General features: G+C 69.6%; 54 protein-coding genes (1 of these 54 running past the window's edge). 22 read left to right on the forward strand and 32 right to left on the reverse strand.

Translation table 11 applies throughout. The annotated features are described in order from the left end of the window. Positions 1-120 precede the first annotated feature (120 nt). Positions 121-912: an acetoin reductase gene (locus INP57_RS22250; RefSeq protein ID WP_200072251.1), complete on the forward strand. Its 792-nt coding sequence runs from the start codon at positions 121-123 to the stop codon at positions 910-912. A gap of 139 nt (positions 913-1051) precedes the next feature. Here the strand turns inward: INP57_RS22250 and INP57_RS22255 are convergent, their stop codons facing one another. The 3 genes from INP57_RS22255 to INP57_RS22265 form a co-directional block, all read right to left on the reverse strand. Then, positions 1052-2275 (reverse strand): FAD-dependent monooxygenase, encoded by a 1224-nt coding sequence (locus INP57_RS22255; protein ID WP_200072252.1) that lies wholly within the window; start codon positions 2273-2275, stop codon positions 1052-1054. 23 nt (positions 2276-2298) lie between these two features. Continuing rightward, complete coding sequence (locus INP57_RS22260) at positions 2299-4161, reverse strand: ABC transporter ATP-binding protein (protein ID WP_200072253.1); 1863 nt, start codon at positions 4159-4161, stop codon at positions 2299-2301. A gap of 83 nt (positions 4162-4244) precedes the next feature. Continuing rightward, positions 4245-4397, reverse strand: a complete 153-nt coding sequence (locus tag INP57_RS22265) for a hypothetical protein (protein WP_200072254.1) — start codon at positions 4395-4397, stop codon at positions 4245-4247. 443 nt (positions 4398-4840) lie between these two features. Between INP57_RS22265 and INP57_RS22270 the strand changes: the two genes are divergently transcribed. Continuing rightward, positions 4841-6196, forward strand: coding sequence for a pyridoxal phosphate-dependent decarboxylase family protein (locus tag INP57_RS22270; RefSeq protein ID WP_200072255.1), 1356 nt, complete (start codon positions 4841-4843; stop codon positions 6194-6196). Positions 6197-6214: 18 nt separating this feature from the next. Here the strand turns inward: INP57_RS22270 and INP57_RS22275 are convergent, their stop codons facing one another. After that, positions 6215-7522, reverse strand: a complete 1308-nt coding sequence (locus INP57_RS22275; RefSeq protein ID WP_233628062.1) for an ATP-grasp domain-containing protein — start codon at positions 7520-7522, stop codon at positions 6215-6217. Between the two features lie 107 nt (positions 7523-7629). On the opposite strand from INP57_RS22275, the gene INP57_RS22280 reads away from it, so the two are divergent. Beyond that, on the forward strand, positions 7630-9663 hold the full coding sequence (locus tag INP57_RS22280) for a CocE/NonD family hydrolase (protein ID WP_200072256.1): 2034 nt from the start codon (positions 7630-7632) through the stop codon (positions 9661-9663). A gap of 133 nt (positions 9664-9796) precedes the next feature. Next, positions 9797-10582 carry an NAD(P)-binding domain-containing protein gene (locus INP57_RS22285; protein ID WP_200072257.1) on the forward strand — a complete coding sequence of 262 codons (786 nt, stop codon included), beginning with the start codon at positions 9797-9799 and terminating at the stop codon, positions 10580-10582. Between the two features lie 42 nt (positions 10583-10624). Here INP57_RS22285 and mftE read toward each other — a convergent pair whose 3' ends face one another. From mftE to mftA, 12 genes are all read right to left on the reverse strand, one after another. Further along, positions 10625-11314, reverse strand: coding sequence for a mycofactocin biosynthesis peptidyl-dipeptidase MftE (mftE, locus tag INP57_RS22290; protein WP_200072258.1), 690 nt, complete (start codon positions 11312-11314; stop codon positions 10625-10627). Continuing rightward, the gene (gene mftF, locus INP57_RS22295) at positions 11311-12672 is read right to left on the reverse strand and encodes a mycofactocin biosynthesis glycosyltransferase MftF (RefSeq protein WP_233628063.1); all 1362 of its coding nucleotides are present in this window, start codon (positions 12670-12672) and stop codon (positions 11311-11313) included. Before mftF ends, mftE begins: the two co-directional genes overlap by 4 nt. Beyond that, on the reverse strand, positions 12669-13457 hold the full coding sequence (locus INP57_RS22300) for a mycofactocin-coupled SDR family oxidoreductase (protein WP_200072259.1): 789 nt from the start codon (positions 13455-13457) through the stop codon (positions 12669-12671). Before INP57_RS22300 ends, mftF begins: the two co-directional genes overlap by 4 nt. Beyond that, positions 13450-14313, reverse strand: coding sequence for a mycofactocin-associated electron transfer flavoprotein beta subunit (locus INP57_RS22305; protein WP_200072260.1), 864 nt, complete (start codon positions 14311-14313; stop codon positions 13450-13452). Before INP57_RS22305 ends, INP57_RS22300 begins: the two co-directional genes overlap by 8 nt. A gap of 6 nt (positions 14314-14319) precedes the next feature. Further along, a complete protein-coding gene (locus INP57_RS22310) occupies positions 14320-14616 on the reverse strand; it encodes a ferredoxin family protein (RefSeq protein ID WP_200072261.1) in 297 nt (98 codons plus the stop codon). A 20-nt stretch (positions 14617-14636) separates the two neighbouring features. Further along, entirely contained in the window at positions 14637-16004 is a 1368-nt protein-coding gene (locus tag INP57_RS22315; protein WP_200072262.1) for an FAD-dependent oxidoreductase, read from the reverse strand. Next, positions 15997-16944: a mycofactocin-associated electron transfer flavoprotein alpha subunit gene (locus tag INP57_RS22320; RefSeq protein WP_200072263.1), complete on the reverse strand. Its 948-nt coding sequence runs from the start codon at positions 16942-16944 to the stop codon at positions 15997-15999. The genes INP57_RS22315 and INP57_RS22320 overlap by 8 nt, the downstream gene beginning before the upstream one ends. Then, positions 16941-18908, reverse strand: a complete 1968-nt coding sequence (locus INP57_RS22325) for a mycofactocin system FadH/OYE family oxidoreductase 2 (RefSeq protein WP_200072264.1) — start codon at positions 18906-18908, stop codon at positions 16941-16943. The genes INP57_RS22320 and INP57_RS22325 overlap by 4 nt, the downstream gene beginning before the upstream one ends. Continuing rightward, positions 18905-20866 carry a mycofactocin system FadH/OYE family oxidoreductase 1 gene (locus tag INP57_RS22330; RefSeq protein ID WP_200072265.1) on the reverse strand — a complete coding sequence of 654 codons (1962 nt, stop codon included), beginning with the start codon at positions 20864-20866 and terminating at the stop codon, positions 18905-18907. Before INP57_RS22330 ends, INP57_RS22325 begins: the two co-directional genes overlap by 4 nt. Positions 20867-20956: 90 nt before the next feature. Continuing rightward, positions 20957-22162: a mycofactocin radical SAM maturase gene (gene mftC, locus INP57_RS22335; protein WP_200072266.1), complete on the reverse strand. Its 1206-nt coding sequence runs from the start codon at positions 22160-22162 to the stop codon at positions 20957-20959. Positions 22163-22194: 32 nt separating this feature from the next. Next, the gene (mftB, locus tag INP57_RS22340) at positions 22195-22500 is read right to left on the reverse strand and encodes a mycofactocin biosynthesis chaperone MftB (protein ID WP_200072267.1); all 306 of its coding nucleotides are present in this window, start codon (positions 22498-22500) and stop codon (positions 22195-22197) included. Continuing rightward, positions 22478-22576 (reverse strand): mycofactocin precursor MftA, encoded by a 99-nt coding sequence (gene mftA / locus INP57_RS22345; protein WP_200072268.1) that lies wholly within the window; start codon positions 22574-22576, stop codon positions 22478-22480. Before mftA ends, mftB begins: the two co-directional genes overlap by 23 nt. Before the next feature lie 80 nt (positions 22577-22656). Here mftA and mftR point away from each other — a divergent pair, with 80 nt between their 5' ends. Then, positions 22657-23274 carry a mycofactocin system transcriptional regulator MftR gene (mftR, locus tag INP57_RS22350; RefSeq protein WP_233628064.1) on the forward strand — a complete coding sequence of 206 codons (618 nt, stop codon included), beginning with the start codon at positions 22657-22659 and terminating at the stop codon, positions 23272-23274. 229 nt (positions 23275-23503) lie between these two features. On the opposite strand, the gene INP57_RS22355 is transcribed toward mftR, so the two are convergent. Then, on the reverse strand, positions 23504-23836 hold the full coding sequence (locus tag INP57_RS22355; protein ID WP_200072270.1) for a hypothetical protein: 333 nt from the start codon (positions 23834-23836) through the stop codon (positions 23504-23506). A gap of 190 nt (positions 23837-24026) precedes the next feature. Between INP57_RS22355 and INP57_RS22360 the strand changes: the two genes are divergently transcribed. Continuing rightward, the gene (locus tag INP57_RS22360; RefSeq protein ID WP_200072271.1) at positions 24027-24872 is read left to right on the forward strand and encodes a helix-turn-helix domain-containing protein; all 846 of its coding nucleotides are present in this window, start codon (positions 24027-24029) and stop codon (positions 24870-24872) included. Continuing rightward, positions 24853-25050 (forward strand): DUF397 domain-containing protein, encoded by a 198-nt coding sequence (locus INP57_RS22365; protein ID WP_200072272.1) that lies wholly within the window; start codon positions 24853-24855, stop codon positions 25048-25050. The genes INP57_RS22360 and INP57_RS22365 overlap by 20 nt, the downstream gene beginning before the upstream one ends. A gap of 87 nt (positions 25051-25137) precedes the next feature. Here INP57_RS22365 and INP57_RS22370 read toward each other — a convergent pair whose 3' ends face one another. The 6 genes from INP57_RS22370 to INP57_RS22395 form a co-directional block, all read right to left on the reverse strand. Continuing rightward, positions 25138-25725: a suppressor of fused domain protein gene (locus INP57_RS22370; protein WP_200072273.1), complete on the reverse strand. Its 588-nt coding sequence runs from the start codon at positions 25723-25725 to the stop codon at positions 25138-25140. Between the two features lie 12 nt (positions 25726-25737). Next, on the reverse strand, positions 25738-26925 hold the full coding sequence (locus INP57_RS30410) for a GH-E family nuclease (RefSeq protein ID WP_295141920.1): 1188 nt from the start codon (positions 26923-26925) through the stop codon (positions 25738-25740). Continuing rightward, complete coding sequence (locus INP57_RS22380; RefSeq protein WP_200072274.1) at positions 26922-27263, reverse strand: DUF6507 family protein; 342 nt, start codon at positions 27261-27263, stop codon at positions 26922-26924. Before INP57_RS22380 ends, INP57_RS30410 begins: the two co-directional genes overlap by 4 nt. A gap of 54 nt (positions 27264-27317) precedes the next feature. Then, positions 27318-27623, reverse strand: coding sequence for a pore-forming ESAT-6 family protein (locus INP57_RS22385; RefSeq protein ID WP_200072275.1), 306 nt, complete (start codon positions 27621-27623; stop codon positions 27318-27320). Positions 27624-27639: 16 nt separating this feature from the next. Beyond that, positions 27640-27972: a hypothetical protein gene (locus INP57_RS22390; RefSeq protein ID WP_200072276.1), complete on the reverse strand. Its 333-nt coding sequence runs from the start codon at positions 27970-27972 to the stop codon at positions 27640-27642. 140 nt (positions 27973-28112) lie between these two features. Then, positions 28113-29345: an oxygenase MpaB family protein gene (locus INP57_RS22395; RefSeq protein ID WP_233628065.1), complete on the reverse strand. Its 1233-nt coding sequence runs from the start codon at positions 29343-29345 to the stop codon at positions 28113-28115. Positions 29346-29390: 45 nt separating this feature from the next. Between INP57_RS22395 and INP57_RS22400 the strand changes: the two genes are divergently transcribed. The 3 genes from INP57_RS22400 to INP57_RS22410 all read left to right on the forward strand — a co-directional run bounded on the left by INP57_RS22400 (position 29391) and on the right by INP57_RS22410 (position 31829). After that, the gene (locus INP57_RS22400) at positions 29391-30035 is read left to right on the forward strand and encodes a TetR/AcrR family transcriptional regulator (protein WP_200072277.1); all 645 of its coding nucleotides are present in this window, start codon (positions 29391-29393) and stop codon (positions 30033-30035) included. 38 nt (positions 30036-30073) lie between these two features. Beyond that, on the forward strand, positions 30074-30895 hold the full coding sequence (thiM, locus tag INP57_RS22405) for a hydroxyethylthiazole kinase (RefSeq protein WP_200072278.1): 822 nt from the start codon (positions 30074-30076) through the stop codon (positions 30893-30895). A gap of 208 nt (positions 30896-31103) precedes the next feature. Next, entirely contained in the window at positions 31104-31829 is a 726-nt protein-coding gene (locus INP57_RS22410; protein ID WP_200072279.1) for an SdrD B-like domain-containing protein, read from the forward strand. Between the two features lie 89 nt (positions 31830-31918). On the opposite strand, the gene INP57_RS22415 is transcribed toward INP57_RS22410, so the two are convergent. Both INP57_RS22415 and INP57_RS22420 read right to left on the reverse strand, forming a co-directional pair. Next, positions 31919-34057, reverse strand: a complete 2139-nt coding sequence (locus INP57_RS22415) for a glycoside hydrolase family 97 protein (RefSeq protein ID WP_200072280.1) — start codon at positions 34055-34057, stop codon at positions 31919-31921. Positions 34058-34085: 28 nt separating this feature from the next. Then, positions 34086-35261, reverse strand: coding sequence for an MFS transporter (locus tag INP57_RS22420; protein ID WP_200072281.1), 1176 nt, complete (start codon positions 35259-35261; stop codon positions 34086-34088). An 85-nt stretch (positions 35262-35346) separates the two neighbouring features. Here INP57_RS22420 and INP57_RS22425 point away from each other — a divergent pair, with 85 nt between their 5' ends. The 4 genes from INP57_RS22425 to INP57_RS22440 all read left to right on the forward strand — a co-directional run bounded on the left by INP57_RS22425 (position 35347) and on the right by INP57_RS22440 (position 39170). Continuing rightward, positions 35347-36429, forward strand: a complete 1083-nt coding sequence (locus tag INP57_RS22425) for a LacI family DNA-binding transcriptional regulator (RefSeq protein ID WP_200072282.1) — start codon at positions 35347-35349, stop codon at positions 36427-36429. A 256-nt stretch (positions 36430-36685) separates the two neighbouring features. Beyond that, positions 36686-37672, forward strand: a complete 987-nt coding sequence (locus tag INP57_RS22430; protein ID WP_200072283.1) for a glycoside hydrolase family 183 protein — start codon at positions 36686-36688, stop codon at positions 37670-37672. A 199-nt stretch (positions 37673-37871) separates the two neighbouring features. Continuing rightward, positions 37872-38777, forward strand: a complete 906-nt coding sequence (locus INP57_RS22435) for an SPFH domain-containing protein (RefSeq protein ID WP_200072284.1) — start codon at positions 37872-37874, stop codon at positions 38775-38777. Between the two features lie 135 nt (positions 38778-38912). Then, a complete protein-coding gene (locus tag INP57_RS22440) occupies positions 38913-39170 on the forward strand; it encodes a type II toxin-antitoxin system antitoxin (RefSeq protein ID WP_200072285.1) in 258 nt (85 codons plus the stop codon). A gap of 14 nt (positions 39171-39184) precedes the next feature. Here INP57_RS22440 and INP57_RS22445 read toward each other — a convergent pair whose 3' ends face one another. Then, a complete protein-coding gene (locus INP57_RS22445; RefSeq protein ID WP_233628066.1) occupies positions 39185-40300 on the reverse strand; it encodes an NADH:flavin oxidoreductase in 1116 nt (371 codons plus the stop codon). A 130-nt stretch (positions 40301-40430) separates the two neighbouring features. Between INP57_RS22445 and INP57_RS22450 the strand changes: the two genes are divergently transcribed. From INP57_RS22450 to INP57_RS22465, 4 genes are all read left to right on the forward strand, one after another. After that, a complete protein-coding gene (locus INP57_RS22450; RefSeq protein WP_307850215.1) occupies positions 40431-40889 on the forward strand; it encodes an RrF2 family transcriptional regulator in 459 nt (152 codons plus the stop codon). Positions 40890-41232: 343 nt separating this feature from the next. After that, complete coding sequence (locus INP57_RS22455; protein WP_200072288.1) at positions 41233-41715, forward strand: (2Fe-2S)-binding protein; 483 nt, start codon at positions 41233-41235, stop codon at positions 41713-41715. Then, on the forward strand, positions 41708-42688 hold the full coding sequence (locus tag INP57_RS22460) for an FAD binding domain-containing protein (protein WP_200072289.1): 981 nt from the start codon (positions 41708-41710) through the stop codon (positions 42686-42688). The genes INP57_RS22455 and INP57_RS22460 overlap by 8 nt, the downstream gene beginning before the upstream one ends. Positions 42689-42699: 11 nt before the next feature. Beyond that, the gene (locus INP57_RS22465; RefSeq protein ID WP_200072290.1) at positions 42700-44994 is read left to right on the forward strand and encodes a xanthine dehydrogenase family protein molybdopterin-binding subunit; all 2295 of its coding nucleotides are present in this window, start codon (positions 42700-42702) and stop codon (positions 44992-44994) included. 69 nt (positions 44995-45063) lie between these two features. On the opposite strand, the gene INP57_RS22470 is transcribed toward INP57_RS22465, so the two are convergent. The 4 genes from INP57_RS22470 to INP57_RS22485 all read right to left on the reverse strand — a co-directional run bounded on the left by INP57_RS22470 (position 45064) and on the right by INP57_RS22485 (position 49275). Next, positions 45064-45858, reverse strand: coding sequence for an NPP1 family protein (locus tag INP57_RS22470; protein ID WP_200072291.1), 795 nt, complete (start codon positions 45856-45858; stop codon positions 45064-45066). A gap of 170 nt (positions 45859-46028) precedes the next feature. Then, the gene (locus tag INP57_RS22475; RefSeq protein ID WP_307850216.1) at positions 46029-47573 is read right to left on the reverse strand and encodes a phospholipase D family protein; all 1545 of its coding nucleotides are present in this window, start codon (positions 47571-47573) and stop codon (positions 46029-46031) included. A gap of 94 nt (positions 47574-47667) precedes the next feature. Then, positions 47668-48549 carry a DMT family transporter gene (locus INP57_RS22480; RefSeq protein WP_200072292.1) on the reverse strand — a complete coding sequence of 294 codons (882 nt, stop codon included), beginning with the start codon at positions 48547-48549 and terminating at the stop codon, positions 47668-47670. A gap of 135 nt (positions 48550-48684) precedes the next feature. Further along, a complete protein-coding gene (locus tag INP57_RS22485) occupies positions 48685-49275 on the reverse strand; it encodes a TetR/AcrR family transcriptional regulator (RefSeq protein WP_200072293.1) in 591 nt (196 codons plus the stop codon). A 218-nt stretch (positions 49276-49493) separates the two neighbouring features. Here INP57_RS22485 and INP57_RS22490 point away from each other — a divergent pair, with 218 nt between their 5' ends. Continuing rightward, positions 49494-50378, forward strand: coding sequence for an alpha/beta hydrolase family protein (locus tag INP57_RS22490; protein WP_200072294.1), 885 nt, complete (start codon positions 49494-49496; stop codon positions 50376-50378). 454 nt (positions 50379-50832) lie between these two features. After that, positions 50833-52023: a DUF418 domain-containing protein gene (locus tag INP57_RS22495; protein WP_307850218.1), complete on the forward strand. Its 1191-nt coding sequence runs from the start codon at positions 50833-50835 to the stop codon at positions 52021-52023. A gap of 124 nt (positions 52024-52147) precedes the next feature. Here INP57_RS22495 and htpG read toward each other — a convergent pair whose 3' ends face one another. Further along, complete coding sequence (htpG, locus tag INP57_RS22500) at positions 52148-54043, reverse strand: molecular chaperone HtpG (protein WP_200072296.1); 1896 nt, start codon at positions 54041-54043, stop codon at positions 52148-52150. A gap of 347 nt (positions 54044-54390) precedes the next feature. Here htpG and INP57_RS22505 point away from each other — a divergent pair, with 347 nt between their 5' ends. Next, positions 54391-55380, forward strand: coding sequence for a TerC/Alx family metal homeostasis membrane protein (locus tag INP57_RS22505; protein ID WP_200072297.1), 990 nt, complete (start codon positions 54391-54393; stop codon positions 55378-55380). Positions 55381-55515: 135 nt separating this feature from the next. Here INP57_RS22505 and INP57_RS22510 read toward each other — a convergent pair whose 3' ends face one another. Then, on the reverse strand, positions 55516-56205 hold the full coding sequence (locus INP57_RS22510) for a DUF4232 domain-containing protein (protein WP_200072298.1): 690 nt from the start codon (positions 56203-56205) through the stop codon (positions 55516-55518). 155 nt (positions 56206-56360) lie between these two features. On the opposite strand from INP57_RS22510, the gene INP57_RS22515 reads away from it, so the two are divergent. After that, positions 56361-56464: the beginning of an enoyl-CoA hydratase gene (locus INP57_RS22515; protein ID WP_200072299.1), read on the forward strand. It continues 604 nt past the right edge of the window; only the first 104 of its 708 coding nucleotides appear in the window; it begins with the start codon at positions 56361-56363; its stop codon lies off the right edge, out of view.

The following is a 56464-nucleotide window of genomic DNA, read 5'->3' on the forward strand; positions in this document are numbered from 1 at the left end:
TTCGGCGAGGGCGAGGTTTTCAGCATGTGACAACGCGTCTTGGTCCGGAAGGAGGTATCCGTGCAGCATGCTGGTTGCTCGCCCGGAGTGAGCCGGGACACAGCACGGAAGGACGTTCTCATGACTGCACAGGCACAGCCGCGGGTCGCACTGGTCACCGGCGCGGGGCAGGGGATCGGCCGGGCGATCGCGCTGCGCTTGGCCGCGGACGGACTGGACGTCGCGATCAACGACGTCGCGTCGAAGGCGGGCGCGCTCAAGGACCTCGCCGCCGAGATCGAAGCGACCGGCAGCCGCACCGCGACCGTCACCGCCGACGTGTCCCAGCCCGCCGAGGTGGACTCGATGGTCGGCCAGGTCGGCGAGCAGCTCGGCAAGCTCGACGTGATGGTGGCCAACGCGGGCATCGCGCACGTGAAGCCGCTGCTCGAAGTCACCCCCGAGGAGTTCGACCAGCTGATGTCGATCAACCTGCGCGGCGTGCACCTGTGCTACAACGCCGCGGCCCGGCGGATGATCGAGCAGGGCACCGGCGGCAAGATCATCGGAGCGTGTTCGATCGTGGGCTACCGGCCGTTCCCGCTGCTCGGGCCGTACTCGGCGTCGAAGTGGGCGGTGCGCGGGCTGACCCAGGCCGCGGCGATGGAGTGGTCCCAGCACGGCATCACCGTGAACGCCTACTGCCCCGGCATCGTCGGCACCGCGATGTGGGACCACATCGACGAGAAGCTCGCCGAGAACGAGGGCCTGCGCAAGGGCCAGGCGATCGAGAAGTACTCCGAGATGATCCAGCTCGGCCGGGTCTCGGTGCCGGAGGACGTGGCGAAGTTCGTGTCCTACCTGGCTTCCCCGGACTCCGACTACATGACCGGGCAGTCGGTGATGATCGACGGCGGCGTCCAGTTCTCCTGATCCATCGGCGGTGGGGCGCTCGTCGCGGGGTGCCCCACCGCAGGATTGCCGAACGCGGAACCGCTGCTGCCGGTGCGCGCCCCGATCGTCGACGGCGCCGCACCGGGCCGCCCGGAGGCGACCCGGCGGGCAACCGGACTCACTTCTGCGGCATCACGCGCTGCGGGCGGGTCCGCAGCGACTCCCCGCGCCTGCGGGCGAGGTACCAGCGCTGCCCGCTCTCCATGTAGCGCAGTCCCCGCCGCACCAGCGGAACTTGCGCCGCCCGGTGCATCTGGTACTGCCACGCGGGCTGGTAACCGTGCCGGCAGGCCATCGCGAACGCCACGTCCGCGGCGCTGCGGTCCAGGTACCGCTCGACCTGCTCGAACCACGCCATGCTGGTGCGCCCGGCGGCTTGCATGGTCCGCAGCACGTTGCGGCCCTGGTGGTCGAAATCGCGCATGCCGGTGTCCAGGTAATCGTGTTCGTGCAGCTTCTGCGCCAGCATGAGCCCGTCCATGATGGCCAGCCGGGTGCCGGACCCGATGGTGAAGTGCGTGGTGTGCGCGGCGTCGCCGAGCAGCATCACGTTCTCGTGCCGCCACGTCCGGTTGAGCACCTGGATGAACCGCTGCCAGCTCGCCGGCTTCCCGCGCGAGCTGCTGACCAGCGAGTGTCCGTCCAGCGGCCCCTCGAAGACCTTCTCCAGCAGCCGGGTCGAATCCTCGCCCTCCATCGAGTCGAACCCCAGCGCGCGCCAGGTCGGTTCGGTGGTCTCCACGATGCAGGTGCTCACGCCCGCGCTGGACGGGTAGGCGTGGAACCAGATCCAGCCCGCCGAGGTCTGCTCGAACGCGAAGGTGAAGCGGTCGAAGACCTTGTCCGTGCCGAGCCAGATGTAGGGATTGCGCCCGGTGTCGACCTGCGTCCCGAACTCCTGCTCGTGCAGCGACCGGACCTTGCTGTTCGCGCCGTCGCAGCCGATGATCAGGTCGCTGTCGGCGAACTCGTCGAGGTCGGCCACCTCCCGGCGGTACTGGATGTCGACGCCGAGGTCGGTGGCGCGTTCGGCGAGCACGTCCAGCAGCGTCGCGCGGTTGACGCTCCACCCGTAGCCGCCCATGTATCCGATGTCCGAGCCGTTGAGCACGAGTTGCTGCTCCTGCCACAACGTGGAGGCGCCGCGGATCTGCTCGGCGCTCTCCGCGTCGTTGGAGTACAGCGCGTCCAGCAGGTTGTCCCAAAACACGACGCCCCAGCCGTAGGTGGCGCCGGGCGGGTCGCGCTCGATGATGGTGATCTCGTGTCCTGCGTCGCGCAGCTTCGCGGAAATCGCGAAGTACAACCCGGCGGGGCCGGCTCCGACACACGTGATCTTCATGGGCACCTCCAGGTCGATGTTCCTCAGTGCGCGCTCGTGCCGCCGTTGTGCTGCACGGACGCCCCGTGCACCACCTCCGTCGACGGGTGGTGCAGGTGGTACAGGTGCGCGTAGCCGTCGTTGCGTTCCAGCAGCTCGGAATGCGTGCCGAGGCCGGTGACCCGCCCGTGGTCCAGGTACAGGATCTTGTCCGCGTCGGTGACCGTGAGCAGGTTGTGCGAGATGACGATCGTGGTGCGCCCGGCCATCAGCCGGTTCAACGGCGCGAGGATGCGTTGCGAGGCGTCCGCGTCGAGGCTCGCGGTCGGCTCGTCGAGCAGCAGGATCGGCGCGTCCCGGATCATCGCCCGCGCGATCGCGATGCGCTGGCGCTGGCCACCGGACAGCAACCGGCCGCGCTGGCCGACCCGGGTGTCGTAGCCGTCGGGCAGTGCCTCGATGAACTCGTGCGCGTCGGCCGCGCGGGCGGCGCTCACCAAGGATTGGTGCGTGGCGCCGGGCCGCCCGGCCAGGATGTTCTCCCCGATCGTGCCGTCCAGCAGCAGCGTCTCCTGCAGCACGATGGCCATCTGCTCGCGCAGCTGCTTCGGGTCGACCTCGCGCAGGTCGGTGCCGTCCAGCCGGATGTGGCCCCGGTCCGGGTCGTAGAACCGCAGCAGCAGCTTGGTCAGCGTGGACTTGCCCGCACCGCTGGCGCCGACGATCGCGACCCGCTCGCCGGGGGCCGCGCTGACGCTGACGTCGGTGAGCACTTCGTCGGCGGTGTCCGGGTAGTGGAATCCGACCCGGTCGATGTCGAGGTTTCCGCGGACCCGCTTGAGCTCGTGCGGGCGCGCGGGCACCGGCACGTGCGGGCGCTGGTCGAACAGCTCCAGGATGCGTTCGGCGCTGGCGGCCGCGCCGTAGACCACATTGGACAGCTGGCCGAGGTTGCTGACGGGGCTGTACATCTGCTGCAGGTAGACCAGGAACGCCAGCAGCCCGCCGAGGGTGATCGCGCCGGTGGACATCTCGTAGATGCCGACCCCGACGATGGACATGATCGCCACGACTTCGAGCAGGTCCACCAGCGGCTCGAACATGCCGCCGATCCGGGCCGCGGACAGTTCCGCGGACAGGCTGGAGCGGCTCTGCCGGGCGAACCGGCCCACTTCCGCGTCCTGCCTGCCGTACGCCTGGATCAGCGGGGCGTTGCCGAGGCTTTCCTCGGCGACCGTGCTGATAGAGCCGGTGCGCCCGGCGACTTCCCGGGACGCGGACCGGATGCGGTTGGCGAAGAACCGCGCGATCCACAGGAACAGCGGGGCGACCACCAGCGCCACCACCGCCAGGTGCCAGTTCAGGTAGAACAGCACTCCGGCGAACAGCACGATCTTGATCAGCGAGGCTGCGGTCTGGGTGATCCCGGACAGCACCAGGCTCTCGATGGAGGTGATGTCGGTGGTCAGCCTGCTCAGCGTGTCGCCGATCCGGCGGCGGTCGAAGAAGTCGACCGACAGCGTGTGCAGATGGGTGAACACCCGGATCCGCAATCGGTTCAGGAAGTGCTCACCGATCCACACCGTCAGGTAGCTCTCGCCGAAACCGACCGCGCCGACCACGATCGTCAGCGCCGCGTAGGCCGCCGCGATGATGGGGAAGAGGCTGAAGTCGCGCGGTGTGAGCACGTTGTCGATGAGGACTTTGAACATCCAAATCGCCGCTGCGTCCAGCAGCGGCGAAACCAGCACCAGCCCCAGGCTCAGCAGCATCCAGCCGCGAAAGGGCTTGGCGTCGGGCCAGAACCTCCGGAAGACCTCACGAATCCCCATCGACGGTGCGGTCTCCACCAGACCGGCTTCTTCTGTGGACGGTGGAGCGAGCAACCACCGAACGGGTCCACGCACGTGCTACCTCCAGCGGACGGGGGATGGCGCCCGCGCCGAACGACGCGGGCGCCACCCGGAAATGACTTGGGTTGAGAGGCCGGCTACTTCCAGCCCCAGCCGCCCCAGCCGTGGCCGCCCCAGCCCCAGCCGTGGCCCCAGCCGTTGCCCCAGCCCCAGCCGTTGCCCCAGCCCCAGCCGTTGCCGTGCCGGCGGCGGTTGTTGATGTAGACGAATACGCTCTTCACATTGCTCATCGCGATGCACCTTTCTGCATTGCTGATTTTCCGGAGAAAGAACGTCTTTCCGCGGAACCCGGTGCGGTGTCGGATCCCCGCGGCACCGGAAACGTGCAACGCCCCCAGTGACGGGCTGACCCCGCTTTTCCCCGTGGTCGCGAGGAAGTGCTCCGCACCGGCCGAGGCCCGCCTCCGCGCTCCCGGGCCGGTCCCGGTGGCTTGGAGAACCGTCCCGAGCGCGCCCCCGCGTGACTCGGCCCCGCGTTCCTCCGGTGTTCTGTTCCGGGCCGGGTGCCCCCGTGTGGGCTGGAGCGACCCGACCCACAACGAGTAGACCGCACCGCGACGGGCGTGCCCAGAGGACTATCGGCCCTGATTCGCCGTGATCGCGGGGAAAATCTCCGGTGCACGCGCAGCGTGGTTATGCTCGGCGGCGACGAGCCGATCAGACGGGAGCGGTGATGGATCTGCGGCGGTGGACGGCACGCGCCTGGGACGAGGTGGAGCGCTGGCAGGCCGGGTTCGGCGGATTCGGCGAACATCCGTCCACTTCGGTCGCGGACGCGGAGTTCGCGGCCGCTTTCGGGGATCTGGTCGAACGGTTGCGCGAGAGCTACCCGTTCCACCACCCGCGGTATCAGGGACAGATGTTGAAGCCGCCGCACCCGGCGGCGATGGTCGGCTATCTCGCCGCGATGCGGATCAATCCGAACAATCACGCGCTGGACGGAGGCCCGGCGACGTCACGGATGGAGCAGGAGGCGACCGGCCTGCTCGGAGCGATGTTCGGAATGCCGAATGCGTTGGGCCACCTGACATCCAGCGGAACGATCGCCAATCTGGAGGCGTTGTTCGTGGCGCGGGAGACGCGTCCCGGAAGAGCCGTGGCGTTCAGCTCCGAGGCGCACTACACGCATTCCCGGATGTGCCGGCTGCTCGGGGTGCCTGCCGTGCAGGTTCCGGTGGATGCGGCCGGAAGGCTCGAGGTGCCCGCGCTGGACGCCCTCATGTCCGAACAGGACATCGGTACGGTCGTGGTCACCGCCGGGTCGACGGCGCTCGGCGCGGTCGATCCGATCGACGAAGTCCTTGCTCTGCGCGAAAAACACGAATTCCGGGTGCACGTGGACGCGGCCTATGGTGGGTTCTTCGCGCTGATCGCCGACGACTCCTCGGCAGGGGTCTCAGCCGCCCCGTTCCGCGCGATCGCCGACTGCGATTCGGTCGTGGTGGACCCGCACAAGCACGGCCTGCAACCGTACGGCTGCGGCGCGGTCCTGTTCGCCGACCCCGAGGTGGCCCGGTTCTACCGGCACGATTCGCCCTACACCTACTTCACCACCGACGAGCCGCACTTGGGCGAAATATCCTTGGAGTGCTCCAAATCCGGCGCCGCAGCCGCCGCGCTGTGGCTGACCTTCCAGGTGCTGCCGCCCACTCCGGACGGACTCGGCCAGGTGCTGCGCGCGAGCAGGCGCGCAGCGTTGCGCTGGTCCGAACTGCTCGCGGACTCCGCGGTGCTGTCGGCCTACCAACAACCCGAGCTCGACATCGTCGGCCTGCTGCCGAACGCGGCAACGATGTCCGAAGTGGACAAGTTGGCGGAGCGGGCCATGACGGGCGGAATGCAGGCGCCTCCGCAGGAACAGCTGCATCTCGCGGTCCTGGAGGTCACCGCCGAGGATTGCACCGCCCGCGGCCACACCGTGCATCCCGACGTGCCGCGCGCGCGAATCCTGCGCAGCGTGCTGATGAAACCCGAGCACGAGGACTGGGTCGAGCACAACCACAGCGTCCTCGAACGGCTGCTTTCCTGACTCCGCGGGGAAAATCCCTCACTCGTCGAACTCGAACGGCAGCGCGTCCACGACCTGCTGGTAGCGCTGCTCGAGCTGCTGCTGGTCGTCGGCGCCGATGAACACGCTCGCCAGCTCGTAGCTGTAGCTGTCCTGCCCCGGCAGGTCGGAAAGGCGGTCGCCGACCCGCGGCACCACGTCGATCGCCTGCGTCCCGGGTACCTCCGCGGAGATCCGCTCGATGTCCTGCGCGCTGGGCACCCGGCGCACCAGCCCGTCGGCGAACCGGCGCAGGAACCACTTGCCCGCGATCCGGAATTCGCCTTCGCCGCGCGGAAGTCCGGGCTGCTCGCCCAGCGCGAGCTGGGTCATGCACAGGTGGTTCGGCACCCCGTCCACGCACTCGAACAACCAGTCGTGCGACTGCGACAGCCGCGGGTTGACCTCCAGGACGTTGAGCTCGTCGGTCTCCGGATCGCGGAAGTACTCGATGTTGAACGTGCTCGGCTTGAGGCCCAGACCGTCGACCAGCCGCTCGCTGACCCGGACCAGCTTGTCCTGCACCTGCTCCGGCAGCTTCGACGGGTACTGGTAGCGCAGGAAGCTCGAAGTCCCGTCGTAGTTGTGGGAGTCGATGACGCCGTAGACGTGCGCACCCTCCGAGGTGCTGTAGCCCTCCACGGTCACCTGCTGCCCGCCTACGGCTTCCTCGGCCAGGCACGCCTGTCCGCCGATGTCGGCGATCTCCTTCGGCAGGTCCGCCAGGCCCAGCACGTCGTCGAAAGCCTTGCCGATGTGGCCGATGCCGTCCCGGATCGCCTGCGCGGCCTCGGCGAATTCGCGTTCGTCGTGGACCTTGTAGGCGAGGTCCGACGAGAACGACTTGACCGGCTTGAGCCACATGGGCATCCGCAGCCCCTCCGGCGGGCGCGGGTCGTGTTCGGCGAGGTCGACCAGTCCGAACCCGGGGTGCTCGTCGATGAGCTGCTGCTGCTCCAGCCTGCACCAGTACTTGTGCTCGCACTTGAGCACCGATTCGAGCGGCGGCGACGGCAATCCGAACCGGTGGGCCAGGATCGGCACCATCGAACTCACCGGGAAGTCCCAGTACCCCATGATCGCGTCGATCCGGCCGTCGAAGGACTCCAGTTCCCGCTGCGCCCGCTCCAGCAGCTCCGGCAGGTCCAGATCCGTCGGATTCACCAGGTCGTCGACCCGCAGCAGCGGGTGGAACCGGTAGCGGGACAGGTGCGGGAGTTCGTGCAGGCTCTGCAGGTTCAGCTCGTCCAAGCCCAGCACGAACACGTTCTTCGGGGTCGTCTCGGTGGAGATGGCGACTCCTTCCAACGGGTTTCTCCGTCAACGGGGGTTGCCAGCTGCGCGGCTTCCCAACCGCGTTTCGCGCACTCGGCCACCGGGTAGCGCCGTGCAGAAACCGACCGGACAGGAGGGCCATGCGCACGGTGACCGACCTCCCGCACAAAGTCACCGAGGACGAGCACGTGCCGGTGCCGCTGCCCGACGGCACCACGCTCGCCGCCCGGATCTGGCGGCCGGAGGACTCCGAGCAGCATCCGGTTCCGGCGGTGCTGGAGTTCATCCCCTACCGCAAGCGGGACTTCACCGCGCCACGCGACGCGATCCACCACCCGTACCTCGCCGGGCACGGTTACGCCGCAGTGCGTGTCGACCTGCGCGGCAGCGGTGAATCCGAGGGCGTGCTCACCGACGAGTACCTCGAGCAGGAACTGCGCGACGGCGAGGACGTGCTGGCGTGGCTGGCCGAGCAGCCCTGGTGCGACGGCTACGCGGGCATGATGGGCATCTCCTGGGGCGGGTTCAACGCGCTGCAACTGGCCGCGCGCCGCCCGCCGCAGCTCAAGGCGATCGCCACGGTGTGCTCCACCGACGACCGCTACGCCGACGACGTGCACTACATGGGCGGTTGCCTGCTCGGCGACAACCTGTCCTGGGCCTCGACGATGTTCGCCTACAACTCCTGCCCGCCGGATCCGCAGCTGGTGGGGGAGCAGTGGCGGTCGATGTGGCTGCAACGGCTGGAAGGCAGCGGGTTGTGGCTGGACGAGTGGTTGCGGCACCAGACCCGGGACGGCTACTGGCGGCACGGTTCGATCTGCGAGGACTACTCCGACGTCGAGTGCGCGGTGCTGGCCGTGTCCGGCTGGGCCGACGGCTACTCGAACTCGGTGTTCCGGTTGATGGAGAACCTGAGCTCGCCGCGCAAGGGACTGGTCGGGCCCTGGTCGCACAAGTACCCGCACCTGGGGCAGCCCGGCCCGGCCATCGGGTTCCTGCAGGAACTCGTTCGCTGGTGGGACCGCTGGCTCAAGGGCGCGGACAACGACGTGATGGACGGGCCGATGGTGCACACCTGGATGCAGGACAGCGTTCCGCCGTCCACGGCCTACGAGCAGCGGCCGGGACGCTGGGTCGGTGAGCCGAGCTGGCCGTCGCCGCGAATTCGCACCACCGAGTTCCCCCTGGGCATCAACCGGATCGGCGGTCCCGGCGAGCAACCGCCGGAGGGCACGCTGCGCGTGGAGTCGCCGCTGTCGGTGGGCCAGTACGCAGGCAAGTGGTGCTCCTACAACGCGCCGCCGGACCTGCCCTACGACCAGCGCGAAGAGGACGGCGGGTCGATGGTGTTCGACACCGATGTGCTCGACGAGCGCTACGAGATCCTGGGTGCGCCCTATGTGGACCTGCGGGTGGAGGTGGATCGGCCGGTGGCGATGGTCGCCGCCCGCCTGTCCGACGTGTTCCCGGACGGGCGCGCCACCCGCGTGACCTACGGGCTGTTGAACCTGACCCACCGCGACGGGCACGACCGGCCGCGGCCGTTGCCGGTGGGCGAGCCGTTCACCGTGCGCGTTCCGCTGAACGCTTGCGCGCAGGCTTTCCCGCCGGGGCACCGGATTCGGCTGTCGTTGTCCACTTCGTACTGGCCGCTGGCCTGGCCGCCGCCGGAGCCGGTGAACCTGGTCGTGCACAACGCGGACAGTTGCCTCACCCTGCCGGTCCGGCCGCCTGACCCCGCCGGTGAGTCCGGTTCCGGCGGCCGCTCGCCCTTTCAGGAGCCGGAGGGGACGCCGCCACCGCCGCGCACCCGATTGCGGCCCGGCAAGGAGCGCTGGCAGGTCAGCCGCGACCTGGTCGACTACCAGTCGGCGCTGGAGGTCGTCGGTGATCAGGGCGTGGTGCGGTTCGAGGACATCGACCTGGAGCTGACGAAAGGTTCCTGGGAGCGGTTCAGCTGGGTCGGCGACGACTTCACCTCGCCGCGCGGCGAAACCGAGTGGCACATCGGGTTCCGCCGGGACGGCTGGGACGCCAGCACGACGACCCGCACGGCGCTCACCTGCGACGAGGAGAACTTCCACGTGCACGCCGAGCTCGACGCGTACGAGCGCGGTGAGCGCGTGTTCTCCCGCAACTGGCAGCGGACCATTCCGCGCAATTGCGTTTAGCGGAAAGGCGCGCGGGCGGGATCGCGTTCCGTGGTGCAAGGTCGGCATGGTGCGGAGTCGGCGGCGCGGTTCGCCGGCCGGATGATCCGGCCGGTTCGCCCGTCCGATGACGGGACCGACCAGGGAGCGAGCCATGTCGCAGTCGTCGAGCTCCACCGCGTATGGATTCATCGGCGCAGGTGAGATCACCGCCGCTGTCGTCGAAGGTCTGCAGGCCCAGGACGCCGAGCCTCCCGCGGTCTTCCTCTCGCCGCGCGGCCGCGCGGTCGCGGGCGAACTCGCCGCGCGGTTCCCGAACGTGCACGTCTGCCAGAGCAATCAGGACGTTCTCGACCGCGCTACGTCGATCGTGCTCGCCGTGCCGCTGGCGGCGGCGCAGGACGTCTTGGAGGAGTTGTCGTTTCGCGCCGAGCACGTGGTGCTGAGCGCCGTCGCAGGGCTGCGGCTGCAGCAGTTGCGCATGTGGGTCGCACCAGCGGAGAGTCCAGTTCGGACCATTCCGCTCCCGCAGGCGGCCCACGGCCGGAGCCTGACCACGATCCATCCGGACAACGCCGTCGCGCGCGATCTGTACGAGCAGGTGGGCGGCGTCCTGGTCGCCGGGGACGAGCGGACCTTGGACGCTTTCAGCGCGGCGACCGCGACATTCGCCGCGCACCTCGATTACCTCGCGACCATCGCCGACTGGCTGGCCGATCAGGGAGTGGACCACGACACCGCGACCGGCTACACCACGCACATCTTCGCCGAGCTGGGGCGTTCCTTGGGGCAGCACGAGAACGCACTGGCGACGATGACCGGCAAGCACAGCACCCCCGGTGGCAACAATGAGCAGCTCATGACCGAGCTCCGAAGCGAGGGGATGCCCAGCGCCGTTCGCCGCGGCCTCGACCACATCCTCTCCCGTCTTCGCGGCTGAAGCCTGCGCGATTCGGGTCGTCGCCGGCGCATCGCAGCATTGCTAGCGGTCGTCGCCTGCGGGCTCTTCCCATCGGCGCACGGCGCTGGTCAGGGCGTCCGTCCACTGCCGGAGGATGCGCTGCCCTGCACCGGCGGTGGCGGTGGTGGGGTCGCCGAGCACGCCGTTCGCGCTGACGGCCCGGACTCCGCCTTCGCGCAGTCGTGGCATCAGGTCGGGTAGGGCGGTCGTGTTGCCGCGGGAAGCCTGTCCGAAGTGGACGTGTTGGGGGTGCAGCGCGAGCATCACCGACGTTTCGGCGTGCCCGGCGTGGCTGTCGTCCGCGCGGCCGGTCGGCGACCAGGTCAGGACACTGCGTCCCTCGCAGTGCAGGAGTTCTTCTGCCGAGCGCAGTGCGGGCAGGTTGCCGCCGTGGCCGTTGACCACGACCACCCCTGCGAAATGGTCGGCCGATCGCACGAGTTCGACCAGCAGCAGGCGGAGGGCGTCGTGTCCGATGGAGAGCGTGCCGGGGAAGGCTGCGTGCTCGCCGCTGGCGCCGTAGGGGATCGCGGGACCGATCACGAGGTTGTCGTGCTCCGCCGCCAGCCGGTTGCAGAGTTCCGTCGCGATCGCGGTGTCGGTCCAGAGTGGAAGGTGCGGACCGTGTTGTTCGGTGGCACCCAGCGGAATCGCCAGCAGGGTTCGGTCGGTGAGTTCGGGCCAGCGGTGGCCCGCGAGTTCGCGGCTCACCGCAGCGAGCCTTCGGTGAACTGCGGCAGCAGCGGAGCGATCGTGCGTTCCCGCGCGCAGCCGACCCAAACTCCTGCGGAGTAAGCCAGGTCGTCGAGCACTCGCAGGGCGAACCACGAGAATCCGCCGTGCTCCGCGCGGCACGCCTCCACCAAGCACGGCAGGAACGCCGCGAGCAGCACTGTTCGGGCCTTGCCGCTGCACAGCGCAGCGGGCAGCAACAACGGCCACCACGCGCGTCGCAGGGCCTCGGCGAGCAGCCTTCCCGCACCGAGGTGGCCGAAAGCGGCCAGCCGCAGGGATTCCGCGTCGGGCACGCCGCGGGCGCGGAGCTTGCGCGGCAGCAGTGCGGCGCTGACCGCTGCGACCCCGAGACCGATCCGCGGTCGTCCGGAAGCGATCAGCGCCCACGACGCCGCGCTCCACGCGGACATCCTGGCGCAGCTGAGTTTCCCGTGGTGGTGGCGGGACAGCGGTGCGGCCGAGGTGCCGTACTGGTAGCGCTGCCGCAACCAGGACCGCCAGCCGGGTCTCGTCCGATGCCGAACGACGGAACCGGGCTCGTAGCGCACGGCACCACCGGATTCCAGCAGCCGCCACACCAGGTCGACGTCCTCGCCGTACCGCAGCGACTCGCGAAAGCCGCCGAGGCCGGCCAGTGCGCTGCGGCGGACCACGAGTGCTGCGCTGGGCACGTAGCTGACCCTGCTCATCGGCCGGACCAGGGCACGGCGTACGCCCATGTCCAAACTGGACCTGTCCGATTCGTACCGGCCGAGCGGAGAATCCTCCGCCACGCTCGTGATCCGCGGGGCGACCGCCAGCACGGCGGGATCGGTGAACTCGCGCAGGACGGGGTCGAGCCACCCGGCGACGGGTTCTGCGTCGGCGTCGACGAACGCGACGAGTTCGGTTTCCGCGCGTCGCCAGCCGGTGTTGCGAGCGGCGGCGGGGCCGCGCGGGTGTTCGTGGCGAACGGTGGAATCGGGAACCGGCGAGGTGGATCCGTCGTCGACCACGATCCGGTTCGGAATGTCCGTTGCGGCTCGGAGTGCGAGGCGCAGCCCGGCTCGATCATCTTTGACCGGGACGACGAGCGTGATGTCGTCCTCGGTCCAGATCTTGCGGGCGGGCTCCGGGTGCACCAGCCCGGATTCGAGCAACCGTCGCGCCAGCTCGCTCGCCGCGCCGGGCTCGACCGGCTCGCCCGAGAGCCAGCGGTTCACCAGCCGGGACCCGGCCGCGCCGAGCCGGAGCAGCCGCAGCGGAGAACCGCCCAGCAGCACGCGTCCGTCGCCGAGGCGCCGCAACGACGGGTCCGGGACCAGCCGCGTTCCTGCGGGCAGGTCGGTGCTCATGCCGTGAATCCGCCGTCCGCGTGCACGACTGTTCCGGTGATCGCGGAGGAGTCCGGCGAGCACAGGAACGCCACCACGGCGGCCACTTCGTCGGGTTCCAGTATGCGCTCGGTGAGTTGGTGCCCGGCGAACTCATCCACATCGGACAGGTCGTAGAGCCCCGCGCTCGCATCCAGCATGTCGGTGCGGGTCGAACCGGGGGAGACCGCGGTGGCGCACACTCCGGTACCGCGCAGATCCGTGGCCAGTCCGCGCACCAGCCCGACGACCGCGTGCTTGGCAGCGTTGTACGAGGTCAGGCGCCACAATCCTTGATGCGCGGCGGCCGAGGCGAGTGCGACGAACCGTCCGGTCCGCGGCTCGGGCCGCCGCAGCAGCGCGGGTACGGCCGCTTTCGCCAAGTTGGCCGATCCGTCCACGCCGACCGAGAACAACGCGTCCCATTCGCGTTCCCCGGCCTCCCAGAACGGTCGACCGCCCGCCATCAACGCCGCGGCACCGACCGCCGCGTCGAGTCCACCGAACCGCTGCTCAGCCAGCTCGACCGCTCGACGCAGCGCGTCCGGGTCCTGCACGTCGGCCGCCACGTCCACCACGGACCCTTGGAATTCGGCTGCAAGTGCGCTCAATTGCTCGGGAGTCCCGAGTGGATAGTCCACGCGCGGGTCGTCGGCGCAGCGATCGAGGGCGACGACCCGCCAGCCGCTGCCCGCGAGTCTGCGCACCACCGCGGCGCCGATCCCGCGTGCGGCGCCGGTGACCAGCGCGACCCTCGGCTCACCCATCCAAGTATCCTTTGTCTCGCAGGAAAGAAACCAGTTCCTCGGCCGCTTCGGCCGGATCGTCGGTGGTCACGATCCGTGGAGGTTCGCGTTGTTCGTGCGCGCCGGTGAGTTCGAGGACTCGTTGCCGCGCTTCGCTCCCGGCAGGTGGCGGGAGCTCCTTGGCGCGCGGACGGTAGCCCGATGCCGCTCGAACCCGTAGCGCTGCAGGTTCCGCTGCTACTTGATGCACCGGGATCTCGGCGGATCGAGCCGCCAGCGTGGCGGGCAGCGTCGCCGTGCGCAACCGGACGCCCGCCGGTTCGACCGAACACACCGCGGGGAGCGGTATGGCGAGCCGTTCCCGCCGACCGCGGTCGAGCCTGCGGACGCCCCGGAGCCTGCCGCCTTCGTCGGTGCCGGTGGTCTCCAGCGACACCAGTCCGAGGGCTTGCGCACACCTCATTTCCGACGCCAGAAACGCCGGTGTGGCACCGGTTCCGCGGTCGATCGAGTGGTCGCCGGTCAGCAGCACGTCCGGAACGCCGAACCGCGCACGGATGGCTCCGGCGAGCGATTTCGCCGTGCCCGCACCGGAATCGGCGGCCCGCTCGTCCGGTTCCGCGCCGGAGTCCACTCGAAGCACCTCGTTCGCCCCGCAGGACAAGGCTTCCCGCAGCACATCCTCGGCCGCTACCGGTGCCTGCGTCACCACGACGCACCGCCCGCCGGTGCGTTCCGCGAGCCGCAGACCCGACTCCAGCGCGGCATGATCCGCCGGGCTCGGGCCGGCCATTCGCGGGTCGGCGTGCACCTCACCGGACAGCGGCCGCACCGAGGCGTGCGCGTCGGTGCAGCGCATCGCGACCACGATCAGCACTCGCGCTCACCCCTTCCGGAACGCGACGCCGTAGCCGCCGGACGGGTACTCCCACGAGATCGCGCCGCTTTCGTCGCACACCTGGTAGCAGGTTCCGCACTCGAAGCACTGCTCGTAGTTGAACAGGATTCCGCCGTCGTCGGTCGGTACGAACAGGTTCGCCGGGCAGGCGTGCACGCAGGCGCGCGTCGTGCAGGAGCGGCACACGTCGGTGTCGACCACGATGTGCGGCTGCTCGGACACGCGGAAGTCCACATGCGACATGCGTTCCTCGAACGAGACGTCGCGGTAGCGTTCGGTCATCGCCGTCCTCCCGTCAGTGCTCAGCCGAACGAACGCAGGCCGGTGAGCGCATCCTTGGCCAGGTCGCGCACCCGCACTCCGTTGCGCTTCATGGACCGTCGCAGGAGCCTGCGCAGGCCCGGTTTCGGACGCGGGTTGTCCACTGTGAACATCCCTTCGACGAGGTCGCAGATCATGCCGGGATACTGCCGTTGCATCCGATCGGAGAGCACCAATCCGGGCGCGTCCCGCAGCTTCTTGTGGTCGCCGAGCACGAACGACTTCTCCAGCGACGTCCGATACCCGGCGAGCCCGGACGCCGACGTATCGCCGGCGGCCAACGCGCTCGCCGCGCTGCGTCCCGCGTACATCCCCGACCCGAGTGCGAAGTTCACGCCCTCCAACCAAATGCCCGCGGCAAGGCACATCCCGGCCGAGTCCCCGGCCAGCAGCAGTCCGTCCGCGGTCAACTTCGGCATCGTGCGATATCCGCCTTCGGGAATCAGGTGTGCGGAGTACTCGACCAGCTCGCCACCGCGGACGAGCGGCTCGATCGACGGATGTTCCTTGAGATCGGCCAGGATGGCCTCCGGACGCATCTTGGCCTTCGCGAGCCCGCGCAGCCCCAGGACGAGTCCGATGCTCACGGAGTCCGCGTTCGTGTAGAGGAAACCGCCGCCGGGAACACCTTTCGTCGCGCCCAGCATCTCGATGTCCACACCGTCCGAACCGGTGACGCCGAACCGCTCGTCGATGGTCGCCTTCGGCAGCGCCAGCGTCTCCTTCACACCGAGCGTCGTGTGATCGGCCTGGTCGCCGGTGAAACAACCCGCCTGCTTGCCCAGGAACGAGTTCACGCCGTCGCAGGCGATCACCACCCGCGCGGTCAAGTCGCCGTCCGGACGATCGGTGCGGATGCCGCGCACCTGGCCGTCCGGCGTGCGCAGCAACGAAGCGGCCACAGTGGACGGGACCAGCACGGCGCCCGCTTCCTGCGCGTTCTCGGCCAGCCACGAATCGAATTCGGCGCGGAAGGTGGTGGCACCGTTGTAGGGCGCACGGCCCCAGTTCTGGGTGCGGAAGTCGACGGTCATCGAGCGATCGCCGCCCAGCAGCATGGTCTGCCTGCGGGTAACCCAGCGCTGCACCGGCATCCGGTCGTACCAGCCGGGCAGCAGTTCGTCGAGCACGCGCCCGTACACGACGCCGCCGTAGACGTTCTTGGAACCGGGGAACGGCCCGCGCTCGACCAGCGCCACCGAGCGGCCCGCGCGGGCGAGCTCGAGCGCGGCGGCGGAACCGGCGGGCCCGGCACCGACCACGATGGCGTCGAAATCGTAGTCCTGCGGCTCGGAGATCGTGACCGCACCCGCGGCCGGTCCGGCACCGGAGGCGTTGTTCTCAGGCATGGTGCTCCTGTCCGGCCGAGCGGTTAGCGAGTCTGCGCACCAGTTCCGCGAGCAGCGGTTGCGCGGGAGTGACCAGGCCGAGATCGGCCATCGCGGTCATCGGCGCGCTGGCGTCGGTGTTGATCGACACGGTGTGCCGCGGGTCGCGGAGGCCGCCGATGTGTTGCGCCGCACCGGAAACGCCGAATGCGATGTAGAGGTCGGGATCCGCGACGACGCCGGTCGTGCCGATCTGCCGTTCGTAGGGCGCCCAATCGGCATCGGTGACCACGCGGGTCGCGCCGACCGATGCGCGCAGTGCGTCAGCTAGTTCGCCGAGCGCGGCGATCGCGTCCGGGCCGGACAGCTCGCCGCGCGCGAGCCCGGCTCCTGCGCCCAGGATTCTCGATGATTCGGCGAGGTCGGCCGTCGCGGGATCGGGTTCGAGCACCTCCAGGACTTCCGCGTCGGCATGCTGCAACTCGACGTCCACTGTGGTTACTTCGCGGTCCCCCGAGAACGGCAATGCGCCGCGCACGCCGGGAACCAGAGTCGCAACGCAGGCGGGCGGAGTGTCGACCTGCACGCCGAGCCGACCGTCCCAGCGCACCAGATCGGTTCCTTCGGCGGTGAACCGCGTGGCACCGGCCAGCAGCGGCCGGTCCAGCTCGGCGGCGAGCCGGGGTGCGAGGTCGCGCCCGTCCGGGGACGCGGGAAGCAGAATCCGGGGAACATCGGTCAGCGGTGACGCCAACGCCTTGGCGAAGGCGCCAGCGGCGAACGGGCCCGCCTCGGCGCACCAGCCGCGGCGGATCGGCAGCTCGGCAACGGCTCCGGCGCAGCCCGTGCCGATCAAAACCGCTGCTCCGCCAGCTTCGGCGACGGCTTCATCACCGCCCACGGGCGGTATCCCGTCGCGCACCACGAGCACCGCGACCACATCGGACTCGATGCGGGTCATAGTCCCACCGCCACTCGATGCCCCTCGACGACGGCGGCGTGCGCGCGCCGCGGTGTGATGCAGTCACCTACCCGGTGCACCTCGAAGATGTCCGATTCGGACAGTTCGTGCCACAGCGCTTCCTCGGGCTCTTGATGCGTCGCGCACACCACCCAGTCGCACGGCACCTCGTCATTGCTGCCGGTGGTGTGCCGCAAGATCTGCAACCGGACACCTCCGGTGCTTTCGTCGGCCGCGGCGCCGAGGACCACTTCATCAGTGGTCTGCGCGATGCCCTTCTCCGCGGCGCGTGCGTTGAACGTCTCCATGTCCAGGGTGATCCCGAGGTCCTGGCCGACGACCATCCCGGAGGTCGTGATCCGCACCGAGCAGCCCCGATCGGCCAGCAGCTCGGCGACCGAGGTCGCCTGGTGGAACCCGAGGTCGTCGACCACGATCACCTGGCCGTCCGGCTCGGCGCGGCCCTCCAGCACGTCGCGCACGTCCACCACCCGATCGAGTCCACCGGCCCACCACGGGGCCTGCGGGCGGGCGCCGGTCGCCAGCACCACGACGTCGGGCCGCAGCTCGCTTATGCTCTGGCCGGTAGCGTCGACACCGGTGCGGACATCGACCCCGCGGCGATGGCACTCGGCCAGCGAATTCCGCACCACATCGAGGAATTCCGCCCGCTGCGGCACGCTCGCCGCCGCCGACACCTGTCCACCGGTGGTTTCCTGCCGTTCCAGCAGCGTCACCCGGTGCCCGCGCTGGGCCGCGGTCGCGGCGGCCTGCAACCCGGCAGGACCACCGCCGACGATCACCACCCGCTTGCCCGCGCCGGGCATCGGCAGCGGCACGCTCTCCTTGCCGGTGCGCGGATTCTCGATGCAGCCGAGCCAGCGGTTGAGCCCCATCCGGCCCACGCATTCCTGGTTGCAGGAGAGGCAAGTCCGGATGTCCGTAGCGTGTCCGGCGCGCGCTTTCGCCGCGAAGTCCGCGTCCGCGATCTGACCGCGCACCACGCCGATCAGATCGGAGTGACCTTCGATCAGGGCGCGGTCGGCCTGCACGGGGTCCTTGAACCTGCCGACTCCGACCACCGGCAGGTCGACGGCCTTGCGCAGGGCGCTCGGGATGAACATGGCGTAACCGGGTGGGACGCTCATCGACGCCTCGATCATGTACAGAGTGGACGTCGCGACGCCGATCGAAGTGTTCACGTAATCCACCGCGCCGGTGGACTCCACCATTCGCGCGACTTCTACCGCTTCGTCGATCGTGGTGCCGCCTTCGATCAGCTCGTCCCCGCACAGCCGCACACCGAGCGCCAGATCCGGTCCGATGGCCTCGCGCACCGCTGCGACCAGCCGCAGCAGCAACCGGGCGCGATTGCGCAGCGAACCTCCGTACTCGTCCTCGCGGACGTTCGTGGTGGGCGACAGGAACCCCCGCACGATCGAGGAATGCGAGCACTGCAACTCGACACCGTCGAACCCGCCGGCCCGGCAATGTCCGGCGACCAGCGCGTAACCCGCCACGATCTCGTCTATTTCGGCGTGGCTGACGGCTTTCGGCACTTCCCGGAACATCGGGTCGGGCACGGCCGACGGCGCCCACACCGGCAGCCGCGAGTACATGCTGGACGCCTGGCCGCCGTTGTGGTTGAGCTGCGCGAAGATCGGGGTGCCGTGCGCGTGCACCGCCTCGGTGATCTTGCGGTAGCCGTCCACCGCCTCCGGGTGGAACCCGTGGATCAGCTTCTCGTAGGGCCAATCCGTCGGGTGCGTCGAATGTTCTTCGGTGATGATCAACCCGGCTCCGCCGGCCGCGCGCTCCGCGTAGTACGCCGCGTGCTGATCGCTCGGCAATCCGTTGCGCGCGTAGTTGGTGAGGTGCGCGGAGAACACGATCCGATTGCGCACCGTCACCGGGCCGAGCCGAAGGGGGGTGAACAGGTGCTTGTAGCGGCCGGATGCGCTCATGACGCCTCCACCAGAGCTCGGGGCCGCGCGAAGCTCAGCGCCGCACGCCGTCCTTCGAGGATCGCCTCGTGCGCGGTGCGCGGCGCGACGCGGTCCCCGGCAGTGCGGGCACGCTCCGGCGCGTCGCTGGAAACCGGAACCCGGTGACCACAGTGGATTACCGAATTCGCGGCGATGCTCCGGTGTTCTCCGGTGAACACGTCCTCGATGTCCGCCGCACCGCCCCGCACGGCACGCAGCAGGCTGCGCTTGGCCATCGTCACCCCCGCCCGTTGCAGTCGCGCGTTGGCGTCGGCCAGATCCCCGGTGAGCGCGAGTTGCGTTCCGATGACCTGGTCCTGACTGAGGATCGCCGTCTCGCGGCCGGTAGCGGCGAGCAATTCCGCAACGGCGACACCGGTCGCATCACCGACCGGGTCGAACACGGCTACCGGCCCGCCGGGAACGGCCCGATCCAGGTCGCCGTCCCGAACCGCCCGCAGCAAGTCCACGACGTCGACCACGACCGCGCCCTCGCCGACTTGATAAGGCCGCGGTCCGGGCGATGAACCTGTTGCGAGCACCAGGTTTTGCGCCTCCATGTCGGCTTCCTCGCCGATCGTGATCTGGACGTCGAGACGCCGGACTTCACCGATGAGCCAGTCGACGAGTTTGCCGATCCGTTCCCGCGCGGGCAGGAATGCAGCCAGCGCGAGCATTCCGCCGAGCCGTTCGTTCCGCTCGACCAGGTGCACGGAATGCCCGCGCATCGCCAGGACTCGCGCCGCCTCGAGCCCGGCGGGCCCGCCGCCGGCGACGACGACCGGCTCACCGCCGCTGCCGGGGGAGACGTCGGTATCGGTGGTCTCGTGCCCGCTGCGCGGTTCGCCGACGCAGCTGACCACCGGATTTCGGTTGTCCCGAACCCGGCACTTCTGGTTGGTCAACGTGCACGGGCGTACCCGGTCACGCTGCCCGGTGCGAATTTTGCCGACCAGCCCCGGATCCGCGATCTGCGCACGGGTCATCTCGACCAGATCGGCCGCACCTTCGTCCAGCGCGACTTGCGCCTGCTCGGCCTCGACGACCGAGCCTTGCAGCACGACCGGAGCGGCTCCGGCGACGGCTTCGCGGATCGCCCCGCACAGGGCGAAGTTGAACCCAGGCTCGGTATGCGAGTCCGGTGTCGTCGCCGACGCACCCATCGCGGACCCGCGCACCACGGCCAGATAGTCGACCTCGGCAGCGAGCGAGGCCGCGAACTCCTTGCCCTGATCTTCGGTGATCCCGGCCCACGGGGCGAGTTCGTCGCAGGACAGCCGCAGTCCCAGCAGCATCCCGGACCCCATCCGCGACCGGATCTCGCCGATTACTTCGCGCACCAGCAGCGCACGGTCTTGCCCGTAGGCGTCACCGCGCTGATTGGTCAGTCCGGAGAGGAACTGACGCAGCAGCGAGTACTGCCCGGCGTTCACTTCCACGCCGTCCACTCCGGACTCTGCGGCCAGTTCAGCTGCGTCGCCGAATCCTCCGATGAGTGCGCGAATCTCCCGCATCTCCATCGCCATCGGAAGCTCACGGCTTGCCACGTCGGCCACTCTGGACGGCGCCCACAACGCCGACTGCGAAAACGCCGAAGAACCCTGCGATCCCGCATGTCCGAGCCCGGCCAGCACGAGAGTCCCATGTGGATGGCAAGCATCAGCGACGGCTGACCATCCGCTCACGCACTCGGTGGCGAGCGGAGCGCGCTCGTAAGGATGGTCCGACTCGTGCACCGACGCGATCTCGGTGACCACGACACCGGCGCCACCGGAAGCGCGCTCGGCGTAATAGGCCGCGTGCGCACCGGATATCGCTCTGCCGTCGGCCAGGTTGGTCTCGTGCGGTCCGAACAGCACGCGGCTCGGCGCGGTCCGGCCGCCCAGCCCGATCGGTCCGGTTAGGCCGGTTCCGGCGTCGGGATCGGGCAGGTTCATGGTGGGAGCCGACTTCCTGGTCGCGTGACGCGTGCGCCACGGGTGAAAACGGTGGGAACCTGAAGCGTTCCGAACAGGACGCGCCGTCCGCTACGGCCGGAACCCCGCGAGCGGACTCGTGTCGCAGGCCCGATCCGGAATCCCCTCGGGTTCCGGCGGGCCCCAGCCGATGCCGACCGGCACCGGCCCGCCCTTCTTCTCCCGCGGCCGGGTCCGGTGCGAGTGGTCCTTGTCCGGCTTCGGCACGCCCGCGCCGACCCCGGCCAGCGCCCGTTCACCGTTGCCCTTCACGCACTCCGGATCCGGCCCGTCCAACGGCAACCCGGTGAAGAACTTCGCCGCCATGCACCCGCCCTGGCAAGCGTCGTAGGCCGAGCAGGAGGTGCAGGCGCCACCGGTCTGCGGCTCCCGGAGCCGCTCGAAGAGTTCGGATTCCCGCCACACGGAGCCGAATCCGCCGTCGTCGCGCACGTTCCCGGCGAGGAATTCCGAGTGGATCGCGAACGGGCAGGCGTAGACATCGCCGATCGGGTCGATCAGGCACACCACGCGCCCCGCCCCGCACAGGTTCAACCCGGGCAGCGGCGTGGATCCGAGCGCGTTGAGGTGGAAGAACGAGTCCCCGGTGAGCACGCCTTCGCCGTGCGCCACCAGCCAGTCGTAGATCTGGCGCTGCTGTTCGGCGGTCGGGTGCAGCTCGTCCCACACGTCGGCGCCGCGTCCGGACGGCCGCAGCCTGGTGAGCCGCAACTGCGCGTCGTAGGAGTCGGCGATCTCCTTGAACTGGTCGAGCTGGTCGATGTTCTCCCTGGTCAGCACCACACTGATCTTGAATCCGGAGAACCCCGCGGCACGCAGGTTGTCCATCGCGGCCAGCACGGTGTCGTACGATCCTTCGCCGCGCACCCGGTCGTTGACCTCAGCCGTCGCACCGTCCAGGGACAGCTGCACGTCGACGTAGTCGGTGTTCGCCAGCCACCGCGCCCGCTCCGGCCCGAGCCGCACGCCGTTGGTGGAGAACTTCACGCCGACCTGGTGGTCCACTGCGTACTCCACCAGTTCCCAGAAGTCCGATCGCACGGTCGGTTCGCCGCCACCGATGTTGACGTAGAAGACCTGCATCCGCTGCAGCTCGTCGATGACCGCTTTGCATTCCGCTGTGGACAGTTCGCGCGGATCGCGGCGCCCGGAGGCGGAAAGGCAGTGCACGCAGGACAGGTTGCACGCGTAGGTCAGCTCCCAGGTCAGGCAGATCGGGGAGTCCAGGCCGTGCTGGAAGTGCTCGACGAGTCGCATGGGTCTCCTTGCGTCCCGGCTGGTGGTGGGAGTCAGTCGCGCGGTGCGATGGTGCCCGCGCTGCACAGCCCGGCTAGGGCTTCGAGGTACTTCGGGTGCTGCTCGGCGGGCACCTCCGCCGCCGCGAGCGCGGAGTGCACATCGGGCTTGCCGTCCAATTCCTGAACCACGGCAACGAGTTCGAGCGTCTTCAGGAACGACAGCTTCCGGGTGCTGAAGTCGTAGACGAGCGCGCCGAACCGCTCCGGGCGCAGCGAGACGTTCGGGCTCAGCCGGTGCGGACGGCCGGGATCGAACCCGGCCGCCGCGCCGTGATCAGTAGACGCCGCACATGCCATCGATGGACACTTCCTCGACCAGCAAGTCGTCTTCGACGGTCTCCGGTGCGGGCTCGTCGGCCTGAGCTTCACTCATGGGATGCTCCTCGTTCGGTCACTGCGTTGTGACGGCGACCACGAACGATAACGACACCGAGTGTCAAAATGGAAGAGGTCATGTCCGCAGCAGCCCCGAAGCACCCGTCCGGAGCAACCCCGGGCCCGGGCCGGCGGCGCAGCACCAGCCCGCACGAGCTGGAACAGGTCGCGTTCGACCTGTTCGCAGGCGACGGTTTCGAGCACACCACGGTGGACCGGATCGCCCAGGCCGCGGGCATCGGGCGGCGCACCTTCTTCCGCTACTTCGACTCCAAGAACGACGTGGTCTGGGGCCGGTTCACCGAGCAGCTCGACCTGATGCGCCAGCGGTTCAGCGCCCGGCCCGCCGATGAGCCGCTGATGGATTCGGTGCGCGCCGTGGTCGTGGAGTTCAACCGGGTCGACGCCGCCGAGACCGAGCGGCACCGCAGGCGCCTGGAGCTGATCTTGCGGGTGCCTGCGCTGCAGGCCCACTCGACGCTGCGCTATGCGGAATGGCGCGCCGTGGTGGCGGAATTCGCCGCGCAGCGCCTCGGAATCGCCGAGTCGGCGCTGATTCCGCAGACCGTCGCCTACGCGGCGCTCGGTGCTGCGCTGGCCGCCTACGAGCGATGGTTGCAGGAACCCGGCATCGATCTGTGCTCCGTCCTCGACGACGCCTTGCGGCACTTGGCCGAGGGATTTTCCGCGGTGTGACGCCGGTCGGCAGGGCGCGCCGCAATGTCGGGGGTCCGGCGCGCCCTGCCCGCCTCCCTCGCGCAGCGCGCTGCGGAGGGGACAGCGGTGCAGCGAGCGGGAGGCGCCCCGGAATCGTGCGGTGGCGCGGAGGGAGAGTCCGCACGGTTCCGGGGAAGTTGCGAGAGCGGTCTGAGTGAGCCTGCCGTCGGTTCGGTCGAACCAGCCGCTCACTCGGTATTCGGGGCGGTCAGAAATGCGCCGCGGGCCAACGCGGATCGGGCTCGGCCGCCGGTGGATCGGATCCGGTCTGCAATGCGTGCCGCCCGGTCGGCTCGCCCGGCTCCTGCCTGTTGTGCAGGCTCACCCAGCACGCCGCGCACACCAGCGGTGACTGCGCCTCGTTGAGGGCCGCGAGTCGGCGGTGCACCACTCCGCGGAGCCGATGCCCGCACAGCATCGTCGGCGCCGGGCCTTGCGCGTCCATTCCTGCCACGTGCCACAAGGATTCCTTCGTCGAGGCCATGAAATCCAGCACGCGTCCGGCACTGCGCACGTTCCTGGTTCTTTCCGCATCGCCCATCTCCGCCTCCATTCGCCCGCCGGCCGTCAGGAAAGCTGAAATCGCTGGACTGTCGGTCCGGTCGGTTATGCTCGCTGTCGGATCTGCTGATTGCGGAAACCTAGCAATGCGCGGGTTTTCTGAGAAGTCGCAGGCAATGGCCGCCCGTTCAGCCCTTGCACGCGCACCGAAGCCGTCGAAGGAGGTCAGGGTGTCGAAATTCGCAGGTTCCCAGGCTCGGGCGATCGGAGCTGAGATACGGCGCAGTCGAGATTCACTCGGCTGGACGCTGGATCGCCTCGCCAACGCGACGGACATTTCCCGTTCGACATTGTCGAGAATCGAGACGGGAGTCCGCAGACCGGAAGTGGACGAGGTCGCGTCCGTCCTGACCGCGCTGTCGGTCACCGGGCCCGCGAAGGATCGGCTGATCCGGCTGGCGGGGGATGTGTCGGGGACGTGGGTTGGCGTCGGCGATGCGGTAGCGCAGCAGCTGAGCGCGATCTCCGCCTACGAAGCGGAGGCGCAGTCGATCTACGAGTTCCAGGTGTCGGTGATGCCCGGCTTGTTGCAAACACCCGACTACACGCGCGGATTGATCAGCACCACGCCTCTCGGCTCGGCTGAGCGGGAGCGGGCGGTGTTCAACCGGGTCGGCCGCCAGTCGGTGCTGGCGCGCCCCGGACTGCGCTACAGCGCCTTCTTCGACGAAGCGGCACTGCGACGCCGGGTCAAGTCTCATGCCGGAACCATGGTCGAGCAGCTACGGGCCTTGATCACGGTAGGTGGGGAGGAGGGTCGGTCTGTCAGGGTCGTTCCGTTCTCCGCCGGTGCCTACTGGGGCTGCGAGAGTTCGTTCGTCTTCTACGGGCTCGGTGGTTGCCACGTCGTCTACCTCGAGAACCAGGGGAGCGGAGTGTTCATCGACGGCCAATCGGAGGATACTTATTGGAAAGTACTGGAAAATCTGGACAACGTCGCGCTGGACGCGGCAGAGTCGAAGGCACTGGTAACTGGTTACCTCGAGGAGTACGAGAATGAACTTCGAGTTTCGTAAGAGCAGCTACAGCGCTGGCGGCGGCGCCGGCACTTGCGTCGAAGTGGCCTCGAACGTCCCGGCGGTGCGTGCCGTGCGGGACAGCAAGGAACCGGAGGGTGCTTTCCTGGTTGTTAGTCGCGACCGGTTCGGATCTTTCTTGAAGTCGCTGAGGGGCGGCCAGTTCGACCGGGGATAGAAGAGATCGCCACGCGCTCGTGTGCCCCGGAGGTCTAACACCGGGGCACACGGGTATTAGCGGATGACCAGCAAACGCACGTGAAGACTATTCGGCGACAGTGGAATCGCGGTCCAGGTTGAAGACGTCGATTTGATTTTGCACGAACAGGTCTTGCAGCGCGTCTGAGCCGTTCGCTGTCGCGTACTGCCTCTCACCCTCGGAAATCGGGACCGCCTGCAACCACGCCACGGTCTTTCCGGGAAAATGCATCGTCTCCAGTTCATCGGCCCAGAGGAATGGCGGGACGAACAAGATGTGCCGCATCGTGGCGGCGGGGTAGTACATCCCGACGACGTCGGGAAATATCGACCCGGGCGAGCAGAACCACTGATCGTTGATGATGAAGAAGGCGATGGTGCTGATGATGTTCGGGAAGTGCTCGTTGTCGGTGGCTCCCGCGCCGACGACCTCGACCCGTACCGGGTATTCGTTACCGTCGCGCACCAGCGGGTGGTCGGAGAGTCCGAGTGTGCTGCACGAGGTGACGCCTTCTGTGGGGCTGTCCGGGCATTCGAGGATGTCGACCGCGCTGCTGTCTTGGTCATCCCAAAAGCGAGTCACGCTCGGTTTCCCGCCGAACTCGGCGGCCGCGGCACGAGCGATCGCTCGGTTGTCCTCGGTGACGTCGCTCATCGACACTCCATGCTAGGGTCCGAAGTAGGAATCGGTGTGGTCTTCGCCTCGATGCCCGGAGTTGTGTTGAGGCTTCTCCGGGCGGTAGTGGTCCGGGTTGTTGTGTTCGTCGAGGAACTGCTTCCTAGTGATGCCACGTTCCTCAGCGCTTGACTGATGCTTGCGGAACTCGAACCCAGGCCGATGTCCCATATGCCAAGGCTCTTCTTTAGATATTACCTCATTGCTCGATGGATCACGCACTTGCCCGTCCGGAGCTGCCTTTTCCGCGTCATTCCACACCGTGTCTCGGACGTTCTTGCGGAATCCTGACGGCCGCTTGTATGTCCGCGCGGCTTTGGCGCCTTTGCCGGCGAGTTTGCTGCCGGTGGCGGCCCAGCCTCCGATGGGGATCATGGCGGCGGCGGAGAGGCCGGCGTTGAGGTGGTCGCCTTCGGCGGCGTACCAGGCGGCGTTGGCGCCGTCGGCGAGTTCGCCGATGCCGGGGATGAGGCCGCCGAGGTCGAGGGCGGTGTGGCCGATGTCGGCCAGGGGGTTGCTGGTGTCTTCGGTGCGTCCCCAGGGCAATCCTTGGTCGCTACCGGCAGCTGCGGTGAGTTGGTCGGCCGAGTAGCCGTACTCGCCCCCAGTGCGGTTCCCGTCGGCGTTGTCGGCGGTGTAGTGCCGGCCGCCGTAGAGGCCGGTGATGGCATTCGCGCAGCGGCGTTGGGCGGCCATCCAGTCCGCGACCGCTTGATTGACCGCGGACATCAACTGTGCGTCGCGGTCGGTGAGGTCGCCGTCGTCGGTCCAGTCCTTGTCGGGGACGATGCCGGTTTTGGCGGAGGCGGCCAGCTCTGAGGTCGACGGCTTCTGGTTCTCGTAGGAGTGGATATCGGCGACGAGCGCTTCGGCCTGCGCCTTTAAGTCCCGGAGGTGTTGCTGGAGGGGGCGGACTTCGTCGGCGTAGCGCTGCAACGCGCCCGCGACCTGCTCGACGTCGCGGCCGACGTTGCCGGCAGTCTCGGTGACCGGCCGGGTGGCCTGCAACAACTGTTCGGACTCCGGCGCCAGGTAGGCGGGCGCCAAGCCCTGCCAAGTGGAGTGCACATCGGCGCCGGTGTCGGCGAAACCCGTCCCGGCCGTGCGCAAACCGTTCGCATGGGCCGAGAGCGCGTCCATGTTGCCGGGGATCTGCGGGATCGCTCCCGGGTTGATCACCGCCGTCCTCCCGGCATGTGTGCACGCGGATCCGGTGCCGAGGCAACGCCGCGCTGGGCGTTGCGGACCATCTCGTGATCACCCTGCAGATACGCCCCGACCGCGGTCGAGGCGCCGCCGATGGCGGACTGGATGCGGGAGAACACGAACTGCATGTCCGGCCCACGTGCCTCGGCGAACCCGGCCAGGGCTTGCCTGATGATCCCGGACGACGCCTGCCCGGCCGCGCCCTCCATCTCCGAGCGCATCGCGGTCATGTGCCCGTCGAACTCCGAAGCGGTACTCGCGGTACGCGCCAGCACACCGCGCACCTGCTCCGGGTGAATGTCCCACTCCACGCCTGCAAACCCCCTACGACCAACCAACCCCGACACCGGCCGAACCAGAAGCGGTCAGCCGATGCCTTGCACCGCGGACCGCGCCCGCGAGATGGCGCTGTTGGCGGAGTCGTCGTTCTGGGCCATGGTCTGCTTGAGCAGGTTGATGATCTGGCGGACTTCGGTGGCCGCGGACTTCCAGCGTTGCTCGACGTGGTGGTAGTCGTCGGAGACGCCGTCGGCCTGGAAGTCGGCCATGGCTGCGGCCACGGCCTGGTCGCGTTGCGAGATCACCGATTCCAGGCGTCCGATGATGCCTTGAATGTCGCCTTGGACGGATTGCGAGATGCCGGTGTCGAAGCTGCGCCGGTCCATGCTCATGACGATTCCCCCGGGTTCAGCGGGCGCCGAAGCGGGCCGCGTCGAAGTTGGCCGAGCCTTGGTTGGCCGAGGCGTTGTCGGCCATGTCGGTGTCGCCGTGGCCGAACGAGCGGTCCATGCCGGACTGCCCGCCCAAGATCGCCGACAGCGATCCGTTGAGCTCGCCGGTGATCTCGTCGGCCCGTGCCTTGAACGAGTCGAACGCGGCCCGTCCGGCCCCGTTGAACTTGCCTTCGAGGGGTTCCGCGGCGGCGATGAGCTGGCGGATCAACGCGCCCAGATCATCGCTGGAACCCTGCGTCTGCTTCGTCAACGCCGACAACGTCGACGACCCCATGTCGAACTTCATCGACGCCCACCCTCCAACGCGAGAACAACACACCTCGCGAGCACCATAACGATCTGGCACGACACCGTGGGCCGGTTGCGCCGACATCGAACTCGGTGCCGCCACTACGGCGGTGCAACGTCACCGAGAAAGAGCAACGTTCAGGCGGGCAGCGCGCCGATCTCGGGCGAACCGTTGCCGAAGGTCTTGTGCAGGTCGCGGTGCACGACGCGATCACCTGCGCGTTCCAGGTAGCGGCGTCCGCGCCTGGTCCGCCCGAGCAGGCCGGACTTGACCGAGTTCGCGGCGACGATGCCCGGCACCGCCCATGCCGGAGTCACCGGCAGCTGCAGGTCCCGCATGTCCCGTTTGCCGAGGAAGTAGCGCAACATGCTCAGCAACCGCAGCCGCGTGTACCGCCCGATCACTCCGCCGAACCTGCCGTGGTCCACGTCGAGCTGCCCCTCGACCAGCGCGGACGACAGCGCGGCACCCGCGGGCGTCTGCCCGTCCTGCACGCGCAGGATGTGGTAGTTGAACACGTTCTGCTCGCGTTCGGTGTCGAACAGCCAGTCCTCGTCGACACCCATCAGCCAGCCCACGTACTTCCACAGGTGCATCACCGCGCGCGACTCCTCGCCGGTCACGACCCAGCCGAGTGCACGCACGCCGAGCAGCAGCGTGCTGTTGAACAGGCCGAGGGTGGATGCCTGGTCGGTCTGGTTGATCGGCAGGCCCCAGCGCTGCACGTCCCACCGGCCGTTGCGCTCGAAGCGGTCGTTGACCAGGGCGTGCATCGCGCGGACGTGGACGGTGAGCTTGAATCCCTCGCCGTCGCGGTGCATCGCGCCGGGCTGAGTCACGGCGACGGCCCACTTCTTGGTCTCGCCGAGCCTGCGCAGCGCGGTGGAGCCGGTGAGACCACCGGTTTCCACCAGCAGGTCCGCGGGCCCGCCGAACCGGTAGCCGCCGATCAGCGCCAACTGCAGCAGCACGTCACCGGTGGTGCGGCCCATCCGGCGCACCGTGCGGGCGCCGCGTTCCAGCAGGTCGAAGTCGACCCAGTCGGGAACCTGATCGACCTCGGCGAAGAACTTCCGCAGCGGTTCGGGCGCGTCGGGCACGCTCTCGATGCCGTGCTCGAGCGCCTGGTGGAACTGCGCCATCCGCACGCGCTCGCCGTCGGCGCGGTCCCGCCGCATCGCCCGGACCAGCTGCGCGCCGAGTTCGTCGCGGCTGTACATCCGCCGGCCGATCCGGTCGATCAGGTCCTCGTCCAGCGAACGCACCCGCGCGACCAGCCGCAGAACGCGGCCGATCCGCCTGCCGCGCTCGGGTGCACCGAAGAACCGGCTCGGGTACGGAGGAGCGTCGTGCGCTGCCTGTGCCACCATGCGTAGGATGCTGACACGAATGATCATTCGCGTTCAATTCGCGTTATGGGGACGCGGATGACGGCCCGGCCGCGCGGGCAGGTGCGCCGCGAACCGAGCCAGCAGCGCTCCCGCGCGATGGTCGAGCGGATCATCACCGCCGGGCACGCTGTGCTGCTGGAACACGGCTACGAGCGGGCCAGCACCGGGCGCATCGCAGCCGCGGCCGGCATCAGCCCGGGCTCGCTGTACCAGTACTTCCCGGACAAGCACGCGGTGCTGACGCAGGTGATCGACCGCTACACCGATCGGCTGCGGACTCGCATTTCACGCGCGTTCGTGCAGAACCTCGCGGCGCCCTCCCCGGCGGAGAGCGTGCGCGGCAGCGTGAACGCCCTGCTGGACGCCTTCGAGGCGAACGCGGGCCTGATCCGGGTGCTCTACGAACAGTTGCCGCCGACCGCGGACACCCACCGGGCCGAGTTCAAGCACCGCATCGACGAGCTGGTGACCACGGCGCTGCTGCTGCACGACCGCGGGCGCAGCGGCGAACCGATCGACGCGATCGCCTGGGTGCTGGTGCGCACCGTCGAGAACCTCACGATCAGCTACGTGCTGGACCCGCCGCCGCTCGGGCGCGAGACCGTGGTCGACGAACTCACCCGGCTCATCACCGGGTACCTCGCCGACCGGATCGGGCGCGCGGGATGATCAACCGTCCGATGTGCAACTGCGCAGAAAGGCCGACCATGCCGACGATTCCGGACCCCGAGGCCGTCGCGGGCGCGCTCGCGCGGCTGCGCGAGCGGACTCCGCTGGTGCATTCGCTGACCAATGTGGTCTCCGCGAACGTGCTCACCAACGCGTTGCTGGCGGCCGGAGCCACCAACGCGATCATCGACAATCCGCGCGAAGCCGGGGAATTCGCGCGGATCGCGGACGCCGTGCTGATCAACCTCGGAACCCCGGACGACGAGCAGGCCCGCGCGTTCACCGCGGCTGCGGAATCCGCGCATGCGGCCGGGCATCCGTGGGTGCTGGATCCCGTGGGCGTCGGCGGCCTGTCGTGGCGCACCGAACTCGCCGGTGGGCTGCTCGCGCATCGGCCGACGGCGATCCGCGGGAATCCTTCGGAGATCGCGGCCGTGGCGGGGTTGGAAAGCACCTCCCGCGGTGTCGACAGCGCTTCCGATGCGGCCGAGTCGGTACCGGCGGCACGAACGTTGCTGGAGGTCAGCGAAGTCGTTTCCGCTTCGGGGCCGATCGACTACATCACCGGGCGCACCGCGGACGGGATCGCGACGGCGCGGGTGCACGGCGGCAGCGAGTGGCTGCCGAAGATCACCGCCACGGGGTGCGCGCTCGGAGCGCTCGGGGCGGCTTACCTCGCGGTGGCGGAGCCGTTCACCGGGATCGTGGCCGCACACGCGCACTTCTCGGTCGCCGCGGAGTTCGCTGAGCCGCACGCGAACGGACCGGGCACGTTCGTCCCGGCGTTCCTCGACGCGCTGGCGGCCGTCGGCCCGGACGACCTGCGCGCGCATGCGCGGATCGACAGCGCCGAGCACTGATCGCAGCGAACGGACCGTTGGTCCCAATGGATTTGGACGAACGGGCCGTTCACCCACGACTGCGGGCGGGTGTGCGCAGGTCACCGGTGTATGTGTGGTCAGGGCGCGGGAATGGGAAAAACGCGTTCGACCGGGTGCCACCGGATGGCAACCCCGCTCGGCGCGGCGGCGTCCTCCGGACGACGATGTTCGTGAGTTTGGAGGAAAGATGCGCTATTCCGGTCTGTTGTTGGCAGCCGCGCTGCCGCTCGCGGTCGCCGCGCCCGCGCAAGCAGCGGACGCCGGAACCGGGACGGTCTCGGGGAAGTACTTCATGGACCGCAACGGCGACGGGCAGCAGCAGGCGGACGAACCGGGTCCGCACGCCGGGTTCGTCGAACTGCTGACGACCGACGGCAGGCAGGTCGCGCACGGGAGTCCCGACGAGCAGGGATTCTACGAGTTCGGCGACGTCGCCCCGGGTGACTACCAGGTCCGGTTCAACGAGGGCGGGTTCCTGCCCACCACCCCGAACAACGTGCCGGTGAGCGTCCAGGACGGTGGCACCGCGCAGGCCGACTTCGGAATGCAGGGCGGGGAGATCTCCGGCATGGCGTGGGAGGACAGCAACGGCGACGGGCAGCGGCAGCAGGGCGAGCCGCCGATCGCCGGGGTGGAGATCACGAGCATCGACGGGGCGCAATACCGCGCCACCACCGGCGAAGACGGCACTTACCGCATCGCGGACGCTTGGATCAACAAGGATTACCGGCTGACCTTCCAGCCGCGCGAGGGCATGATGTTCGCGCCGCCGCGGGTCGGTGCGCCGGAGACCGACTCCGATGTGATCGACGCCGACGACGGCAGTGCCGAGGCGTCGGTCTGGGTCGGCAAGCCCGGTTTCATCATCAACGCGCACAACATCGACGCCGGTTACGTTCCGCCGCGCGGTTGAGCCGAATTCGCGCCGTTCGCGGCGCTGCCGGGGCGCGGGGGACGGTGGCGCGTGCGGGTGTTGCTCGCCCGCACGCGCCACCGCTTTGATCACTTGTACGGCTGCAAGGCCGCCGTGTCCTCATCGGACGCCGGAACGATCCGGATCGCGTGCCCGCCGCCGCGCGCGAGTTCGGCGCGCACGACGGTCCCGGCATGAACCAGGAACCGATCGACGCGGACCGCGTTCGGGTTGGTGTCCAAATCGGTCTCCGGCGCGTCCGCGTAGACGTGCGCGACGAAGGCTCCCGCACCGAGGAAGTGCAGCGGAACCTCCAGCGTCCGGGCCTGCTCGTCGGTCAGCGAGCCGACGAACCAGCTCTGCCCGCTGCGCCGCGCCATGGTGAGGAAGTCGCCGATTTCGCCCTGCACCACGCGGGTTTCGTCCCAGCTGACCGGAACTTCGCGCAGGAACTCGAACTCCGGCGTGCCCTCGTAGTGCTCCGGCACGTCCGAGAGCTGCTGAAGCCCGCTCAGCAGCACCGGGTACAGCGCGATCTGGTGCGCCCTGGTGGTGTGCACGCGGGTGCCGTCGTTGTCGCTGCCGTGGTCGTCGTCCGGGCTCTGCTCCGGGAACCAGGTGATGTCGAAGATCCCCGGCGTGTAGTCGAACGGACCGGCCAGCATGACCGTGAACGGCAGGATGAGGGTGTGCTCCGGCGGGTTGCCCTGCGACCAGGCGTCGTACTCGATGCCGCGCGCACCTTCGCGGGAGACGAAGTTCGGGAAGGTGCGCTCGATCCCGGTGCCCTTGATCGGCTCGTGCGCGTTGATCATCAGCCGGTGCTTCGCGGCCTTGTGGATCACGCGCTGGTAGTGGTTCACCATCGACTGGTCGTGGTGGTAGTGCGGCCCGATGTCCCCGGCGTAGCCGGTTTTCACGCCCGGCAGGCCCAGTTCCTCGTACAGCGCGAAGGCTTCGTCGATCTGCCGCTCGTAGTTGTCGATGCGGCCGCCGGTCTCGTTGTGCGCCAGGAAGTTCACCCCGCGCTCGCGGGCGTAGTCGACGACCCGGCGCAGGTCGAACTGGTCGTTGGGACGGATGAAGTCCTGGGCGCCGAAGTCGCCACCGGTCGTCCACCCCTTGTTCCAGCCTTCGGCCAGCACGTACGGAATCCCGTTCGCCGCGGCGAAATCGATGCACCGCATGGTGTTCTCGGTGGTGGCGCCGAGGTCCGGACCCTCGATCCAGGTGTTGCGCCCCTTGTGGATCTCCCACCACACGCCGACGAACTTGCCGGGCGCGATCCACGAGGTGTCCTCGATCGCGCAAGGCTCGTTGAGGTTGAGCACCAGCGGCGACTCGATCAGCTCACCGGCGCTGCGCCCGAGCAGGAAAGCCCGCCACGGCGTGGGAAACGGGGCGCGCAGGATCGCCTTGCGGCGGCCCTCGCCCTTGCGCGGGACGAGCGCGCAACGCAGGCTCGGCCCGCCGTCGATCTTGGTCAGGGTCATCCCCGGGTAGTTGAACAGCGCGGCCTCGTGCACCGCCAGGTAGCAGTCCTCGGCGATCCGCACGGTCAGCGGCGTGGCCACGTCGCCGATGTGCTCGCCTTCCTCGTCCCGCGGCTCCTGCCACTCGTGCAGCCCGCCGGCCGCGGTCAGCGGAGTCTCGGTGTGCAGGTACTCCACCGAGTCGTAGTTCGCCGGGCTGGACCAGGCCGTGTGGTCGTCGGTGAAGCGGAACTCGGTGAGCTCGTCGAAGACCTCGAAGTCGCCCAGGTTGGGCTGCTGCGGGAACACGTAGCGGAACCCGGCACCGTCGTCGAAGACGCGGAATTCGATGTCCAGCAACCGGTCGGTCCCGGTCTCGCGCAACCGCACGACGGTGCTGTTGCAGTGGCTGCGCACTTCAGCGGCCGAGCCCCACGTCGGCTGCCACGTCTCGTCGAGCTCGTCGTGGTGGGTGCCCAGGAGTTCGGCAGAGTCGCCTAATCGTGAGCCGTCGCCCAACTCGAAACCCATGGCCGACCAGTCGAGCACCGTCCGGGCGCCGCTGGTGATCGAGTACTGCGGTTTTCCTTGCTGCAAGCGGAAGTGCGCCTGCACGAGCCCGCCGGGTGCGGCGGTCGTGATCGGCGCCCCGGAGGCCTCCGCGGCCGTTGCGGGGCTCCAGCTGACCGCGGTCATCCCGGCGGCGATGCCCGCCGCCTTGCCGAACGTGCGCCGGTCGATCCGATACCTGGACATGCGACTCCTTCGTCGTTCCATCGGGAGGTCAACGTCGCGGCGGTTCGGCCGCGGGCACGGCCATCGCCGAAGGCACCAGCAGCACCGCGACCACCAGCAGCGAGTGCAGCGTGCCGAAGTGGTCGCCGAGGTAGCCGAGCAGCGGCGGCCCGGCCAGGAACGCGGTGTAGCCGATCGTGGAGACCACGCTGACCCGCGCGGCGGCCCGCTCCGGGTCGTCGGCGGCGGCGCTCATGCCGACCGGGAAGCCCAGCGAGGCACCCAGCCCCCAGATCGCCGCGCCCAGCACCGCCAGCGGCAGCCACGGCGCGAACACCACCAGCAGCACTCCGACCAGCGCGGTGGCCATGGTCGCCCAGATCACCGGCTGCCTGCCGAAGCGGTCCAGCAGGCCGGTGCCGAGGGTGCGGCCCGCGGTCATCGCGCTCAGGAACACCGCGAAACCGACCGCGCCGAGCCAGGCGGGCGCGTCGTAGCCGTCCACCAGCGCCACCGCGAGCCAGTCGTTGGCGGTGCCTTCGGTCAGCGCCAGCGCCAGCACCATCAGCCCGATGACCAGCGTCCGCGGCTCGATCCACGCGCGCATCGACGGCCGGGAACCGGACTGCTGCTCGGAGTGCGCGGGCAGGAATCCCGGCGCGGCGCTCGCGGCCGAAGCGGCCGCGAAGATCGCGGCGATGATCAGGTGCACCCACAGCGGCACGCCGACGGCCGCCGCGGCCGCTCCGACCATCGCGCCCACGACGGTGCCGAAGCTGAACATGGCGTGGAACCGCGGCATGATCGTGCGCCCGAGCCCGTGCTCCACGGCCGCGCCCTCGACGTTCATCGCCACGTCCCACACGCCGATGCCCAGTCCGAACACCACCAGCCCCAGACCGGTGAGCCAGTACTGGCCTGCGGCCGCCGCGATCCCCGCCCCGGCGAGGCCGAACGCGTTGACCACCGCGGCGCCGGTGACGGTCGAGGTCGCACCGAACCGGCGGACCAGCGCACCCGCCAGCGGCATGGCAGCCAGCGAGCCCAGCGAGATGCCCAGCAGCAGTCCGCCGAGCTGGCCGGGCGCGATGCCCAGCGCGTCGCGCGCTTCGGGGATGCGCGCGGTCCAGCTCGCCATCGCGAACCCGTTGAAGGCGAACACGGCCGCGACCGCGTTGCGGGCGCGCAGGACGGTCGGCCGGGTGGCTCGGGATTGCACGGGCACAGACATCCCTCACGGATCGAAACGATTCGACCAAGATCCGGCCGATAGTATTCAGCCGGTCACCGCACCGGTCAAGGGAGAGCGCATGTCCCGTTCGCGAAGCCCTCGCCCGACGCTGTCGAGGGTCGCCGCGACCGCAGGCGTTTCGCAGTCGACGGCCTCGCTGGTGTTCTCCGGCGCGGGCCCGGTCTCGGCCGAGACCCGGCGCCGGGTGCTCGACGCCGCCGCCGAGGTCGGCTACACCGGGCCGAATCCGCTGGCGCGCTCGCTGCGGCAAGGTCGTTCCGGCATCGTCGGCGTGCTGATCGGGGAGCGGTTGCTCTACGCCTTCCGCGATCCCGTGGCGGTGGCGTTGCTGGACGGGCTCACCGAAGAACTCGCGCCCGCCGGTTTCGCGCTGCTGCTGCTCTCCGGCAGCAGCGGCCGGGTCGGTCCCTCGCCGGAGCAGGTGGCGAGCACTCCGCTGGACGCCGTGGTCGTGGAAAGTTGCGGCGGGAGGGACGAGCCGGCGCTGACCGCGCTGCAGAACCGCGGTGTGCCGCTGGTCGTGGTGGAAGGCCCGCAGGTCCCGGACGTGCCCAGCGTGCACATCGACAACCACGGCGCCTCCGCCGAACTCACCCGGCACCTGCTGGAGCTCGGGCATCGCCGGATCAGCGTCGTGACGCTTCCGCTGCGCCAGCCCGGGATGCACAGCGGGTGGCTCACCGATGCGCACCAGGAACTGGCCAGCGCGCCCATCTGCCTGGACCGGTTGCGCGGCGTGGAGGAGGCGGCCGGGCGCCGCGTCCCGGCGTTCGAGGCGGGCAGCGGACTGATCGAGGACGGCTTGCGCGCCGGGCACGAAGTCCTCGCCGCCGAGCCGCGCCCGACCGCGGTCGTGGCGCAGAGCGACCTGCTCGCGGTCGGGGTCATCCAGGCCGCGCGGGAACGTGGCCTTCGGGTGCCGGAAGACCTCAGCGTGGTGGGCTTCGACGGGATCGACACCCCGTGGCTGTCGCCGCTGCGGCTGACCACGGTGGAACAGCCGATGACCGGCAAGGGCCGGGCCGCCGGGCGGATGGTCGTGGAGCTGCTCTCCGGCGGCGATCCCGGTGGCGAGCGGATGCCGACGACCGTGCGGGCGGGCACCACCTCGGCCCCGGCTCCCGAGCTCCTCGATGAGTGAACGGACCGTCCGGCCAATCTGGTGGGACGACCAGGCCGTTCACTCCGGGAGCGCCGCCGGAGCGCGAGGTGCGCGCGTCGGCACGCCTCGATCTTGCGAGCGAACGGACCGCTGGTCCCGATAGATCGGGCGAGGGGACCGTTCGCTCGGAGAACAGCTGCGTGGAACTCCGGGTCAAGATCACGTCGCGGAGCCGCCACGTGCGCCGACTACCCTCGGAAGGAGCAACGCCTCCGCGGGAAAGGAGCACGAGCCGGTGCGCAAGGTGAAGGACCTCACCGGGCCCGGGATCACCGACCACTTCGGGATCGGGGGCACCGACCTGGGTGTGATGGAGGTCGCGCCGGACGGGCGGCTGGTGTCGGTGTTCGGCGACACCTTCGAGGCCGCCGGGGTCGGCGGGCCGGGCTGGCGCTCCCCGGTGGTGCTGTTCGGGGACGCGCGCACCGCGACGGCGGGCATCGGCTGGACCGGCTCGATCGGCCCGAAGCCCTACGCGGAGCAGGCGCTGCCGTACCAGCACGACACGATCATCCACGGGCGGCGGGTCACCACCGTGCTGCCGACCGACCTGATCACCATCGGCAACGAGATGTACCTGCACGTGATGGTGTGCGAAGGCATCGGCAACGTGCACTGGACCGAGATCCACCGCTCCACCGACAACGGCGAGAGCTGGCAGCACACCGGCGCGACCTGGCCCGGTGACCTGCACGGCGGGCTGTTCCAGATGCTGACCTGGGGACTCGGCGACGACGGCTGGGTCTACGCGTTCACCACCGGTTTCCGCCGCGACCAGGGGTTGATGCTGCACCGGGTGCCCGCGCAGCGGATCGCCGAGCCCGCCGCGTGGGAGGGCTGGGGCTTCCGGGACGGCGTGTGGGCCTGGGGCAACCCGCCGACGATCGCGCTCACCGGCGCGTACGGGGAGTTGTGCCTGCGGCCGCTGGGCGGGCGCTGGCTGCTGTCGTTCTTCGACGCGGGGAACTACCGGATCGACGTGATGAACCTCGACGTGCCGACGACGAATCTCTACGAGGCCCCGCGCGAAACGGCGCTGCACGGCACCTCGTGGTGGCGGGAGAACCACGGGCGCGGACGGGTCGCGCAGCTCTACGGCGCCTACATCGTTCCGGGGTCCACTTTGGACGATCTGCACCTGGTGGTGAGCCAGTGGAACACCAAGAAGAACTGGCCGTACAAGTCGATGCAGTTCGCCGGGAGCGCGCCCGCGGCGCGATGAGCTCGCGGTGATCGGCGGCCTCCGCGTCCGGGGCCGCCCTGCCGTCGCGGCCGCGTTGACGGCGGACGATCTGCTGCTCGGGCCGTCGGTTGTGCATGGAAGTCGCGCACCTGACGAGCAGGTGTGGTCGGATCGACTACCCAGAAAGTGATATCACTATGCTACGTTATAGCTAGTTGATCGCTACGGGAGGAGTGCCATGACCGCCGTGCAGGAACGCGAGGTCGAAATGCCCGAACCGCCGGTGCGCGAGCGTCCGGCGTTCGAGCTGTCCGGAGCGTTGATGGCCACGCTCGGCGTGGTGCTGCTGCTCGCCGGAGCCGGCGTCTTGGTCGTCGGCATGGGCCTGGAGAACGCACCGGTGTTGATCGCGGGCGCGGCGCTCCTGGTGATCGCGGCGGTGCTGCTGAGCGGCCTGATCGCCGTGGCTCCCGGTGAAGCGCGGGTGCTGCAATTCCTCGGCCGCTACACGGGAACCGTGCGCCGAACCGGGTTGTGCTGGGTGAACCCGTTCAGCAGCAAGACGAAGATCTCCACGCGGATCCGCAACCACGAGACCGCGGTGATGAAGGTCAACGACTCCGACGGCAATCCGATCGAGATCGCCGCGGTCGTGGTGTGGCAGGTCGCCGACACCGCTCAGGCGTCGTTCGCGGTGGACAGCTTCGTCGAGTTCGTCGAGACGCAGACCGAGACCGCGGTGCGGCACATCGCCACCAGCTACCCCTACGACGGCGACGGCGCGCACGGCTACTCGCTGCGGCAGAACGCCGACGAGATCACCGGGAAGCTCTCCGCGGAGATCGCCGCCCGGGTCGAGGCCGCCGGGGTGCAGGTCGTCGAATCCCGCCTCACCAACCTCGCCTACGCGCCGGAGATCGCGCAGGCCATGTTGCAACGCCAGCAGGCGGGCGCGGTGGTCGCCGCGCGGCAGCAGATCGTGCAGGGCGCGGTCGGAATGGTCGATCTGGCGCTGCAGCGGCTGTCCGAGCAGGAGGTCGTCGAACTCGACGAGGAGCGCAAGGCGGCCATGGTCAGCAACCTGATGGTGGTGCTCTGCGGCGACACGCAGCCGGTGGTCAACACGGGCTCGCTCTACCACTGAGATCCTCCTCGTGGAGCCCGCACGAGCTTGTGCCGTGGCTCTCCGCGACTGCGGGGCCGCTTGCACCACCCATGCAATCCGGCACACCGCGGGTTCTCAGACGTCTTCGCGGAGGACAGCTCAGCCGGGCGTTGCTTGCGCCCGCAGCCTGAACCGACCACCTGCGCAAAACGAGCTACCGAGGTGTTCGTGGCCGAACGCAAGAGTTTCCTGCTGCGCCTGGATCCGGCGCTGCACGACGCATTGGCCCGCTGGGCGCAGGACGAGCTGCGCAGCACGAACGCGCAGATCGAGTTCCTGCTGCGGCGGGCGTTGGCCGACGCCGGGCGGCTGCCCGAGAACTCGGGAAAGCCCGCCCGGCGCGGCCGGCCGCGCAAGGACGCGCCGGAGTGATCAGTCCGGACTGATCAGTACAGGGTCTCCACGGCGGCCTTGGTGAACGGGATCATGTCGGTTGCGCGGTCTTGCAGGACCTTGTCCGCCCACTCCGGGTCGGCCAGCAGCGCGCGGCCGATCGCGACCAGGTCGAACTCGTCGCGCTCCATGCGTTCCAGCAGCCCTTCCACGCTGGCAACCCCGGCGCTCGAGCCGGCCAGCGACTCGGGCGTGAAGACGCTGTCGAGCCCGACCGAGCCGACCGTGATCACCGGTTTGCCGGTGACCTTCTTGGTCCACCCGGCGATGTTCAGGTCCGAGCCGGTGTCGGCGAACTCCGGCTCCCAGTAGCGGCGCCCGGAGGCGTGGAAGGCGTCCACCCCGGCTTCGGCCAGCGGGCTGAGCACCGCTTGCAGCTGCTCCGGGGTTTCGGCGAGCTTGGCGTCGTAGTTGTCCGACTTCCACTGCGAGAACCGCAGCACCACGGGGAAGTCCGCGGACACCTGCTCGCGGACCGCGGCCACGATGTCGGCGGCGAACTTGGTGCGCGAGACCGGGTCGCCGCCGAAGGAGTCGGTGCGCCGGTTGGTGCGCTCCCACAGGAACGCGTCGATCAGGTAGCCGTGCGCGCCGTGCAGTTCGACGCCGTCGAAGCCGATCCGCTCGGCTTCCCGCGCGGCGTCCGCGAACGCGGTGACGAGCTGGTCGATGTCGGACAGCGTGAGGGTGTCACCGGCGCTGCTGCCGTCCAGGCCGATGCCGGACGGCCCGACGACGGGTGCTTCCGGGAACGGCGGCGCGCCCGCTCGGCGCTGCACGCCGACGTGCCACAGCTGCGGCATGATCTTGCCGCCCGCCGCGTGCACGTCCTGCACGACGCGGCTCCAGCCCGCGAGCTGCTGCTCGCCGTGGAAGCGGGGGATCTCGCCGCTGAAACCGGCGGAGGGGTGGTCCACGTAGGTCCCCTCGGTGATGATCAAGCCGGTGCCCGCGGCGGCGCGGCGGGCGTAGTAGGCCGCCACGTCTTCGCCCGCGACGCCGCCGGGGGAGAACATGCGGGTCATCGGCGCCATCACGATCCGGTTCGGCAATTCGGCCGAGCCCAGCGTGAACGGGCGGGCCAGGGCCTGTGCTGCGCGGGTGGTCAAGGCGGTCTCCTGCCGTGCGATCGAAGTGTGCACAACAAAGGTACATTTCATGAGCCGAAGTGTGACTGTGACGGTTGCTATTCTTGGTCGGGCGGCGTCGGGTACGCTTCGCCGCCGATCCGCGGGAGGGGTGTCGAACGTGCTGGACATCAGGTTCTCCAGCGCGCTGCAGGCGATGCTGGCGCTCGCGGTCGCGGCCGAAGAGGACTCCCCGGTGCTCAGCTCCGCCCAGCTCGCCGAGATGCTGGACACCAACCCCAGCTTGGTCCGCAAGATGCTGGCGCCGCTGGTGCACGACGGGCTCGTGGTGTGCACGAAGGGGCGCTCGGGCGGCAGCAGGCTCGCGCGCCCTGCCGAGGAGATCACGCTGGCCGAGATCTACCGGTGCGCCGTTGGCGACAAGCCGCTCTGGGCCTGCCGCCCGGAGGGTGAGCACGCGTGCCTGGTGACGGCGAATGCCGCCGAGTACTTCGCCGGACTGACCGCGGATGCCGAGCAGGCGGTGCTCGGCTCGCTCGGCGACCGCACGCTCGCCGGTGGGGTGCGGGAGCTGCGCAGACTCGATCGGGGGCCGGAGCGGCAGGGCTGAGCCGTCTGTCCACAGTGGTCTTACCCGTGCCGTCGCGCGGACGCTTGCCCTGTGCGTGGTGAGGGCGCAGCGGCGGCGGTGCCGACACGCCGGGGTGTGTCGGCGACGATCCGTTCAGTGCTCCGCCCGCATTTCCATGCGCTGCACGAATGATCGTTCCGGTGCGGATTCACCGCCGCGCGGAGATCGGCCCGATCGTGCGGTGCTATGGCGAAAACCCGTCCAAGGCGACAAATCCGGTGATCATGCCGGTATAACGGGAGAAGCGGTCGCCACGCCGGACTCCCCGCGGATTCGGCGGTGCCCGCGCCCCTCCGCCGAACTGACCAGGACGGGAACCACCATGCAAGTGACCGAAGGCAGCCGTATTCCGGTGGCGCTGACCGTCAACGGGACCGGCCACGACCTCGAACTCGACGCGCGGGTCACGCTGCTCGACGCGCTGCGCGACCGCCTCGGCCTGACCGGGACGAAGAAGGGCTGCGACCAGGGCGCGTGCGGTGCCTGCACGGTCGCGGTCGACGGCAACCGGGTGCTGTCCTGCCTGACCCTGGCCGCGCAGTGCGACGGCCGCGAAGTCCGCACCGTGGAAGGGCTGGGCGCGGGCGGTGCGCCGCATCCGGTGCAGGAAGCGTTCGTGCGCCACGACGCCTTCCAGTGCGGCTATTGCACCCCCGGGCAGGTCATGTCCGCGGTGTGCCTGCTGGAGGAAGGCCGCACCGGCTCGGACGAGGAGGTCCGCGAGCAGATGAGCGGCAACCTCTGCCGCTGCGGCGCCTACTCCGGCATCGTGGCCGCGATCCGGGAGGTGGCCGGCGATGCGTGAGTTCTCCTACCTGCGTCCGTCCAATGTGGACGAGGCGGTGGCCGTCGCCCAGGACGGCGACGCGGCCTACCTGGCGGGCGGGACCACTCAGCTGGACCTGATGAAGGACGGCGTACTCGCGCCGGGCAAGCTCATCGACGTCTCCCGGCTCCCGCTGCGCGGCGTGCGCCGCGAGGGCGATGCGGTGCGGGTGGGTGCGATGACCACGATGGGCGAGCTCGCCGCCGACCCGCTGGTCGTCGAACGCGCGCCGGTCGTGTCCGAAGCGCTGTTGGCCAGTGCTTCGCCGCAGCTGCGGAACATGGCGACCATCGGCGGGAATCTGTTGCAGCGCACCCGTTGCCGCTACTTCCGCGACCCGGCGGTGAGCGCGTGCAACAAGCGCTCACCGGGCAGCGGCTGCGCCGCGGTCAGCGGCGGCGCGCGGATGCACGCCATCCTCGGTGCCGGGCCGGACTGCATCGCCGTGCACGGCTCGGACCTCGCCGTGGCGTTGACCGCGCTCGACGCGGCGGTGCGGGCGCACGGTCCGGAAGGCGAGCGGACCGTGCCGCTGACCGAGTTCTACCGCGAGCCGGGCGCGACGCCGGACGTGGAGACGGCGCTGCGCGACGGCGAGCTCATCACCGGTGTCGACCTCCCGCTGCCTGCGGCGGGCGTGCGGTCCGGTTACCTGAAGGTGCGCGACCGGGCTTCTTACGAGTTCGCGCTCACCTCGGCCGCGGTCGCGCTCACCCTGGACGGCAACGTGATCAGCGAGGCGCGCATCGCGCTCGGCGGTGTCGGCACGGTGCCGTGGCGGGCACGCGCGGCGGAGGACGCGCTGCGCGGCAAGGAGTCCACAACGGACAACTTCCGCGCCGCGGCGGAGGCCGCGGTCCGCGATCCGTTCACGGTCGCGGGCACCGAGTTCAAGGTCGAATTGGCCAAACGGACCCTCGTGCGCGCGCTGCGCACCGTGGCGGCGAGCTAGGAAGGCGTGCCATGACTGAGTTTTCCCGCCGCACGGCATTGCGCACGGGGGTGTTGGTGGCAGGTGCCGGAGCGCTCGCGCCCGGCGTGCTCGCCCCGGGCGCGGCTTCCACCGCGCTCGCCGAACCACCGGCGCCGCCCGAGCCGCCGCTGATCGGCACCGGGAGGGACCGGGTCGACGGCTCCCGGAAGGTCGCCGGTGCCGCGAACTACCCGAACGACGCGGCCGAACCGGGCACCGCGCACGCCGCGCTGGCCTGCGCCACCATCGCCGCGGGCCGGATCACCGCCATCGACACCGGCGAGGCCGCAGCCGCCCCCGGCGTCCTCGGCGTGTTCACGCACCGCAACGCGCCGAAACTGACACGCGCGGAAGGCGAGCCACCGGCACCGCTGCAGGACGACCGGATCCGGCACCACGGCCAATACCTCGCGGTCGTCGTCGCCGACACCCCCGAGCAGGCCACGGCCGCCGCGGGGTTGATCCACGTCGAATACGCCCCGGCCGACCCGGTGGTGGAGATCGACGACCCGGCCGCGGTCCGCGAACCCGCAGCCGAGGACGTGTCCCGCGGCGACGTTCCCGGCGCGCTGGCTCGCGCGGAAGTGCGCTACGAGGCCGAATTCACCACCCCGGCGAACACGCACAACCCGATGGGCCTGTTCAGCGCAGTCGCCAAGTGGGACGGCCCGCGGCTGACCGTGCACACCAACACCCAAGGCCCGTCGGCGATGAGCTCCTCGCTGGCCGCGGTGTTCGGGCTGGCGCCGGAAGCGGTCACGGTGCTGGCGCCGTACGTCGGCGGCGGGTTCGGTTCCGGGCTGCGGACCTGGCCGCACGTGAGCCTCGCCGCGCTCGCGGCGCGCGAGCTGCGGCGGCCGGTCAAACTCGTGCTAACCCGCCCGCAGATGTTCACCGGCGTCGGCCACCGCACCGGCACGGTGCAGCAGCTGCGGCTCGGCGCGAACCGGGACGGCGAGCTGCTGGCGATCGAGCACCGCTCGACCCAGACCGCCGCGGTGGACGACGACAACGCCGACTCGGTGACCGGGGTATCGGTGCACCGCTACGCCTGCGCGAACGTCTTCGCCGGTGAGCAGCGGGTGCGACTGAACATTCCCGGCCCGTGCTCGATGCGCGCGCCCGGCGAGGCGCAGGGCGGTTTCGCGCTGGAATGCGCGATCGACGAACTGGCGCACCGGCTCGGCATGGATCCGATCGAGCTGCGGTTGCGCAACTTCGCCGAGAACGACCCGGAAAGCGGGTTGCCGTGGTCCAGCAACGGCCTGCGCGAGTGCTACCGGCGCGGTGCGGAGTTGTTCGGCTGGTCCGCGCGCCGCGCGGCACCCGGCTCGACGCGCGACGGCGACTGCCTGATCGGGCACGGCGTGGCGGGCGCGTCCTTCCCCTGGTTCGGGCTGCCCTGCCGGGCCGAGGCGACGGTGCGCGCGGACGGTTCCGGCCTGGTGCGCAGTTCGACCACGGACATCGGCACGGGCACGCACACCGTGATGACCCAGCTGGCCGCGCAGCGCCTCGGCATCGCGGACGCGCGTTTCGAACTCGGCGACTCGCGGCTGCCGCAAGCCTCGCTGGCAGGCGGGTCCGGGCTGACCGGTTCATTGGGCGCCGCGGTCGACGCGGCGGTGCGCGGGGTGTGGCAGTCGCTGCTGGATCTGGTGGCCGACGACCCGGCATCGCCGCTGCGCGGGTTGCGGGCCGACCAGCTCACCGCCACCGACGGGCGGCTGCACGCGATCGGCGATCCGGCGCGCGGTGAGCCGTATTCGGCGATCCTGCGCAGGCACGACCGATCCGAGGTGACCGCGCCCGGCGCGTTCGACCCGTCGCAGCAGCAGGACGGGACGATGAGCCGCGCGGGTGCGTTCGGTGCGCAGTTCGTCGAGGTCCGGGTGGACACCGACCTCGGGCTGATCCGGGTGGCGCGGATCGTCTCGGCCATCGACGGCGCGCGGATCGTGAACGAGAAGACCGCGCGCAGCCAGATCCTCGGTGGGGCGGTCGGCGGGCTGGGCATGGCGCTGTTCGAGGACACCGCCACCGACCCGGGCACAGGGCGGATCACCAACGCGACGCTGGCCGACTACCTGGTGCCGGTCAACGGCGACGTCCCGGACCACGAGGTGGTCTTCGCCGGAGCACCGGACCGGTTCAACCCGCTGGGCATCAAGGGCGTCGGCGAGGTCGGACTCACCGGCATCGCACCGGCGGTGGCGAACGCGGTGTTCAACGCGACCGGCAAGCGCATCCGCTCGCTGCCGATCACCCTGGACAAGCTCATGTGAGCGGGGACCGGCCCGGTCGCTCTCGTCGATGCGCGCTCGCCGATGTGGCAGCACCGGGCCGGATTCCGGTCATTCGCTCGGGTTGAACTCGATCTCGTCGGGCTTGGCCTTGCCGAGGTTGTCCTCGAAGGCCCCGTCGGAGATGCCCAGGCTGGCGGAGCCGAAGTCCGCGCCGGTGAGCTTGTCCCGGACCCCGTCGGGGAAGTTGTCCCAGCTCACCAGGCCCGGGTACTGCCAGGTGCCCTGGTGGTTCTCCGGCTGCTCGTCGGCATTGGCCAGCCGGAACGCGTGCGTGCCCGCACCGTCCTTGTGATAAACGATCTTGGGGTGGTTGCCTTCCCAGGACACCTGATCGCGCGGGTAGGTGGAGTAGTCGCCGTGCGCCGAGGTCGAGACGTACTCGGGTTGCCCGTTGTTGACCCACACCACGACGTGCTCGATGTCGTGCCGGTGCCCGAAGGCGTCGACCCCTTCGACCGCCTGGTCCTTCTCGAAGTACAGGTCGTAGAGGTAGGCGCACCAGCCGTTGGCGTTGCACTTGGCGCGCACGTAGGAATTCGTGTTGTCCAAATCGGACTCGTCGTGGCAGTTGCCGTTGAGCGCACCGGACGGTTCGAGCCCTTCGGCGGGCGTGCCGTCCGGTCCGATGGCGGGGGTGGGGTAGCAGCCGTCGCCGTCGTAGTCGAACGCAGGCTGGAACTCGCCGTCCGGGTCGGCGACGCTGCTCGGCAACGCCTGCGGTGGATCGGCCAGCGCCACCGACGGCGTGGCGAGCACCAGCACGCCGGCGCCGACCAGCGAACGGAAGGCGAAAGAAATCTTGGGTCGTCGTTTCGGACGCGCGCGGCGCTGCTGCGAGGTCATAACGAGGGGAACCTCCCTGTCGGGCCGGAGTGACCCGCCGCAGCATAATGGCCGGAACCGGAAATTCCAGGGTGCACTTCGGAATTTTCCGGGCGCATTCACGGGGGATTCACCGGTGGTGCCGTTCAGCGCACCTCAACGCATTCTGGGAATTGCGGGAAAAGCGGATTTCACCGGGCGGCGGGGCGCCCGTCCGGGTCGATGATCGCGCGACCCACCGGCGAGCCCCACGCGCGCGTCAGCGCGGAGGTCTCCGGCCGCGTGTGCCGCCGCAGCCGTCCCTGCGGGCGCACTCCGCGGCGGCCCTCGTCGTGCCAGCGTTCCAAGTCGGCAGCGCAATACCGCAACGTCTCGATGCCCTGCCCGGGATCGGCCAGGTCGGTGCCGTCATCGTCCCGGCCCAGGTGCTCGAGCCACAGGCGCCGCCGCAGGTCAGCGGCGAAGGAGTGGCCCGGTTCGGACACCACCGCGGCGTTGAGCTCCGAATCGTAAGTCCACGAGCGGCGGTTGAGGTTCGCCGAACCGACCGTGGCCCACACGTCGTCGACCACGCACACCTTGGAATGCACGTAGATCGGCACCCCCGCCGGGTGTTCCAGTTCGTAGAGATCGACCCGGTCACCACCGGCCGCGCGCAGCAGGTCGACCGCCTTGCCCCGGGCGACGTCGCTGGCCGCGACCTGCACTTTGCCTTCCTTGTCCGGGCGGCTGGCGAGCACCGCGATCAGCCGCAGGCGGGGTTCGCTGCGGAGCGCGGCCGCGAACGCCTCGGCGACCATCGGCGACCAGAGGAACTGGTCTTCGACGTAGATGAAATGCCGGGCTTTGCGCAGCGCTTTCAGGTACCCGTGCGCGACGCTGCGTTCGCCGCGAGGTGCGAAGGGATAGGACGGCATCTTGTTCGGGTAGGTCCGCAGCAGTTGCACGGAATGCGACCCGCACCGCGGCGGCGCGGGCTGCTGAGCGGGCAGCTCCGCGGTGCTCGACGCCGTGCGGCCGCGCCGCGGTAGCCGGAACGGGATGCGCCGCAGCGATGCCGAGTCGTTCCACCGTTCCCGGAACCCGTGCTCGACCTCGGCGACGGCGGGGCCGCGCATTTCGAGATGAACGTCGTGCCAGGCGGGTCGTTCGCCGTAGACGCGTGCGATCGACTGCTGCACCTGCGGATCGCCGTCGTGGTCCTGGTCGTCGTAGCGGCTGGGGCAGGGGTCGATGCCGCCGATGAAAGCGACGTCGTCCTGCGGACGGCCGGGCCGGCGCACCACCAGGAATTTCTGGTGGTGCGAGCCCGCCGCGCGCACCCGCTGGTCCAGCACCGCCGAGGCCCCGAGGCTGCGCAGCAGCGCGGCGAAATCCCGGTTCTCCGGGACGAAGTCCTTGCGAACGTCCAGGTAGGGACACCAGAACAGTCCGTGCACGCGAACCCCGGCGAGCAGTGCCCGCGCGAACATTCCGGCGATGGAGGTTCCGGACGCACCGAAGGTCTCGTCGGGGGTTCCGGTCCAGGCCGCGAAGTAGATCTCGTCGCCGGGGCCGAGACCGGCCAGCACTTCGCGCAGCCGGTGGAAGTACTCGACCCCGTCGATCAACGGTCGCACCAGGTTGCCCCGGGACCAGGCCATGTCGCCGCGGTCGAGTCCGGTGGCCGGGTTGTCGCGCTCGCGGCGGGTCAGCAGCCACTTCTCCGCGTCGTGCACGTGCTCGCCTTCCCGCACCGGGCACTTCGGCCCACCTGTCGATTTCCACCCACAGGTGATCTCCCAGTGCGGCGTGCGCGAAACGCGTGCGGCGCGGAAATTTGCGAACGGACTAGCCCGGTGGGGTTGATCCGTAGCGCTGCCGCTGCGTGGCTTCGGGATCGAGCAGTGGCGAGCGCGCCAGCAGCACGGTGCCGATCGCGATGAGCACAGCTCCGGCCACCACGCCGATCAGGAACACCCCCTGCCTGGATTGCTCGCCGAACACCACCAGCCCCCACACCACGGAGGTCAGCGGGTTCATCAGCGTGAAGCCCGGCTGCGAGGCGGCGAGGTTGCCCGCCTGCAACGAGTTCTGCAGCAGGAAGAACGAGATCGGCGCGAGCACCGCCACCCCGTAGGTCTGCCACGTGGTCAAAAGCGGCGCACCCCGCTCCACGGCCGCACCGACACCGGCGATGAGCGAGGAGTTCAGCCCGAACGTGACGCCGGTGGCCACGCCCAGCATCGCGGCGCGGTGCTCGAGCCTGCTGCGATATCCGCCCACGACGAGCGCCGCGATGATCGCGGCCGTGATCGCGATGCCCAGCGCCCAGGTCCCCGCGGAAACCGCGGACGGATTGCCGCCGGTCGGCGACAGCGTGCCCACGAACAACGCGAGCCCGGCCGATTGCAGCAGGATCGCCCACAGCACCGCGCGGGGCAGCGGCGCGCGGAACACCCACGAGGCCAGCAGCAGGGTGAACGGCAGTTCGGTCACCAGCAGCGGCTGCACCAGCGAAATCCGGGACACCGAGATCGACACGGCGTGCAGCAGGAACCCGAAGATCATCGTGCAGATGCCGAGGAACCACACCGGGCGCCGTGCCAGGTCCCACATCATCTGCCAGGAGAACCCGGCGGATTCGGGCTCCTCCTTGGCGGCCCGCCGCTGCAACACGGACGCGGCGGCGTTGAGAAACGCCGCCACGACCATCAGCAGGACACCGAGCACGGTCCCGGGCTACCCACCACGCGAGGCGCTACCACCGCCTGCCGGTGTTCGGAGCCTCCCGGCGAGGGGATGACCAGTGAGCAACACCGCGCCCGCCGCGGCCGGAGCTCGTCGTGCCGCGCGCGAGCCGGCAGCTCAGCTCGCCCGGTCGGCTATGCGTTGTTCCAGTTCGGAGACCGTGTCCTCGAACGCAGCGTCGACCCGTTCGGTGTCACCGGTGGTGAGCAGGTCGGCGAACAGGCCCCGCATGCAGGCGAGCAGGGACGTCGCGGCGGTCTGGGCTTGGGGCTCCGGATACCCGTGGCGGACCAGACCGGCCGCGATCAGGTCGGTCCGCCGCCGCATCGACGCAGCGATGGTCTTGGCCAGCGCCGGATCGCCGTACATGGCCTGGCCCGTGATCGCCAGGAACAACCGGACGTAGCGTCGGCCGCTTTCGGCGGTCGCCCTGCGCCAGATCACCCGCAGCGGGTCCGGGTCGCCGGGCGGCAGGTCGGGGACGGTGAGGATGTCGGCCAGCACGCGCTGCACGATCTCGGCCACCAGCCGGTCCTTGGACTCGAAGTGGTGCACCAGCGTCGCGTGGCTGACCCCGGCCGACTGCGCGACCTTGCGCAGCGACAGGTCGTCGAGGCCGTGGTCGAGCGCGTGCTCCGTGGCGGCGTCGAGCACCTCGCCGTACCGGTGCTGGAAGCGCAGCTTTCGGCCGTCCACGCGTTCGGTCATCCCGTCAGGCTAGTCGCCGGAAAACTAGATTGACCGATTGGTAGAGGCACTTTAGGCTCAGCCGGGTCCGGAGGTCCGGCGCCGGCAGCGCCCGGAATCCGGCGTGGCAGGGCGATCGGGCCCGGCGCGTTCCGGCTCGCTCGGCAGGCCAAGCGCAGTTCCGCAACGGACACATCCGCGCACCCGGATCCCCGGGCGCCTTCTGCGAAGGGCGACACATGACAACAGCGCTGTCCACGCATCCGTCCCGATTACGACGCGCACTGATCGTCACCACCGCCGTGCTGGGGCTGCTCACGAGCAGCGTCACGCTGGCCCGGGCCGCCGAGCCGGCCACCATCCACGGACCGGCGCCGACCGAGGAAAGCATCACCGCGCCGACCGGCCCGTTCGAGATCGACCGCGAGACCGTGCCGCGCAGCACCGTCGAGGGCTTCGGGGGCGGGACGATCTACTACCCGACCGACACCTCCGAGGGGACGTTCTCCGCGGTGACCATCGCCCCGGGATACACCGCCGGCCAGGAGACCCTCGCCTGGCTCGGACCGCGACTGGCCTCGCAGGGGTTCGTGGTGTTCACCATCGACACGATCACGACGAGCGACCGGCCGGATTCCCGCGCCGAGCAGCTGGCGGCCTCGCTGGACTACCTCACCGGCAGCAGCGAGGTGCAGGATCGGATCGACCCGGCCCGGCTCGGCGTGATGGGCCATTCGATGGGCGGCGGCGGCGCGCTGCAGGCCGCGCTGGACGACCCCGGCCTCAAGGCGGCGATCCCGATGACCCCGTGGAACACGGTCAAGGATTTCTCCGGGGTGCGAACCCCGACGATGATCATCGGTGCGCAGAACGACACCGTCGCACCGGTCGCCCAGCACTCCGAGCCCTTCTACGAGAGCCTGCCGGACGACCCCGGCAAGGCCTACCTGGAACTGGCCGGGGCGAGCCACTTCGCACCCAACAGGGACGACACCACGATCGCCAAGTCCAGCATCGCCTGGCTCAAGCGGTTCCTGGACGACGACACCCGCTACGACCGGTTCCTGTGCCCGCCGCCGCAGGACCCCGAGATCTCCGATTACCGGGCGACCTGTCCGTACTGACCCGGTCGGCCGCCGCGCGTTCCGGGTGCACCGATCGAACGGCTCCGGCGAGTGCGCAACAACCGGCCGCCGTTCGCCCGCACCGGCGTGCGGCGGCCGGTCGGCCCACGTTCACCGGCCTGCACGGTCCCCGGCCGACCGGCTTCGCCGCGCTCGCGGGTGCGCCGCGGCGCCGGTTCGCGCGGATCGTCCTGTTCGGACACCCGTGCCGCGGGGCGACCTCCCGACCGGCAGGCACGCACGCCGAATTTCGTTTTGCCGCAAGGCATCGGAGGCCATCGGGTAGCGGTCGCCGGACGGTCCGGATCGCACGCGGCGGGACACCGCGTCGTGCCGTTGCCGGATCTGCGAGCGCGGGATGGCCGGAAGCACGAGATCGATCCGACCCAAAGTGCTACCCGCGGCGGCCGGTGAGTCGATCCGCCGGCCCGCACCGGCCGGTGATCATCGTGGTGTGGATGCAACGACCATTGCTTTGAACCGGAACTCCGTTCAACCGTCCCCGCCGACCGCCCGGCTCGTCGGGCTGGACGTGGCCCGCGCGCTCGCCGTGTTCGGCATGTTCGCGGCGCACACCATGTCGGGCGGCTGGTTGTTCAGCCTGGTCGAAGGCCGGGCGGCCGCGCTGTTCGCGGTGCTGGCCGGCGTGTCGATCGCCCTGCTCAGCGGCGGTTCGCAGCCGTACACCGGGGACCGGATGCGGATGTCGCGGGTGCGCATCGCCGTGCGCGCGGTGCTGCTGTTCGTGCTCGGGTTGGCGCTGACCAGCCTGCAGACACCCGCGATGGTCATCCTGTCCTTCTACGGCGTGCTGTTCCTGGTCAGCATCCCGCTGTTGCGGGTGCGCAGTACCACCTTGGCGGTACTGGCCGCGGTGTTCGCGATCGGCGGCCCGTTGCTGTCGTTCGTGCTGCGCCAGGGCATCGAGACGAACATGATCGGCTACGTTCCCAGCTTCGGCGACTTCGGCTCGGGCACGGGACTTTGGACCCTGTTGCACAGCCTGCTGCTCACCGGTGCCTACCCGGTGCTGACCTGGTTGCCGTTCGTGCTGGTCGGGATGGCACTGGGCAGGCTCGACCTGCGTGCCATGCGGGGCAAGATCGTGGTGCTCGGTGCGGGGCTCGGCGTGCTCGGGTACGGCGCTTCGTGGCTGGCGATGAACGTGTTCGGCGTCCGCGAATCGCTGCTGGCGATCCTTCCGCCCGGACTCCCGCCGCAGTTGCTGGACATCGTGATGAGCTCCAGCTACGGGCACGTGCCCACCACCAGCGCGTTGTGGTTGTTCTCCAGCGGTGCGCACAGCGGCACGCCGTTCGAGATCGTCGGTGCTTCGGGAGTGGCGATGGCGGTGCTCGGGCTGTGCCTGTTCGCCGAACGGCTGCGCGGGGCGTTGACGCCGTTGGCGTCGGTCGGCGCGCTCGCGCTGACTGCCTACGCCGGGCACCTGCTGGCGCTCAAGGCGTTCGGCGTGAAGCAGCTGCAGGAGGTGATGAGCAGCGGGTACAGCTACCTGCCGTGGCTGGTGCTGGTGGCCGTGACGCTGGTGTTCTGCACCGCGTGGCGCAAGCTGCTTGGGCGCGGCCCGCTGGAATGGGTGCTGCACCAGGCGTCGATCGCACCGGCGCGGATGTCGCGCAGCTGAACGGAGTTCCCCGCACGACCGAAAAGCAACGGCCGGAGAGCACATCGCTCTCCGGCCGTTCGTCGTGGAAACCTGCGGCCTGCGGGGTCACGCCGGAACCCCGAGGACCGGGCGGCGAACCGCCTCAGAGCCCCTGGGCCAGCCGGTTCGCCAGCAGCGAGGTGAACTTCGCCGGGTCCTGCAGCTCGCCGCCCTCGGCCAGCAGCGCCATGCCGTGCACCAGCTGCGCGGTCTCGACCAGCTCGGGCTTGTCACCGTCCGAGTCGTAGGACGCCCGCAGCCCGCTCACCAGCGGGTGCGCCGGGTTCAGCTCCAGGATCCGCTTGACCGGCGGCAGCTGCTGCCCCATCGCCCGGTACATCTTCTCCAGCGTCGGCGTCATGTCGGTGGAGTCGCCGACGATGCAGGCCGGGGACGTGCTCAACCGGTGCGAGAGCCGGACTTCCTTGACCTCGTCCTGCAACGTGGTGCTCATCCAGGACAGCAGGTCGGCGAAGTCGTTGCGCTGCTGCTCGGCGTCCTCGGAGTTCTCGTCGAGGTCCACGTCGCCCTTGGTGACCGACTGGAACGGCTTGCCGTCGAACTCGGTGACCGACTCGACCCACATCTCGTCGACCGGGTCGGTCAGCAGCAGCACCTCCAGGCCCTTGTCCCGGAACGCCTCGATGTGCGGGGAGTTCTCCACCTTGTCCCGGGAAGCACCGGTGATGTAGTAGATGCTGTCCTGGCCCTCGGGCATCCGCTCGACGTATTCGCGCAGCGTCGTCTGCTCGCTGGCGTCCCTGGTCGATTCGAACGACGCGATGTCCAGGATCAGCTGCGCGTTGTCCGGATCGTTGACCAGACCTTCCTTGAGCGCCTGGCCGAACTGGCCCCAGAACTTGCCGTACTTCTCCCGATCCGTCTCCTGCATCTCCTGGATCGTGGTCAGCACCCGCTTGACCAGCCGCCGCCGCATCATCTGGATCCGGCGGTCCTGCTGCAGGATCTCGCGGGAAACGTTCAGCGACAGGTCCTGCGCGTCGACCACGCCCTTGACGAAGCGCAGGTACTCCGGCATTAGCTCTTCGCAGTCGTCCATGATGAACACGCGCTTGACGTAGAGCTGCACGCCGCGCTTCTGGTCCCGCATGAACAGGTCGAACGGCGCGTTCGCCGGCAGGAACAGCAGCGCCTGGTACTCGAAGGTGCCTTCGGCCCGCAGGTGCACGGTCTCCAGCGGGGCGGCCCAGTCGTGGCTGATGTGCTTGTAGAACTCGGTGTATTCCTCCTGGGCGACCTCCTCCTTGGGGCGCGCCCACAGGGCCTTCATCGAGTTCACGGTCTGCAGCTCGCGGGTCGGCTCACCCTCGGCGCTGGGCTGCTCCACCTCCATCCGGATCGGCCAGGAGATGAAGTCCGAGTAGCGCTTGACGATCCGGGTCAGCGTCGCGGAGTCGGTGTAGTCCAGCAGCCGGTCGTCCTGGTCCTCCTGCTTGAGGTGCAGGGTGACCGAGGTGCCCTGCGGGGCGTCGTCGACCTGCTCGATGGTGTAGGTGTCCTCGCCGGTGGACTCCCAGCGGGTCGCGGTGTCCTCGCCCGCCTTGCGGGTCACCAGCGTGACCTTGTCGGCGACCATGAAGCTGGAGTAGAAGCCGAGCCCGAACTGCCCGATCAGCTCCTGGGCGTCCGCGGCGTCGGAGGTCTCGCCGAGCTTCTCCAGCAGTTCGGCGGTGCCCGACTTGGCGATGGTGCCGATCAGCTCGCGGACCTCGTCGCGCGACATCCCGATGCCGTTGTCCCGGACGGTCAGGGTGCGCTGCTCCCGGTCGGCTTCCAGCAGGACGTGCAGGTCCGAGGTGTCGACCGCCAGCTCCTTGTCCTGGAACGCGGACAGCCGCAGCTTGTCCAGCGCGTCCGAGGAGTTGGAGATCAGTTCCCGCAGGAAGACGTCCTTGTTCGAGTAGATCGCGTGGATCACCAGCTGGAGCAGCTTGCGCGACTCCGCTTGGAACTCGGCCGTCTCCACCTGTGTGCTCATTGAGTCCCCTCTCTGACCTGTGACTTCCCGGATCTTGCAAACGGGGAGTGCTGCCTCGCCCCGGCGGGCCAGGTTACTGACCGGGGCACATCTCGGATCCGGCCCCTCCGCAGATCCATCGGCGTCCACTGTGGAATGCGGGGTGCCGCGGGCGCGGCCGGCGGCTGTGATCTCGGACTCCGGATCACGCGCGCTCTTGGCAATACTGGGACGATTCGGGCAAAATCTGCATCCGAGGGGAGTACTTCACTAGGCAGGCCCGGTCAGTACGGACACCCGGCGGTGTTCCCGGGCGGCCGCCCGCCAGCGGGTGAAGGAGACCTCGGACCTTATTTCGAGGAGGCCCGTTGTCCCCGGTCCTGGCGCAGGCGCAGTCGATCGGCTCACCATCCCTGTGGGGCGTGAGCATCGTGGTGCTGCTGGTCCTGCTGGTGGCGGATTTCGTCGTGACCCGCCGCCCGCACGAGGTGCGGCTGCGCGAAGCGGTCGGCTGGTCGATCTTCTACCTGCTGCTTCCGGTGGTGTTCGGGCTCGGCCTGTGGGCCTGGTTCGGCGGCCCGCAGGCGCTGGAGTTCCTGACCGGCTTCGTGGTGGAGAAGTCGCTGTCGGTCGACAACCTGTTCGTGTTCATGCTGCTGCTGACCGGCTTCGCGGTGCCCGCCGCGTTGCAGCAGCGCGTCCTGCTCTACGGGATCGTCGGTGCGCTGGTGCTGCGCGGCGTGTTCATCGCTGCGGGCGCGGCGCTGCTGCAGGCCGGGACGTGGGCGTTCCTGGTGTTCGGCGCGATCCTGTTCCTCACCGCGGTGAAGATCATGCGGGAGGCGGTCAAGGGCTCGGACTTCGGCATCGACGTCTCCGAGATGCGTTCGGTGCGGCTGTTGCGCAAGTGGATGCCGGTCACCGAGGACTACCGCGAGGCGAAGCTGACCGTGCGCGAAGGCGGCAGGCGCGCGCTGACGCCGCTGGCGGTCGTGGTGGTCGCGGTGTTCGCCACGGACGTGGTCTTCGCGGTCGACTCGGTTCCCGCCGTCTACGGCATCACCGAGGACCCGTACCTGGTGTTCACCACCAACGCCTTCGCGCTGCTGGGCCTGCGGGCGCTGTACTTCGTGCTGCACGCGGCGCTGGCCAAGCTCGCCCACCTCAACCACGGCTTGGCGATCATCCTCGGCTTCATCGGCGTGAAGCTGGTGCTGCACTGGGCGCACGGCGTCTGGCCCGCGGTGCCGGAGATCCCGACGCTGCTGTCGCTCGGCGTGATCATCGTGGTGCTGGCGACCGTGACGGTGACCAGCCTCGCCGTCCGCCGCCGCGAAGCGGCCTCCGACTCGCACTGAGCGAGGCGTCCGAGGTGCCCGGCTGCCGCCGTCCGCGCGCTGCCGGGCATCGGGCGTCGCCCCCGAGTCATGGCCGGACCTGTGCTGGAGCGGGTGTTCGTCGAACTCCGCTTCCGGCGTGGCCGTTGCGGCAGGTCAGCGCACGACCTCGACGGTGAGCTGCGGCTGTGTCGGCGTCGAGCAGGCCTGCTGCTCGTGCTCGACGAACATCGAGGCCGTGTCGCCGGGCGCGTAGACGCGCAGCCCGCGCACCGCCTGCGGCCGGCATTCGTCGGGGGAGTACATGCCGGACTTGGCGATGCTCAGCGGGCTTGAAGCCGACTCGCCCGGTTGCAGCGTGATCAGCTGTCCCTCGGATTTCGGGGCGCGTTCGGCGGGTTCGCCGATCTGCTGGCCGGAGTCCCCGGCGACGAACGAAACCCCGGGCGAGCCCTGCAGCGTGCAGGCCCGGTCGCCGTTGTTGGTGAACCGCAGGTCGCTGTTGGTGTGCCCCATCCCGCTGTCGCCGCGGCTGAGCGAGACCTCCAGCTCGCCGGCCGTGCAGTTGTCCGGTTTCGCCGGAGCCTCCGGCTGCGAACCGCCGGCCTGCTGCTCCGCGCTCGTCGGTGCCTCGCCGCCCGAGGCCGGATCGCTCGGCGGGGCAGTGGTGCCCGGCGGCGGAGCGGGGCTCTGCTGCGCGCCCGGATTCGGCACCGCGGCCGGGATGTCGACCTGCCCGCCGTCCGGGGGCGCGCCGCATCCGGCCAGCGCGAATCCCGCGGCCAGCACTCCCGTCATCATCGCGGTACGCCCGATCATCGCGGTATGTCCAGCGATCCTGCGCATCTTGCCACCCCGTTCAGGTCCGTCCGTTCACTTCGTAGACGTATCGGCGGGTGCGGAGGTTGTGCGGCGGCGGCGATGTGACGTTCGCCAATACCGCGGCCGGATCCGCCGCAGGCGATGGTGCACTGTCGGCCGGTTCGGCGGGAAGGGAACGCATGATCACTTCAGAGCTGCGCGGTCGCACTGCGCTGATCGTCATCGACCGCGACGAGCGGCGCAACGCGCTCGACCTGCAGCACTGCGAGCAGCTGCGCGAAGC

Source organism: Saccharopolyspora galaxeae, assembly GCF_016526145.1.
Lineage (GTDB): Bacteria > Actinomycetota > Actinomycetes > Mycobacteriales > Pseudonocardiaceae > Saccharopolyspora_C > Saccharopolyspora_C galaxeae.

Coding starts and splice junctions, on each gene's coding strand:
- mftA (WP_200072268.1), bottom strand. CDS start 22,576: ATGAGTGAAGCTCAGGCCGACGAGCCCGCACCGGAGACCGTCGAAGAC.
- INP57_RS22490 (WP_200072294.1), top strand. CDS start 49,494: ATGACAACAGCGCTGTCCACGCATCCGTCCCGATTACGACGCGCACTG.
- INP57_RS22470 (WP_200072291.1), bottom strand. CDS start 45,858: ATGACCTCGCAGCAGCGCCGCGCGCGTCCGAAACGACGACCCAAGATT.
- INP57_RS22390 (WP_200072276.1), bottom strand. CDS start 27,972: ATGAAGTTCGACATGGGGTCGTCGACGTTGTCGGCGTTGACGAAGCAG.
- INP57_RS22415 (WP_200072280.1), bottom strand. CDS start 34,057: ATGTCCAGGTATCGGATCGACCGGCGCACGTTCGGCAAGGCGGCGGGC.
- INP57_RS22365 (WP_200072272.1), top strand. CDS start 24,853: ATGAACTTCGAGTTTCGTAAGAGCAGCTACAGCGCTGGCGGCGGCGCC.
- mftR (WP_233628064.1), top strand. CDS start 22,657: ATGTCCGCAGCAGCCCCGAAGCACCCGTCCGGAGCAACCCCGGGCCCG.
- INP57_RS22370 (WP_200072273.1), bottom strand. CDS start 25,725: ATGAGCGACGTCACCGAGGACAACCGAGCGATCGCTCGTGCCGCGGCC.
- mftF (WP_233628063.1), bottom strand. CDS start 12,672: ATGAGCACCGACCTGCCCGCAGGAACGCGGCTGGTCCCGGACCCGTCG.
- INP57_RS22400 (WP_200072277.1), top strand. CDS start 29,391: ATGGGGACGCGGATGACGGCCCGGCCGCGCGGGCAGGTGCGCCGCGAA.
- INP57_RS22510 (WP_200072298.1), bottom strand. CDS start 56,205: ATGCGCAGGATCGCTGGACATACCGCGATGATCGGGCGTACCGCGATG.
- INP57_RS22325 (WP_200072264.1), bottom strand. CDS start 18,908: ATGAGCGCATCCGGCCGCTACAAGCACCTGTTCACCCCCCTTCGGCTC.
- INP57_RS22280 (WP_200072256.1), top strand. CDS start 7,630: ATGCGCACGGTGACCGACCTCCCGCACAAAGTCACCGAGGACGAGCAC.
- INP57_RS22330 (WP_200072265.1), bottom strand. CDS start 20,866: ATGAACCTGCCCGATCCCGACGCCGGAACCGGCCTAACCGGACCGATC.
- INP57_RS22455 (WP_200072288.1), top strand. CDS start 41,233: ATGCAAGTGACCGAAGGCAGCCGTATTCCGGTGGCGCTGACCGTCAAC.
- INP57_RS22485 (WP_200072293.1), bottom strand. CDS start 49,275: ATGACCGAACGCGTGGACGGCCGAAAGCTGCGCTTCCAGCACCGGTAC.
- INP57_RS22355 (WP_200072270.1), bottom strand. CDS start 23,836: ATGGGCGATGCGGAAAGAACCAGGAACGTGCGCAGTGCCGGACGCGTG.
- INP57_RS22315 (WP_200072262.1), bottom strand. CDS start 16,004: ATGCCTGAGAACAACGCCTCCGGTGCCGGACCGGCCGCGGGTGCGGTC.
- INP57_RS22410 (WP_200072279.1), top strand. CDS start 31,104: ATGCGCTATTCCGGTCTGTTGTTGGCAGCCGCGCTGCCGCTCGCGGTC.
- INP57_RS22395 (WP_233628065.1), bottom strand. CDS start 29,345: ATGGTGGCACAGGCAGCGCACGACGCTCCTCCGTACCCGAGCCGGTTC.
- INP57_RS22285 (WP_200072257.1), top strand. CDS start 9,797: ATGTCGCAGTCGTCGAGCTCCACCGCGTATGGATTCATCGGCGCAGGT.
- INP57_RS22465 (WP_200072290.1), top strand. CDS start 42,700: ATGACTGAGTTTTCCCGCCGCACGGCATTGCGCACGGGGGTGTTGGTG.
- thiM (WP_200072278.1), top strand. CDS start 30,074: ATGCCGACGATTCCGGACCCCGAGGCCGTCGCGGGCGCGCTCGCGCGG.
- INP57_RS22270 (WP_200072255.1), top strand. CDS start 4,841: ATGGATCTGCGGCGGTGGACGGCACGCGCCTGGGACGAGGTGGAGCGC.
- htpG (WP_200072296.1), bottom strand. CDS start 54,043: ATGAGCACACAGGTGGAGACGGCCGAGTTCCAAGCGGAGTCGCGCAAG.
- INP57_RS22385 (WP_200072275.1), bottom strand. CDS start 27,623: ATGAGCATGGACCGGCGCAGCTTCGACACCGGCATCTCGCAATCCGTC.
- INP57_RS22250 (WP_200072251.1), top strand. CDS start 121: ATGACTGCACAGGCACAGCCGCGGGTCGCACTGGTCACCGGCGCGGGG.
- INP57_RS22425 (WP_200072282.1), top strand. CDS start 35,347: ATGTCCCGTTCGCGAAGCCCTCGCCCGACGCTGTCGAGGGTCGCCGCG.
- INP57_RS22255 (WP_200072252.1), bottom strand. CDS start 2,275: ATGAAGATCACGTGTGTCGGAGCCGGCCCCGCCGGGTTGTACTTCGCG.
- INP57_RS22310 (WP_200072261.1), bottom strand. CDS start 14,616: ATGACCGAACGCTACCGCGACGTCTCGTTCGAGGAACGCATGTCGCAT.
- INP57_RS22300 (WP_200072259.1), bottom strand. CDS start 13,457: ATGGGTGAGCCGAGGGTCGCGCTGGTCACCGGCGCCGCACGCGGGATC.
- mftB (WP_200072267.1), bottom strand. CDS start 22,500: ATGGCATGTGCGGCGTCTACTGATCACGGCGCGGCGGCCGGGTTCGAT.
- mftC (WP_200072266.1), bottom strand. CDS start 22,162: ATGCGACTCGTCGAGCACTTCCAGCACGGCCTGGACTCCCCGATCTGC.
- INP57_RS22435 (WP_200072284.1), top strand. CDS start 37,872: ATGACCGCCGTGCAGGAACGCGAGGTCGAAATGCCCGAACCGCCGGTG.
- INP57_RS22265 (WP_200072254.1), bottom strand. CDS start 4,397: ATGAGCAATGTGAAGAGCGTATTCGTCTACATCAACAACCGCCGCCGG.
- INP57_RS22320 (WP_200072263.1), bottom strand. CDS start 16,944: ATGACCCGCATCGAGTCCGATGTGGTCGCGGTGCTCGTGGTGCGCGAC.
- INP57_RS22460 (WP_200072289.1), top strand. CDS start 41,708: ATGCGTGAGTTCTCCTACCTGCGTCCGTCCAATGTGGACGAGGCGGTG.